Source organism: Paenibacillus sp. VMFN-D1 (genome assembly GCF_003386155.1).
In the GTDB taxonomy this organism is placed as follows: Bacteria; Bacillota; Bacilli; order Paenibacillales; family Paenibacillaceae; genus Paenibacillus_AQ; species Paenibacillus_AQ favisporus.
This window is the reverse complement of sequence record NZ_QRDU01000011.1, coordinates 1-54,890: the sequence shown is the minus strand read 5'-3', so window position 1 is coordinate 54,890 and position 54,890 is coordinate 1. Positions and strand designations below refer to the sequence as shown.

51 protein-coding genes, 1 tRNA gene, 2 rRNA genes, 1 other RNA gene and 2 riboswitches are annotated in these 54,890 nt (G+C 52.8%); of the genes, 19 read left to right on the top strand and 36 right to left on the bottom strand.

Annotated features, from left to right (window positions below; genetic code table 11):
• The coding region (locus C7820_RS33735; RefSeq protein WP_220376688.1) for a hypothetical protein at positions 1–333 on the top strand (333 nt) is incomplete at its 5' end.
• On the opposite strand, the gene C7820_RS32825 is transcribed toward C7820_RS33735, so the two are convergent.
• From C7820_RS32825 to ffs, 6 genes are all read right to left on the bottom strand, one after another.
• Positions 322–594: a pro-sigmaK processing inhibitor BofA family protein gene (locus C7820_RS32825; protein ID WP_116234526.1), complete on the bottom strand. Its 273-nt coding sequence runs from the start codon at positions 592–594 to the stop codon at positions 322–324. The genes C7820_RS33735 and C7820_RS32825 overlap by 12 nt on opposite strands.
• Positions 595–648: 54 nt before the next feature.
• The gene (locus C7820_RS32820) at positions 649–960 is read right to left on the bottom strand and encodes a DUF2508 family protein (RefSeq protein WP_076176969.1); all 312 of its coding nucleotides are present in this window, start codon (positions 958–960) and stop codon (positions 649–651) included.
• A 198-nt stretch (positions 961–1,158) separates the two neighbouring features.
• Positions 1,159–1,758 carry a recombination mediator RecR gene (recR, locus tag C7820_RS32815; protein WP_076176968.1) on the bottom strand — a complete coding sequence of 200 codons (600 nt, stop codon included), beginning with the start codon at positions 1,756–1,758 and terminating at the stop codon, positions 1,159–1,161.
• A gap of 27 nt (positions 1,759–1,785) precedes the next feature.
• Positions 1,786–2,097, bottom strand: a complete 312-nt coding sequence (locus tag C7820_RS32810; protein ID WP_076176967.1) for a YbaB/EbfC family nucleoid-associated protein — start codon at positions 2,095–2,097, stop codon at positions 1,786–1,788.
• 44 nt (positions 2,098–2,141) lie between these two features.
• Complete coding sequence (gene dnaX, locus C7820_RS32805) at positions 2,142–3,863, bottom strand: DNA polymerase III subunit gamma/tau (protein ID WP_116234525.1); 1,722 nt, start codon at positions 3,861–3,863, stop codon at positions 2,142–2,144.
• A gap of 224 nt (positions 3,864–4,087) precedes the next feature.
• An RNA gene (gene ffs, locus C7820_RS32800) (signal recognition particle sRNA large type) lies at positions 4,088–4,355 on the bottom strand.
• Positions 4,356–4,536: 181 nt separating this feature from the next.
• On the opposite strand from ffs, the gene C7820_RS32795 reads away from it, so the two are divergent.
• Positions 4,537–5,784, top strand: a complete 1,248-nt coding sequence (locus tag C7820_RS32795) for a stalk domain-containing protein (protein ID WP_116234524.1) — start codon at positions 4,537–4,539, stop codon at positions 5,782–5,784.
• Positions 5,785–5,945: 161 nt separating this feature from the next.
• On the opposite strand, the gene rpmE is transcribed toward C7820_RS32795, so the two are convergent.
• From rpmE to rpoE, 8 genes are all read right to left on the bottom strand, one after another.
• Entirely contained in the window at positions 5,946–6,143 is a 198-nt protein-coding gene (gene rpmE, locus C7820_RS32790) for a 50S ribosomal protein L31 (RefSeq protein ID WP_076176964.1), read from the bottom strand.
• Between the two features lie 122 nt (positions 6,144–6,265).
• Complete coding sequence (locus C7820_RS32785) at positions 6,266–7,540, bottom strand: radical SAM family protein (RefSeq protein ID WP_116234523.1); 1,275 nt, start codon at positions 7,538–7,540, stop codon at positions 6,266–6,268.
• 24 nt (positions 7,541–7,564) lie between these two features.
• Complete coding sequence (gene rho, locus C7820_RS32780) at positions 7,565–8,911, bottom strand: transcription termination factor Rho (protein WP_076176962.1); 1,347 nt, start codon at positions 8,909–8,911, stop codon at positions 7,565–7,567.
• 197 nt (positions 8,912–9,108) lie between these two features.
• A complete protein-coding gene (locus C7820_RS32775; RefSeq protein WP_076176961.1) occupies positions 9,109–10,359 on the bottom strand; it encodes a UDP-N-acetylglucosamine 1-carboxyvinyltransferase in 1,251 nt (416 codons plus the stop codon).
• A 196-nt stretch (positions 10,360–10,555) separates the two neighbouring features.
• The gene (gene fba, locus C7820_RS32770; RefSeq protein ID WP_076176960.1) at positions 10,556–11,410 is read right to left on the bottom strand and encodes a class II fructose-1,6-bisphosphate aldolase; all 855 of its coding nucleotides are present in this window, start codon (positions 11,408–11,410) and stop codon (positions 10,556–10,558) included.
• Between the two features lie 182 nt (positions 11,411–11,592).
• Positions 11,593–11,976 (bottom strand): response regulator, encoded by a 384-nt coding sequence (locus C7820_RS32765; protein ID WP_076176959.1) that lies wholly within the window; start codon positions 11,974–11,976, stop codon positions 11,593–11,595.
• A gap of 175 nt (positions 11,977–12,151) precedes the next feature.
• On the bottom strand, positions 12,152–13,753 hold the full coding sequence (locus C7820_RS32760; RefSeq protein WP_076176958.1) for a CTP synthase: 1,602 nt from the start codon (positions 13,751–13,753) through the stop codon (positions 12,152–12,154).
• Positions 13,754–14,172: 419 nt separating this feature from the next.
• Positions 14,173–14,730: a DNA-directed RNA polymerase subunit delta gene (gene rpoE / locus C7820_RS32755; protein ID WP_076176957.1), complete on the bottom strand. Its 558-nt coding sequence runs from the start codon at positions 14,728–14,730 to the stop codon at positions 14,173–14,175.
• A gap of 386 nt (positions 14,731–15,116) precedes the next feature.
• Here rpoE and C7820_RS32750 point away from each other — a divergent pair, with 386 nt between their 5' ends.
• Complete coding sequence (locus C7820_RS32750; protein WP_116234522.1) at positions 15,117–16,280, top strand: S8 family peptidase; 1,164 nt, start codon at positions 15,117–15,119, stop codon at positions 16,278–16,280.
• A 155-nt stretch (positions 16,281–16,435) separates the two neighbouring features.
• Here C7820_RS32750 and argS read toward each other — a convergent pair whose 3' ends face one another.
• The 3 genes from argS to C7820_RS32735 all read right to left on the bottom strand — a co-directional run bounded on the left by argS (position 16,436) and on the right by C7820_RS32735 (position 19,975).
• A complete protein-coding gene (gene argS / locus C7820_RS32745) occupies positions 16,436–18,115 on the bottom strand; it encodes an arginine--tRNA ligase (protein WP_089549425.1) in 1,680 nt (559 codons plus the stop codon).
• A complete protein-coding gene (locus tag C7820_RS32740) occupies positions 18,112–18,537 on the bottom strand; it encodes a YwiB family protein (RefSeq protein ID WP_076176954.1) in 426 nt (141 codons plus the stop codon). The genes argS and C7820_RS32740 overlap by 4 nt, the downstream gene beginning before the upstream one ends.
• Positions 18,538–18,775: 238 nt before the next feature.
• Complete coding sequence (locus tag C7820_RS32735; protein ID WP_116234521.1) at positions 18,776–19,975, bottom strand: YCF48-related protein; 1,200 nt, start codon at positions 19,973–19,975, stop codon at positions 18,776–18,778.
• Positions 19,976–20,233: 258 nt separating this feature from the next.
• On the opposite strand from C7820_RS32735, the gene C7820_RS32730 reads away from it, so the two are divergent.
• From C7820_RS32730 to C7820_RS32710, 5 genes are all read left to right on the top strand, one after another.
• Positions 20,234–21,199, top strand: a complete 966-nt coding sequence (locus tag C7820_RS32730; RefSeq protein WP_076176952.1) for a carbohydrate ABC transporter permease — start codon at positions 20,234–20,236, stop codon at positions 21,197–21,199.
• Positions 21,196–22,032, top strand: coding sequence for a carbohydrate ABC transporter permease (locus tag C7820_RS32725; protein ID WP_076176951.1), 837 nt, complete (start codon positions 21,196–21,198; stop codon positions 22,030–22,032). Before C7820_RS32730 ends, C7820_RS32725 begins: the two co-directional genes overlap by 4 nt.
• Positions 22,033–22,203: 171 nt before the next feature.
• Positions 22,204–23,991, top strand: coding sequence for a cache domain-containing sensor histidine kinase (locus C7820_RS32720; protein ID WP_116234520.1), 1,788 nt, complete (start codon positions 22,204–22,206; stop codon positions 23,989–23,991).
• Complete coding sequence (locus C7820_RS32715; protein ID WP_116234519.1) at positions 23,966–25,585, top strand: response regulator transcription factor; 1,620 nt, start codon at positions 23,966–23,968, stop codon at positions 25,583–25,585. The genes C7820_RS32720 and C7820_RS32715 overlap by 26 nt, the downstream gene beginning before the upstream one ends.
• A gap of 173 nt (positions 25,586–25,758) precedes the next feature.
• Positions 25,759–27,048 (top strand): ABC transporter substrate-binding protein, encoded by a 1,290-nt coding sequence (locus tag C7820_RS32710; RefSeq protein ID WP_076176948.1) that lies wholly within the window; start codon positions 25,759–25,761, stop codon positions 27,046–27,048.
• 97 nt (positions 27,049–27,145) lie between these two features.
• Here the strand turns inward: C7820_RS32710 and speB are convergent, their stop codons facing one another.
• Positions 27,146–28,015: an agmatinase gene (speB, locus tag C7820_RS32705; RefSeq protein ID WP_089549432.1), complete on the bottom strand. Its 870-nt coding sequence runs from the start codon at positions 28,013–28,015 to the stop codon at positions 27,146–27,148.
• Between the two features lie 14 nt (positions 28,016–28,029).
• Entirely contained in the window at positions 28,030–28,857 is an 828-nt protein-coding gene (speE, locus tag C7820_RS32700; RefSeq protein ID WP_076176946.1) for a polyamine aminopropyltransferase, read from the bottom strand.
• A 399-nt stretch (positions 28,858–29,256) separates the two neighbouring features.
• Here speE and C7820_RS32695 point away from each other — a divergent pair, with 399 nt between their 5' ends.
• Both C7820_RS32695 and C7820_RS32690 read left to right on the top strand, forming a co-directional pair.
• On the top strand, positions 29,257–31,305 hold the full coding sequence (locus C7820_RS32695; RefSeq protein WP_116234518.1) for a transglycosylase domain-containing protein: 2,049 nt from the start codon (positions 29,257–29,259) through the stop codon (positions 31,303–31,305).
• 254 nt (positions 31,306–31,559) lie between these two features.
• Positions 31,560–32,225: a DNA-3-methyladenine glycosylase gene (locus C7820_RS32690; protein WP_116234517.1), complete on the top strand. Its 666-nt coding sequence runs from the start codon at positions 31,560–31,562 to the stop codon at positions 32,223–32,225.
• Between the two features lie 130 nt (positions 32,226–32,355).
• Here C7820_RS32690 and C7820_RS32685 read toward each other — a convergent pair whose 3' ends face one another.
• Entirely contained in the window at positions 32,356–32,865 is a 510-nt protein-coding gene (locus C7820_RS32685) for a YwhD family protein (RefSeq protein ID WP_089549436.1), read from the bottom strand.
• A gap of 152 nt (positions 32,866–33,017) precedes the next feature.
• Between C7820_RS32685 and C7820_RS32680 the strand changes: the two genes are divergently transcribed.
• From C7820_RS32680 to C7820_RS32655, 6 genes are all read left to right on the top strand, one after another.
• Complete coding sequence (locus C7820_RS32680; protein WP_116234516.1) at positions 33,018–35,006, top strand: M1 family metallopeptidase; 1,989 nt, start codon at positions 33,018–33,020, stop codon at positions 35,004–35,006.
• Between the two features lie 10 nt (positions 35,007–35,016).
• Positions 35,017–35,859: a hypothetical protein gene (locus C7820_RS32675; RefSeq protein ID WP_116234515.1), complete on the top strand. Its 843-nt coding sequence runs from the start codon at positions 35,017–35,019 to the stop codon at positions 35,857–35,859.
• A gap of 273 nt (positions 35,860–36,132) precedes the next feature.
• Positions 36,133–36,270: riboswitch (cyclic di-AMP (ydaO/yuaA leader) on the top strand.
• 4 nt (positions 36,271–36,274) lie between these two features.
• On the top strand, positions 36,275–36,742 hold the full coding sequence (locus tag C7820_RS32670; RefSeq protein ID WP_116234514.1) for a C40 family peptidase: 468 nt from the start codon (positions 36,275–36,277) through the stop codon (positions 36,740–36,742).
• A gap of 376 nt (positions 36,743–37,118) precedes the next feature.
• Positions 37,119–37,258: riboswitch (cyclic di-AMP (ydaO/yuaA leader) on the top strand.
• Positions 37,259–37,261: 3 nt separating this feature from the next.
• Positions 37,262–37,753 (top strand): C40 family peptidase, encoded by a 492-nt coding sequence (locus tag C7820_RS32665; protein ID WP_373309650.1) that lies wholly within the window; start codon positions 37,262–37,264, stop codon positions 37,751–37,753.
• Between the two features lie 221 nt (positions 37,754–37,974).
• A complete protein-coding gene (locus tag C7820_RS32660; RefSeq protein ID WP_116234513.1) occupies positions 37,975–38,463 on the top strand; it encodes a GNAT family N-acetyltransferase in 489 nt (162 codons plus the stop codon).
• 164 nt (positions 38,464–38,627) lie between these two features.
• Entirely contained in the window at positions 38,628–38,987 is a 360-nt protein-coding gene (locus tag C7820_RS32655; protein ID WP_076176938.1) for a c-type cytochrome, read from the top strand.
• An 83-nt stretch (positions 38,988–39,070) separates the two neighbouring features.
• On the opposite strand, the gene C7820_RS32650 is transcribed toward C7820_RS32655, so the two are convergent.
• Both C7820_RS32650 and C7820_RS32645 read right to left on the bottom strand, forming a co-directional pair.
• Positions 39,071–39,376, bottom strand: coding sequence for a 4a-hydroxytetrahydrobiopterin dehydratase (locus C7820_RS32650; RefSeq protein ID WP_116234512.1), 306 nt, complete (start codon positions 39,374–39,376; stop codon positions 39,071–39,073).
• Positions 39,377–39,562: 186 nt separating this feature from the next.
• Complete coding sequence (locus tag C7820_RS32645) at positions 39,563–39,856, bottom strand: hypothetical protein (protein WP_076176936.1); 294 nt, start codon at positions 39,854–39,856, stop codon at positions 39,563–39,565.
• Between the two features lie 346 nt (positions 39,857–40,202).
• On the opposite strand from C7820_RS32645, the gene motA reads away from it, so the two are divergent.
• Both motA and motB read left to right on the top strand, forming a co-directional pair.
• Positions 40,203–41,003, top strand: coding sequence for a flagellar motor stator protein MotA (gene motA, locus C7820_RS32640; protein WP_076176935.1), 801 nt, complete (start codon positions 40,203–40,205; stop codon positions 41,001–41,003).
• A complete protein-coding gene (motB, locus tag C7820_RS32635) occupies positions 40,987–41,802 on the top strand; it encodes a flagellar motor protein MotB (RefSeq protein WP_116234511.1) in 816 nt (271 codons plus the stop codon). Before motA ends, motB begins: the two co-directional genes overlap by 17 nt.
• A gap of 148 nt (positions 41,803–41,950) precedes the next feature.
• On the opposite strand, the gene rluF is transcribed toward motB, so the two are convergent.
• Both rluF and C7820_RS32625 read right to left on the bottom strand, forming a co-directional pair.
• On the bottom strand, positions 41,951–42,655 hold the full coding sequence (gene rluF, locus C7820_RS32630) for a 23S rRNA pseudouridine(2604) synthase RluF (protein ID WP_116234510.1): 705 nt from the start codon (positions 42,653–42,655) through the stop codon (positions 41,951–41,953).
• A gap of 49 nt (positions 42,656–42,704) precedes the next feature.
• The gene (locus C7820_RS32625; RefSeq protein WP_309545796.1) at positions 42,705–45,005 is read right to left on the bottom strand and encodes an ATP-binding protein; all 2,301 of its coding nucleotides are present in this window, start codon (positions 45,003–45,005) and stop codon (positions 42,705–42,707) included.
• Positions 45,006–45,291: 286 nt separating this feature from the next.
• Here C7820_RS32625 and tadA point away from each other — a divergent pair, with 286 nt between their 5' ends.
• On the top strand, positions 45,292–45,798 hold the full coding sequence (gene tadA / locus C7820_RS32620; protein ID WP_256993036.1) for a tRNA adenosine(34) deaminase TadA: 507 nt from the start codon (positions 45,292–45,294) through the stop codon (positions 45,796–45,798).
• A gap of 61 nt (positions 45,799–45,859) precedes the next feature.
• Here tadA and C7820_RS32615 read toward each other — a convergent pair whose 3' ends face one another.
• From C7820_RS32615 to C7820_RS32565, 12 genes are all read right to left on the bottom strand, one after another.
• Positions 45,860–46,942, bottom strand: a complete 1,083-nt coding sequence (locus tag C7820_RS32615; protein ID WP_116234508.1) for a hypothetical protein — start codon at positions 46,940–46,942, stop codon at positions 45,860–45,862.
• 170 nt (positions 46,943–47,112) lie between these two features.
• On the bottom strand, positions 47,113–47,268 hold the full coding sequence (locus tag C7820_RS32610; protein WP_076176930.1) for a small acid-soluble spore protein P: 156 nt from the start codon (positions 47,266–47,268) through the stop codon (positions 47,113–47,115).
• Between the two features lie 29 nt (positions 47,269–47,297).
• Positions 47,298–47,474 (bottom strand): hypothetical protein, encoded by a 177-nt coding sequence (locus tag C7820_RS33640; RefSeq protein WP_181909266.1) that lies wholly within the window; start codon positions 47,472–47,474, stop codon positions 47,298–47,300.
• A gap of 16 nt (positions 47,475–47,490) precedes the next feature.
• Positions 47,491–47,835: a hypothetical protein gene (locus C7820_RS32605; RefSeq protein WP_076176929.1), complete on the bottom strand. Its 345-nt coding sequence runs from the start codon at positions 47,833–47,835 to the stop codon at positions 47,491–47,493.
• A gap of 130 nt (positions 47,836–47,965) precedes the next feature.
• Positions 47,966–48,054, bottom strand: a tRNA-Ser gene (locus tag C7820_RS32600).
• A gap of 67 nt (positions 48,055–48,121) precedes the next feature.
• Entirely contained in the window at positions 48,122–49,411 is a 1,290-nt protein-coding gene (serS, locus tag C7820_RS32595) for a serine--tRNA ligase (protein WP_089549444.1), read from the bottom strand.
• 224 nt (positions 49,412–49,635) lie between these two features.
• Positions 49,636–50,214, bottom strand: coding sequence for a pyridoxal 5'-phosphate synthase glutaminase subunit PdxT (gene pdxT, locus C7820_RS32590; RefSeq protein WP_076176927.1), 579 nt, complete (start codon positions 50,212–50,214; stop codon positions 49,636–49,638).
• Positions 50,215–50,233: 19 nt separating this feature from the next.
• Entirely contained in the window at positions 50,234–51,115 is an 882-nt protein-coding gene (gene pdxS, locus C7820_RS32585) for a pyridoxal 5'-phosphate synthase lyase subunit PdxS (RefSeq protein ID WP_116234507.1), read from the bottom strand.
• Between the two features lie 117 nt (positions 51,116–51,232).
• Positions 51,233–52,555, bottom strand: a complete 1,323-nt coding sequence (locus C7820_RS32580; protein WP_116234506.1) for a D-alanyl-D-alanine carboxypeptidase family protein — start codon at positions 52,553–52,555, stop codon at positions 51,233–51,235.
• 223 nt (positions 52,556–52,778) lie between these two features.
• Positions 52,779–54,236, bottom strand: a complete 1,458-nt coding sequence (gene guaB, locus C7820_RS32575; RefSeq protein WP_076176925.1) for an IMP dehydrogenase — start codon at positions 54,234–54,236, stop codon at positions 52,779–52,781.
• 381 nt (positions 54,237–54,617) lie between these two features.
• Positions 54,618–54,734 (bottom strand): 5S ribosomal RNA (rrf, locus tag C7820_RS32570).
• 59 nt (positions 54,735–54,793) lie between these two features.
• Positions 54,794–54,890, bottom strand: a 23S ribosomal RNA gene (locus tag C7820_RS32565); the annotation flags it as partial.

Genomic DNA, 54,890 nt, shown 5'->3' with positions numbered 1-54,890 from the left:
CGTCCTGAGCCAGGATCAAACTCTCCAAGAAAGTTTGTAGCTCATTTTGAATCTGACGAGATTGATTTAATCTCAATCGCTCCGGTCATAAGACCGTCGCGTTTATACTCACTCGTTGTTCAGTTTTCAAAGATCAAAACTTCTCTTTCAGCGCCGCTGTTTTATCTCAGCAGCAACTCTTATAATATATCATGTTACCCAGCAATTCGTCAAGCACTTTTTTTAATTTCTTTTTTCTTTCGCTTCCTGCCAGTCCGGCAGGCTTGTACCTTTTCGAAAGGGGCGAGAATTAATTTACCACAGAATGCAACCACTCGTCAACTACCCCATTAAAGTTATTTTTAAACCATAAAGAAGCGCAACGCCAGGCAGTCCCAACACCGTTACCGTTCCTATCGTTGCTGGATTAAGCGGAATGTATACTTCGGAGATCAAGCCTGAGAAATTTACCAGGTAAAGTCCCAGTGCCGCCAACACCAAATGCGCTCCGAACATCGTCAACCAGCCAAATCCCAGCTTTTTCTTAAAGACGATGAACAGAAGCAGAAACAGCGAGACGCCAAGCACACCCCAAATCAACATTTTTACGGTCATGGATCGATCTCCTCCTAATCAAATCGTTAAAAATACAACATTACCTCCACTAAATTAATGGGACATCGTCCGGGTGCCCATCCCTCTGGCCGCCGCCGATGCTTCCCTTGTTATCATTTGCACTCGGTTGAGGCCGATGTCTTTGGCTTGCTTCAAATGCATTTGATACTTGCGCTCCGCTGCTTCCAGCATATAAATCGCATAGTCGATCTGGTCTTGTCCGAGCGCCTCCTCAAACCGCAGCCTAGCGCGTTCCCATTCCGCATGAGCATTTTGGACATCGTTATAAACGATCCACTTCTCTTCCTGTTCCTCTTTGTACTGCTGTGCAGACATTCCTGATTTATTCCTCTTGAACCAAGTCATGTCCCAGACCCCTCCCTTGTCCACGAAAGTTACGGGCGGCTAAAGTACGGGTGCCTCACACCGCCTCCATTCTCATACTTATTCGGGAAAGGGACAAACTTAGAACAAAAAAAGAAGCCTCCGAAGAGGCTCCTTCTATAAGTGCACGATTCAATTGTAAATGATCACTTAACTAAACGCTGAACACTAAGCATAACTTCAGTTCAATTGACGCCGTCCTTCCAAGGCCTTCGACAAGGTTACCTCATCCGCGTACTCCAGGTCCCCGCCTACCGGCAGACCATGCGCGATACGCGTCACGACGATTTCAAAAGGGCGTACCAGCCGCGAAATGTACATCGCCGTCGCTTCCCCTTCGATATTCGGATTCGTCGCTAAAATAAGCTCCTTGACCCGCTCATCGCTAAGCCGGGTAAGCAGTTCCTTCAGTCGAATATCATCGGGACCGATTCCCTCCATCGGAGAGATGGCTCCCTGAAGAACGTGATAATAACCATTGAATTCCTTGGTCCGCTCCATGGCGACAAGATCTTTGGGATCCTGCACTACGCAAATGACAGACGGATCGCGCGTTTTATCCTGGCAAATCCGGCACGGATCGGTGTCTGTAATATTGCAGCATACGGAACAGTAGGTGAGATTCCGCTTGACGCTGACCAGGGCCTTGGCAAAGTCAATGACGTCGTCCTCTTTCATGTTCAGCACATGAAAAGCAAGCCGGGCCGCGGTTTTCGGCCCGATGCCCGGCAGTCGCGTAAACGCATCGATCAGCTTCGAGATCGGTTCGGGATAATACAAAGCGCAGGATCTCCTTCAGCTCTAAATTTAGAACAAGCCAGGAATTTTCATTCCGCCTGTAAATTTGCCCATGTCGGCATTCGCAATTTCGTCCGCTTTACTCAGCGCATCGTTCACAGCAGTCATCACCAGATCCTGCAGCATTTCCACGTCGTCCGGATCAACAGCTTCCGGCTTAATCGTAATGGAGAGCAGTTTTTTGTGGCCGTTCATTTCCACGGTAACCACGCCGCCACCGGATGTACCTTCAACCTTTTTGTCAGCAAGCTCTTCCTGTGCCTTGAGCATTTGCTCCTGCATTTTTTTCACTTGCTTCATCATTTGATTCATATTATTCATGGGTCATCTCTCCTTTAATTAATTGAGTGCACTTCAAGGTGCGGCTAATCTTTTATGACAACGAGGTCCTCTCCAAACATCTGGAGCGCCTCATCAATCCATGGTTTTGAATTCGGATCTTTCGATTCATGCTCATGCTCGAGCTTCAGCTCTTCCTTGGGCTGCGCAGACCCTTCCATCGAGGCGCTCCAATCCCGCTGCATCATGGTAACCAAATGATACGGTTTGCCGAGCACGGAGTGCAGCACACCCTCGATCACCTGCTTATTGGCCGGCTTCTCGGTCGTTTCCCGGTGGATATTATTTTTAAAGGCAACCAGCAAGGCGTCATCAGTCGCGGAAACCGGCTCGCCGTCCATAAACCAGGCATGGACCGTCACCTTCTCCTCCTTGACTCCTTGCAGAATATGAGCCCACTGGCGTTGAATCTCCATGAATTCAGGACTTCCCTTACTTGCTACAAACTGATCCATATTCGCCGGAATCTTCGCGGCCGACGACATGCGCGGGGCCGGCGGAGCTGCAGGCTTGGATGGTCCGCTATTACCAGCGGCCGGAGCCGCACCGGACTTGATGAAGCGCTCGAGCTTCTTCTCCAGAGAGGCAACCTGCTGCTTGAGCTGATTGATCACAGCCGAATCGGCCGCCGCCTCCTGAGGGCGATCGCCGTCTCCCGCTTCACGGGGAATGCCGCACAGCTTGAGCAGCGCAACCTCGAACAAGGTCTGAGGCTGGGAAGCATATTTCATTTCACTCTGATAATGATTGAGCGTATCGATCATTTGGAACAGCTGCTTGCGGGAAAAGGCAGAAGCCATCTCCTTGTATTCTTCCGGATGAAGGACACGGTCCGTGAGCTTGTCTGCCTGCGGAATCATCTGGATCATCAATAAATCGCGGAAATAATACAGCAGGTTCTCCATGCATTTATCGGCGCTCTTGCCTTCCTGCATAAAACCTTCCACCAGCATGAGCACCTGGCCCACGTCACCTTCCAGAATGGCCTGTGCAAGTTTGCCGAATTGCTCCGAAGCAATCCCACCAGTCATACTCAGCACTTGTTCATAAGATACATGACCGCCGGTAAACGACGCAATCTGATCCAAGATGCTCAGTGCATCCCGCATCCCGCCGTCGGATAGCCTTGCTATATATTGAAGGGCTTCATTCTCCGCTTCAATGCCTTCTTCCTGTGAAATCTGTCTTAACCGATCCGTCTGCTCCTCCAGGGATACCCGGCGGAAATCAAAGCGCTGACAGCGCGATATAATCGTCGCCGGCAGCTTGTGCGGTTCGGTCGTCGCCAAAATAAACATGACGTGCGGAGGGGGTTCCTCCAGCGTCTTCAGAAGCGCATTAAACGCCTCTGTCGTCAGCATATGCACTTCGTCAATAATATAAACCTTCTGCCTTACTTCGGTCGGTGCGTACTTCACTTTCTCGCGAAGATCGCGGATTTCTTCCACGCCGCGGTTAGAAGCAGCGTCAATCTCCTGAACGTCCATCACCGCACCCGAAGTAATTCTGCGGCAGGATTCGCATTCATTGCACGGCTCCGCTGCAGGTCCACGCTCGCAGTTCACCGCTTTGGCCAAAATTTTGGCCGCGCTGGTTTTACCGGTTCCGCGCGGGCCGCTGAACAGGTAGGCATGGGAAACCCGCTGTTCGCGGATCGCGTTCTGCAGCGTTTGAATGATATGCTGTTGTCCCACCATGTCCCGGAACGACTGAGGCCGCCAGGCACGGTACAACGCTATATGTTCCACTTCGCTTACCCTCTTTCAACTTCCACTAAGCGTGGGTTCGTTGCCTCATCATTATACTATAATCCGGCGTCATGCAAAACGTCCAACACGCATGTTGCAGCAGGCTTTTACCTGTCCGCCGCCTGCGTCCGTGACTGAAAGGCCGCCACGAGAACATCCGGAATAAATAAAAAGCATCTTTACCACCTGATGGCAAAGATGCTGAAATCATTGTCAAGTTTAAGCCGTGCACCTGTTATTGATGATTGCGATCCGAGTGGCACCCCTGCGTAACAACTCGGGCTAGGCTATCCTCCGGCACAAGAGTGGGCTTGCTTATGGCTGCTTCCTTCCGGACCTGACCAGGTTCACAAGTACTCATTGCGGAGGACCCAACCGTCAACATTGCACGCAGGGACCAAACCTCACATCGACAATACCTCTAACAGGAATTCAACCTCGCTACAGCGGATTGCGAGTTACAGGGCACCGCTACCTCCCCATCTAGCACGGTGAAAATAAGTATATCGCATGCCTGTACAAAAAGCAACCACCCGGCAGAAAGTGGATAAACGCTCGAAAATAAATCTATTATTCTCGTTCCATATTCATCTAGCAAACGTTTATTGATATAGTGGTCCTATACCACAACCAATCCTACACATACGATTTTAAACGGAAAGGAACATCGCGCATGAATAAAGCAACCAAAACCGCATTGTGCCTGCTCATTGCAGCCACTGCCTGGAGCGGCATCGGCCAGAAACCGGCTAGCGCCGCTGCACCCGTCAGCATCGTGCTGGACGGATATCCACTGCCTTTCCCGGCTGCACCCAAAGTCGTTCAAGGAACGACACTTGTGCCCTTCCGGGCCATCTCCGAAGCGCTGGGCATCAGCGTGCAGTGGAATGCCTCGGCCAAGCAGATCACAGCAGTAAAGACAGGCAAGGATTCCACGAAAAAGGTCGTTCTGACCGTCGGAAGCCGCAGCGCGACCGTAGACGGGACCAAAACGGCGCTGACCGTAGCTCCCCAAATGTCCGGAGGAAGCGTCCTAATTCCGCTCAGCTTCTTCAGCCAGCAGTTCGGCGCCGGCGTCAACTGGGATCAGGCCACGCATACCGTTACTATCGTGTCCCCCCAAGAAAAAATGTATACGCTTGCCTTTTACGCCATCTCATCATTTTCTGAGTCGAGCCTGATTCCAAGCTTCGACGCAACCGCCTTTGGCTGGAGCCGCATCGACGATCAGGGCCGGTTTACAACGACAGGCCAGGATTTTAAATGGCCGCAAGCGGCCGGCGATGTGACGCCGGAGAGCCTCGTCAGCTCCGCTGCTGCAGCCGGCACCACCCCTTATTTGATGGTATTTTCCGGCGATACCAAGATGGAACTGACGAAGGCGACCCAGGAACCTGAGCTTCAGGCAAGCCTGATTCAGCAGATGGTAGATACGGCCAAAACTAACGGATTCCAAGGCATCCTGCTGGACTTGGAAGGACTCGGGCTTACGGGGGACGCAGCGGCTGTACAGGTATCCTTTAATGCTTTCGTTCAAAAAGCAGCTGCCGCCACTCACGCCCAGGGCTTGAAGCTGTCGATCGCCTTGCCGCCGCTGAACGGTTCTTTTCATGGATACGATTATAAAAAGCTTGGCACGCTGGCCGATGAGCTTATCGTCATGGCTTATGCCTATACCGATGAGAAAAACCCACAGCCTAACGACAAAGTGGATGCGGCCATCCAGCTTGCGCTCAAACAGGTGCCTGCCAGCAAACTGGTTCTCGGCGTTAACCTTGCCAGCGAAAACGAAAACACCGTGAACACCAAAATTGGCCTGGCCAAACGGTACAATCTGAAAGGTATCGCCTTATGGCGCCTCGGCTTTAATAAAACCAACGTATGGACAAAAATCGGCCAATCGGTCGACTTGAACAATTAAGACGCGGAACACATGCATGGTGCGTAAAAGGAAGGTTTCCTACGGAATACAGGATCGGATTTTATTGTAATTATATTTTATTAAAGAAAAAATCCCCGGTTCATCGAACCGGGGATTGTCATTTGTTAAAAATATAACGGATCTATGCTGCCAGGCAGCAATTACATTCCGTATTTCTTCTTAAATCTATCAACACGGCCGCCAGCATCCAGGAATTTCTGTTTACCAGTGAAGAACGGATGGCAGTTGGAGCAGATTTCGACGCGAAGCTCTTCTTTCACCGAACCCGTTTCGAACGTGTTGCCGCATGCGCAAGTTACCGTAGTAACGTGGTATTTTGGTTGAATTTCTGTTTTCATGACTTTCACCTCTTTTTGCCCTGAGCCTCAGGCGGACCCAGAGTTATGTTGACACATAAATTCATTATAGCAGGGACGCGCCTATAAATCAATGGTTTCTTCCCGTTCCAGGCGCTGCCGGATTAAGACAGAATCGGCTTTTTCGGGCGGATCAAGCTTGGAGGCGGAACATGGGTATAGGAACCGATGACCACATCCGGAAGCTCCGCTTGGAAAATTTCAATCGCCTGCTTCATACCCAAAATTTCGCCTTTGGCCGGCGGGATCAATTCCAAATAGCTCTCCGGATCAATGTTCAGGTTGCGCAGCTGAATCAGCTTCAGATTGGTCCGGCGCGCAAACTCCACCATCGCCTCGATTTCCTCTTCGCGGTCTGTGACGCCAGGGAAAATCAAATAGTTGATGGACGTGTAAACGCCTTGGTCCGACGCATACTTCAGCGATTTTTCCACATTGGCAAGCGTATAACCACGCGGCTTATAGTAGGCGTTGTAATGGTCGTCCAGCGCGCTGATCGTGCTCACCCGCATCAGGTCGAGACCCGCATCGACGATGCCGCGGATGAAATCCGTCAGGCCGGCATTCGTGTTGATATTAATATATCCCATATCCGTGATCGAACGCACCTCGCGCATCGCTTCAATAATGATTTTGGCCTGTGTGGAGGGTTCGCCTTCGCAGCCTTGTCCGAAGCTGATGATCGACTCCGGCGTTTTTAAATGCTCCAGCATAATTTGAACGAGCTCGTCCACCCTCGGTTTGAAATTCATCCGGGTCTGGGGCGCCACAAATCCGCTGTCATCCGGTTGTTCTGAAATACACCCGAAGCAGCCGGCATTACAGGAGTAAGATACCGGAACGGCCCCTTCCCAACGATTCAAAAACGTATTCGATGCGGTCAGACATTCATAACCGAGCGCACAATTAGACAAATGCTGGTACAACCGGTTCTCCGGATACTTCTCCGTCAGGCGCTTCACGCCGAGCTCCAATTCCTCTACATCGCAGTTCAGCGGGTTCCACTTCTCCGGGTCATCCGACAGCCGGCCCGTCGTGTAAAATTGTCCGTCCTTCCACACGACAGCCGAGTAACCAAAGAGCGGCAGCTTGTATTCCTTGTCCGTCTTCACATAGCCGGGCAGGCATAACCGGGTGTAACCCTGCGGGAGCAGTGCCCCCACAGCCTGAGCGTCTCCCGGGAGCGCCGTCATCTCACCCGTTTCCGGATCCATACCAATGGCACGGGTGTTGGGGAGGCCGACCAGCGTCGCGCCTTCCGGCAGGGGAATCAACTCATCTTCCATAATCTCCACGATCATATCCGCGCTGCGGCCGAGACCGTACAGTGTGGGATGATCAAATACGTTGCCTTTTTCATCGGCATATACCAGATACATGATGTTCTCCTCTTTATGCTAAATTTAAGTCAGCGGCACGGAAGCCGTCGACGGGCGTGAGGTGCGCCGGTTGCTGCTGTGGCTGTTCGAGGACGAGGAGGAACTGCGGCTATGGCCGTTTCCTGCTCCATGCACGTCAAAGGAAGCCAAAAATTCGGCATTGGTTTTGCAGTCACGCAATTTTTTCAAGAATCCCTCCACGAAGTCGGCGGATTCGTTCATATTTTTACGGATCGCCCAAATGGTATCGAGCTCATCCTTCGTTAACAGTACTTCTTCACGACGCGTTCCCGAACGGCGGATATCGATGGCCGGGAAAATGCGGCGCTCGGCCAGCTTGCGGTCCAGGTGCAGCTCCATGTTGCCGGTTCCCTTAAACTCTTCATAAATGATATCGTCCATCCGCGAACCGGTATCAATCAGCGCTGTGGCCAAAATGGTCAGACTGCCGCCTTCCTCCACGTTCCGGGCAGAACCAAAGAACCGCTTCGGACGATGGAATGCCGCCGGATCGATACCGCCGCTCAGCGTACGTCCGGATGGCGGGATGACCAGGTTGTAAGCACGGGCCAGACGGGTGATGCTGTCCATCAGAATGACAACGTCCTTCTTATGCTCAACCAGACGCAGCGCGCGTTCAAGCACCAGTTCCGCAACCTTGATGTGGTTCTCCGGCAGCTCATCAAACGTTGACGCAACCACCTCTCCTTTTACGGAACGTTGCATATCCGTCACTTCCTCAGGACGTTCGTCAATCAGCAGTACAAAAAGTTCAATCTCGGGATTGTTGGTGGAAATGCTGTTGGCAATTTCTTTTAAGAGGAGCGTTTTACCTGCTTTTGGAGGTGCAACGATCAAACCGCGCTGTCCCAGACCGACCGGGGCGAGCAAATCCATAATTCGAGTAGACAAATGGTTAGGGGATGTTTCAAGCACAAGTTTCTTTTGCGGATAGAGAGGAGTCAGTGCCGGAAAGTGTAAACGTTCGGATGCCGTCTCCGGGCTCTCCCCGTTGACCGCATTGACTTGCAGCAAACCGAAATACCGCTCGTTCTCCTTCGGTGCGCGGCACTTCCCTGATACCAAGTCTCCCGTACGAAGGTCGAATTTACGAATCTGGGAGGCGGAGATATAAATGTCCTCGGTGCTTGGCAGGTAATTGATCGGCCTTAGGAAGCCGTAACCTTCCGGGAGAATCTCGAGCACACCTTCCATAAACATAAGTCCGCTCTGTTCGGCCTGCGCTCTCAAAATAGCAAAAATCAGTTCTTTCTTCTTCAACTGACCGTAATAAGGGATCTGGTACTTCTTCGCCAGTTTGTACAATTCGGTCAGCTTCATTTCTTCCAAATCGGCAATTTGTAAATCCATGTAATAACCACCTATTCAATTTTATAAGTCCTGACAAGAGCTTAGCATCAAATGGATGAAGACGCTAATCTATGAGTCTATGAAAATCCTCATTAGGATAGGATTACCCAAATTAGAAGGAGATATGCAGGTCATGATGAAAAAATCAGCTTCATTCAATCTATTTCCCGCATTCTCCTAATATTACAGCACCCTGATTATTGTTCGCGCCAAACATCGGCGCCAAGCATCCGCAGATTGCTGACGAGGTGATCGTAACCCCTGTCGATGTACTCCACGCCGGTCACTTCCGTCACGCCTTCCTCGACCGTAAGGCCGGCGATCACCAGCGCAGCCCCCGCTCTGAGGTCGGAAGCCTTGACTTTGGCCGCATTTAGGCGGCTCTTCTCGATGACGGCCGAACGGCCCTCGACGCGGATTTTAGCGCCCATGCGGACCAGCTCCGGCACATGCTTAAACCGGTTGCTGTAGACAAAATCGCTGAGCACGCTTACGCCTTCAGCCTGGGTTAGCAGACTGGTCATTGGCGATTGTAAATCTGTAGCAAATCCTGGGTATATCAGTGCTTTCACATCGACATGGCCATATGATGGACTCCCCATCACGCGAATGCTCTCGTCGAGCTCCTCGATTTGGACCCCCATCTCCAGCAGCTTGGCTGTGACGGCTTCCAAATGCTTAGGAATAATATTGTCGATCAATACGTCACCGCGCGTTGCCGCGGCGGCAATCATATATGTTCCCGCCTGGATCCGGTCCGGGATGATGGAATGGCGGCAGCCGTGCAGCTCGGATACGCCTTCGATACGAATCGTTTCCGTGCCGGCGCCTTTAATAATGGCTCCCATGGAGTTCAGAAGCGTGGCCACATCTATAATTTCAGGCTCTTTCGCCGCATTTTCGATAATTGTGGAGCCTTTGGCTCTGGCAGCCGCCAGCATAATGTTAATCGTCGCGCCTACGCTGGATACGTCGAGGTAAATTTTTGCCCCGCGCAGCTCCTTCGCATGGAGATGAATCGCGCCATGCTCGTTCGTCACGGTCGCGCCCAGCGCTTCAAAACCTTTAATATGCTGATCGATCGGACGGGGCTCGAAATTGCATCCTCCCGGCAGACCGACGACAGCCTCCTTAAACCGGCCAAGCAGCGCACCCATCATATAATAGGAGGCTCTCAGCTTCTTCACCGGCCCGTTGGGCATCGGAATGGATACGATCCGCGAAGGATCGATGTTCATCTGGCTCCCATCCCAAGACACCTTTGCCCCAAGCTCTTCCAGTATTTCTGCATAAACCGCCACATCACTAAGCAGCGGCAGGTTGTCCAGTATTACTTCGGACTCCGCCAAAATAGCCGCGGGAATCAACGCGATGGCGCTGTTCTTCGCCCCACTGATTGAAACGGTGCCTTGCAGTGGGCGTCCACCGCTGATCATCAATTTTTCCATAAGCTAAGGTTCCCCCCACATACTTCGCAGCCGCAAAATAGTTCTGTGTCCATTTTGGTGTATGAAATGGAAAAACACCGGCTAAGCGGTGTGCTTTCCATTCCTTGCTATTCAATTGGGCGCCCCGGAGCGGGGCAGCCCTCTATATCATGAACCACACCGTAGGGCTGGGCCCCACTTCAAACCTTGTGTAACATTAAGCCTGGTTGTTGGATCCAAACTCGCGGATTTTGCCGACAACGGTTGCCTTGATGGCATCGCGGCCTGGAACGATGTATTTACGCGGATCGTATACGTCCGGTTTAGCAGCAAGAACTTCACGCACCGCTTTGGTGAACGAGATTTGGTTCTCTGTGTTGACGTTGATTTTGGATGTGCCCAAAGAGATGGCTTTCTTGATATCATGCGTCGGGATGCCTGTCCCGCCATGAAGAACGAGCGGAAGGTTCACGGCGTCGCGAATCTCTTCCATTTCTTTAAAACCGAGGTTTGGTTCGCCTTTGTAAGGTCCATGAACAGAGCCAAGCGCCGGAGCCAGTGTGTCGATTCCGGTTTCTTTGACGATGCGTACGCAGTCATCCAATTTGGCATACATAACAGATCCGACTACGTCGTCTTCCTGACCACCGACCATTCCAACTTCGGCTTCAACGGAAACCCCTTTGGAATGCGCGTATTCAACAACTTTGCGCGTCGTTTCGATGTTGGTGTCGATCGGGCTGTGAGAGTCATCGATCATGACGGACGTAAATCCAGCGTCGATCGCTTCCTTACATTTGTCGAAGCTTGAACCGTGGTCCAGGTGAATGGCTACGGGAACCGTAATCTTCATATCATGAAGCAGGCCTTCCACCATTTTTACAACGGTATAGAATCCGCCCATATGACGAGCCGCGCCTTCGGATACGCCCAGGATTACCGGGGATTTCTCTTCTTCGGCGGCAGCAAGAATCGCTTGCGTCCACTCAAGGTTGTTGATGTTGAATTGACCAACCGCATACTTCCCTTGAAGTGCTTTGTTTAACATGTCTGTCATGGATACTAATGGCATGGTTCCAATCCTCCTAAAAAGTGTTTGTCTGATCTAAGGGTTTTAAGCCGAAATTCGCATTGCATTCAGCGCTATTATACCACATCATATTGTAAATGCTAAACAAGCATTTGAAATTAAGCAGATATAGGAAGGGCAGGGCAAAAAAAAGAATTCTGCCAGGTCAGCAGAATTCCATCGCTTTAGCCAAATTGAACCGGGCTGTCTTTGAGCTGCATGTTTACCGCCACCCGCATCTCATCGATATCGAACGGCTTCGTAAAGTGCATGAGTGCTCCAAGCTCGGTCGCTTCCTTGATCATATCAAGCTCTCCGTAGGCCGTCATCATGATCACTTTGATGGATGGATTCATTTCCTTGATGTGCTTCAGGATTTCAAGCCCGTCCATTCCGGGAATCTTCATATCGAGCAGAACCAGATCCGGCGATTCCTTCTCCACAATTTCCAGTGCAATTTTGCCGTTGGCCGCCTGAAACGTCGTATAACCTTCACTGTTGAACACTTCCATGAGCAAAATGCGAATACCGTTCTGGTCATCGACGATCAATACCTTTTTGTTATCCACTCAACTTACCTCCCAACAATCAGCTGCGTCCGAATCATACCCCTAATTCCTAACTAAACTGTTAATTCCATACTCCTGCAATCTCCATTTAAAGGTATTCGCCTTCTAGATACAAATTCCTGCAACTTCATATAAATGAAAAATGGGCCTCCTGAGGGAGACCCATAGCTGTATATTAACGTTCTACTTGCAGCGCAGCCTTCACGAATTCACGGAACAACGGCTGCGGACGGTTCGGACGTGACGTGAATTCCGGATGGAACTGCACAGCCAGGAACCAAGGGTGGCCCGGAAGTTCCACAATTTCCACCAAACGTCCGTCCGGGGACGTTCCGGAAATGCGCAAGCCCGCTTTTTCAATCTGCTCACGGTACTCATTGTTGAACTCATAACGATGGCGGTGTCTCTCGTAGACGAGCTCGTCATTGTAGCACTGCATCGCCAGGGAACCCTCGGCCAGTTTGCAAGGATACAATCCAAGGCGCATCGTTCCGCCCAGATCTTCAATATCCTTCTGTTCCGGAAGCAGGTCGATCACCGGATACTCGGTGGACGGGTTGATCTCCGAGCTGTTTGCTCCTTCGAGTCCCAGCACGGAACGGGCGTATTCGATCACAGACACCTGCATGCCGAGGCAAATGCCGAAGAACGGAATTTGCTTCTCACGGGCGTAACGGATCGCCGATACTTTACCCTCAATCCCGCGGTCACCGAAGCCGCCTGGAACCAGAATGCCGCCGATGCCGTGCAGCAGCTCGCCCACGTTCTCATCGGTCACTTCCTCCGCGTTCACCCAGCGGATTTTTACATCGGCGTTTGCGTCAAAGCCTGCATGGGAAAGGGACTCAACCACACTCAAATAAGCATCATGCAGAGCGACATATTTGCCGACGATGGCGATTTCCACCGTTTTCTCCAGCTTGTTAATGCGATCCACCAGGCTTTCCCACTCGGTCATGTCCGGCTTCGGCGTCGTCAGCTTCAAGTAGTTAACCACGATCTCGTCAAGCCCTTCATCGCGAAGGTTCAGCGGTACCTCGTAAAGCGTAGATGCGTCGCGGCATTCCACGACCGCACTTTCGTCGATATCGCAGAACAGTGCGATTTTCGCCTTCATATCCGCAGACAGCTCATGCTCCGTCCGGCATACGATCACATTCGGCTGAATGCCGATGCTGCGCAGTTCCTTCACGCTGTGCTGAGTCGGCTTGGTTTTCACTTCACCTGCAGCTTTAATGTAAGGAATCAGCGTCACGTGGATGTACATCACATTCTCGCGGCCAATTTCACTCTTGATCTGACGGATGGCCTCAAGAAACGGTAAACTTTCAATGTCGCCGACGGTTCCGCCAATTTCCGTAATCACGACATCAGAGCCTGCTTCGCGGCCTGCACGGAACACCCGCTCCTTAATTTCGTTCGTGATATGTGGAATGACCTGAACCGTTCCGCCCAAATATTCCCCGCGGCGTTCTTTGCTGATCACCGAGGAGTACACCTTCCCCGTCGTGACATTGCTGTTCTTGGACAGGTTGATGTCGATGAATCTTTCGTAGTGCCCCAGATCAAGGTCGGTCTCGGCGCCATCGTCCGTTACGAATACTTCACCGTGCTGGTAAGGACTCATGGTGCCGGGGTCTACGTTCAAATACGGATCGAATTTCTGGATCGTCACCTTTAAACCCCTATTTTTAAGCAGCCTTCCGAGTGAAGCGGCGGTAATTCCTTTACCCAAGGAAGACACGACCCCGCCCGTCACAAAAATATACTTTGTCACTGTAAAAACCCTCCTATTAAAGTCCAGAAATTCAGGCGACATATGATGTTTAGCGTAACCCAATTCACGTTTTTTCATCGGAATCGGGCCGAAACAAGTTTGTTGCTTTCTCTCTCTGTGAACAACAATGCGCCATTTGAATTCAAATGGCACAATTGGGTAATCGACATTATATAGATTGAACTAAAAAAGATGAATCATTTCCATTCCATTCCCAGTTCATCTACCCCCGCGAATATGGTGGAAGGAGAGTTCCGCTTCCATGACATACCGCATTAAAAAACAAAAAAGTGACACCCGTAGTACGGGGCACTTTTTATTATTTTACGCATATTTAAATCTCAATCATAAGCCCATGCAATAGTTTACTCTGTGCCTTGTCCCGTGTCAAGAGAGGATTGGCGATTCTGCGAATGGAATTAATCTTCTTCCTCATCGAGGTCGTCTTCTTCTTCCTCTTCCTCATCCTCTTCAACGGCCTCTTCATCTTCCAGGTCCTCGTCGTCGAGCATCACGTCTTCGTCATCTTCCACTTCTTCCTCGGAATCGTCATCGGAATAGATGTCGTCATGATCCTCGTCGATCCGGTCGAAATCATCGTCGCTGTCCTCAGCAAACGTATCTTCCTCGTCCGTGAAATCGTCATCCTCATCATCGTCGTCATCGTTAATGATGCGCGGACGCTTGGAGCTGCTGATCGGATCTTCGGAGCGGTCGATCGGATACCAGCGCTTCAGTCCCCACAGGTTCGTTCCTACGCAGGCAAATCGGCCGTCGATATTAATTTCTGTATATAGCTGCGCAACGGTCTCTTTAACTTCTTCATCCGTTAAACCGCGAAGCTTGGCTACCTCTTTCATCAGGTCGAGATAATAAAACGGCGTATTAGCCGCCTTCAAAATGGCAAAGGCCAGGTCGACCATTGGCATTTCCCGGATTTTCTCGGGATCCATTTTAAGCTGGAGTGAGTTACTCACTTACGGACACTTCCTCTCACGCAAAGTTCACCTTATATATCGTTACTTATAACAACATATCCATTATCAAAACTAAGTAAAACCTATTTATAAATAAAATGCAAGTTTTAAGTGCATAAAGGAAGGCTGCAAGGTTGTCCCAAAAAAGGCGAATGAAAAGGCGGAGTATCCTCCGCCTTCCGACTGTATCCGCCCACGAAGGAGAAACTCCTCACGGGACCTGGAAAGAGACGCCCATGGCCTCTTCAGTCTATATTATGTCCGCCTCCGGCTTTTGACATCGGGGCAGGGCCTATTTCGTCAAAAAAGGGCATGTTCCCACTCCTGCCGCACTCCCCGCTCATACAATGCAAAAGCAGGGTTCATTATGAGGGGGACTGCCCAACATGGACTACACCGATTTTATCCAGATGCTGCTTGAAGATATGGAGAGTCCCGTATCGTCCGGAGAAAAAAATATTATCAGGTTTCGCGAACCGCGGCATTTCTATGCCTGTCAGGATCGGCTGCAGACGCTTCACCTTCGGTATCCGAACATGCCCGGCATCCAGGTGTCCGATCTCCTCGAGGCCATGATCGCTCCGTTTCCGGTCAGCAGCAGGTTGATGTCCAAGTATCATGACGATCTTATTATTGAAGAAGACACCCAAATGCAGGTCCATACCTTGGTGAACAACAAAGTCAACCAAAGCCCGGGCATCCCGTACGGAGTCAAGCAAATTCAGGCTCCCAAAGCCTGGTCCACTTCGACGGGCTACCGCATCCGGATCGGAGTGATCGATACCGGGGCCGACTACTATCATCCCGATCTGCGCCAGTCGCTGGCCAAAGGGATCAATCTGCTGCACCGGCATCTGCTGCCTCTCGATGACAACGGGCACGGCACCCACATTGCAGGAACCATTGCTGCCGCGAACGGTCCCGACGGCATGATCGGCGTCGCCCCGCGGTCCATGATTTTTCCGGTCAAAGCCTTCGACAACAACGGATCCGCCTATGTCTCGGACATTATCCAGGGAATCGACTGGTGCGTCCGCAACCGCATGCACATCATCAATATGAGTTTCGGCATGAAGACCAAGAGCAAGGCGCTGCTGGACATCGTCGGCAAAGCCTATACGGCCGGGATCTCGATCGTCGCCTCGTCCGGCAATGACGGGAAACGGCGGAGCATCGACTATCCTGCAAGGTACGGGCAGACCATATCCGTGGGAGCGACCGACCGGAACCGCCGCATCGCCAGCTTCAGCAACCGCGGCGACCTCATCGATATTTATGCGCCGGGCGATAAAATTATTTCTTCCTGGACGCGCGGCAAGTACCACGAGATGAGCGGCACCTCCATGGCGACCTCGCATGTCAGCGGATCAATCGCGCTGCTGCTTGCCCAAAACCCCGACCTGTCGCCGGCCGAAATTAAAGAGCTCCTCGTCGCAACCGCCACGCCGCTGCGCCCGAGAAAGGGGCAAACCCGCGTCGTGCACACCGGTGAAATCAATGCCTACCGGCTGCTGCGTGAAGGCATGAAACGCAAAAATAATCCAAGCTAGACGAGAGCGGCTGTACCGCTCAGGACAAACGGAGCTTCTGCTCACGTACATGCCAAATAACTACAATATTTAGCATTTGTTGAAAAAGGCCGCCTCCGGCAAATACCGGAGACGGCCTTTCATATGTTCGGCGTATTCAAATGGGGAAGAAGGAATTACATCTTCTCCGGAGCGGATACGCCCACGACTCTCAGCACGTTAGCGATAACGGTCCGCACGGCGCCGAGCAGGGCGAAGCGCGCCTGCGTTTGAGCGGCATCCTCGGTGATAACGCGCTGCGCCTTATAGTAGCTGTGGAACAGCGAAGCCAAGTCATACACGTAACGGATCATCCGGTGCGGCGCGTAGCCCGCCGCTGCAGAGGCGATTTCCTCCGGCAGCTCGCCGATTTTGCGGAGAAGGTCATACTCATGCTCCGTGTTCAGCACCGTGAGGTCCACTTCGGACAGCGGAAGCAGCGCAACGCCCTGCTCTTCCGCCTGACGGTAAATGCTGCAAATCCGAGCGTGCGCGTACTGCACATAGAACACCGGATTTTCGTTGGACGTCGAAATGGCTAAATCCATGTCGAAATCGAGGTGGGAGTCCATGCTGCGCATCGTGAAGAAGTAGCGGATGGCGTCGATGCCGACCTCTTCCATCAGGTCCTCCATCGTTACGGCTTTCCCCGTACGCTTGGACATCTTGACCTTCTCCCCGTTCTGGAACAGGCTGACCATCTGCGCGATGAGCACGGTCAATTTGTCGGGATCGTTGCCGATGGCCTGCATGGCTGCTTTCATCCGCGGGATATAGCCGTGGTGGTCGGCTCCCCAAATATTGATCATACGGTCGTAGCCGCGGTTGTATTTGTCCCGGTGATACGCGATATCCGGTGTCAGGTACGTGTAGGTGCCGTCATTTTTCACCAATACACGGTCCTTGTCGTCCCCGTATTCAGTCGTCCGCAGCCAAGTAGCACCGTCCTGCTCGTACACCTGGCCTTTGGCTTTCAGTTCGTCCAGAGATGCTTCAACGAGTCCCTTCTCGTACAGGGAAGTCTCGCTGAACCATTCGTCAAAATGTACCCGGAAGCGTGCCAAATCGCGTTTGATTTTGCCTAGCTCCTTCTCCAGGCCGTACGAACGGAAGAACGCCGTCCGCTCGCCCGGATCCATGGACAACAGGGACTCGCCCTTCTCGGCGACGAGTTCCTTGGCAAATCCCTTGATATCCTCGCCGTGGTATCCATCCTCAGGCATTTCCGCATCCTGTCCAAGCGCCTGCAGGTACCGGGCTTCGATCGATTTGCACAGGTTTTCGACCTGGTTGCCCGCATCGTTGATATAGTATTCGCGGGTTACTTCATACCCGGCAAAGTCCAAAATGTTGCACAGGGCGTCGCCGACGGCGGCTCCCCGGGCATGTCCCAAGTGCAGGCTGCCGGTCGGATTGGCGCTGACGAACTCGACCTGCACGCGCTGTCCCTGACCGAGCTGTACGCGTCCATAGTCCTCGCCCTGCGCGTAGACCTGTTCGATCACGGGGTACAGATAGCTTTTGTTCAGCGTAAAGTTAATGAAGCCCGGGCCGGCGATTTCGGCCTTCTCGATGGACGCCTTCTTTACGTCGATATGCTCCAGGATCGCTTCGGCGATCTGGCGCGGGTTTTTCTTCGCGATCCGGGTCAACTGCATGGCGGCGTTGGTGGCCAGGTCCCCGTGAGATTTATCTTTCGGCACCTCAAGCGTAATGCTGGGGAGCTCTTCACGGCTGGCCAGCCCGGCGGCGACCACCGCGTCCTTGACCGCCTCTAAAACCAGCTGGTGAATCTGTTCGAGTGGATTGAGTGTCATGATTGATTATCCTCCTGTATAAAAAAGCTGATGGTGAAATGCCCTGTGCATTCCTCGTATACATATAGATCGTACGCCCAGCTGATTTCCCCTGTCATTCCGTCCAGGTCCATCTTGAGGGAGCGCGTATCCGTCGATAGGTTAAAGGACGTATAAGGCGAACGGTAAAAGCCGGGAAGCCGCTGCCCCTCCTGAAAAGACTGCTCTGACTCCACGGCGCCGTGCCGGATCATTTTCAGGCTGTTTGCGCCGATTTTCACTGTCGTTTTGGTCTTCCGCCCCTGCAAATCCGCTTCCGGCTCCTCGTACATCACATACAGAGCTTGTCCGCGGGCAAATACCTGCGCCGTCATCTCCTGGTTGACCTCCTGGCCGTCATGACGGCTGCGCAGACGGACAGTAGCTTTTCTGGCATCTGGCATTACGCAATACTCCAATCTATTCTTTCCTATTGTACTACTATATCCAGTTCGCTGTATCAATTCAATACAAACCGTGACTGCCGCAGACTGCCGCTACTGTACAGCTTTCACAGTGCCGGGGATTCGTATTCCGGGAAACCCACGCCGCCATCGAAAAAAAGACGGAACCGCCAGTGTTAACCGGCAGCCCCGCCTTATGACTGTTACTGCAGCTTCATTCGTACCTTGTTACTTCCGTCTAAGGATTCAACGCTTCCTTAAATGCAAACTTCCGGTTCCAGCTGGCACCGCCGTCATGGGTGGCATAAATCGACGATTTGGTAGCGCTGGTCACCACTAGCCAGCCCGTCTTGCCGTCCGTAAAGGAGATCCGTGAATCGTAACCATGAATGGACGGCTTTACGTTCTTCCACGTCTTTCCTCCATTATAAGTCACTCCGACAGACACCATGCCGCCCGCCGGAGAGCCGCCGGACAGAAAGGCCGTCTCCTTGCCGATCAGCTGCATGTTGCCGGGGTGTCCGCCTGGCTGGGCCGGCCCCTGATTAACGACAGCGGCCCCACTGCCGGGAGCCGGGCCTCCGCCTGCCGTGGATTGGGCGATGACACGCTTCCAATGTACGCCTTGATCCGTGCTGCCATATAGCGAATAGGATACCTGGGACATGCCTGAGCCGCCATAGAACAGCGCCCAGACCTGATTGTCCTTGCTGTATATTTGTCCGCCCGCAGGGTACGGGGAGTCAAACTTCACGTTCAGCTTTGTGCTCCAGCTGTGCCCGCCGTCGGCCGTGCCCAGTACTTTATAGCCAGAGCCGGGAACTATAACTAGGACATACCCGTTGTTCTTATCCAGAAACGTGGCATATCTCGTATTGGCCGGCGTAGGGATTTTCACCCAGCTGTTCCCGCCATTCTCGGTCCGGTAGGCGCCATTTTGCGTGTAGCCGTACACCGTATTCTTGCCGAGCGCTTCCAGCCGGTTAAACGGCAGATTGGCCGTATACACCGGTTTCCAATGCGATCCGCCGTCCACCGTCTTGAGCAGATGTGTGGTCTGATGGGAAGGCAGGGTGGCGATGACCCAGCCGTTCACGTTGTCCGTAAATTTAATCTGGGCAAAATTCCACTTCCCCGTGTAAATTTCCTGCCAGTGGCACCCCGCATCCGATGTGCCGATCATAAACCCGGTTCCTGCCGCCCGGCCCGTCGACCCGTTCAGAAACTGAATATCGGTAAAATGAAGCGGGTCCGCGCCTTCCTCCATATGCTGTTTCTGCTCTTGCTGAAGCAGGCCGTGATCGCCGCTTCCGCAGGGAGCAGGCGCCGCGGCGGCGGCCGAAGTCTGCGTTGGGGATAGTCCCCAGCCCGCCGGCATCATCAGCATAAGCGCAGCGGCAGCCAAGGAAGAGCTTCTAAGCAGCTTTTTCATGATCATAACGACACCTCCATATCGATTACATTACCCTCTTTGGGGATTCCCCACTCGCAAAAAAACGTCCTCTTCCTCATGCATGCGAGTGTTTGGATTGGTGAGCGACTTTGGCTTTGCGCACAGCGCAAAACAAGAGAGCGAAGCAAGCCAAACAGGAGCAAACACCATTCAATAGTGAAAGAATTTGTGCATCCTTCGACTACAGGCAAGGTTCAGCCCACGATACAATGAGAGCTACTAAAAGGCGTGAGGTGATTGATTTTGAATGCACAAACGATACCGGCGGCGGACAAGGCCCAGCCGGGCAAAAACATGAAAACGGTTGCCAAAACGTTGAAAGGACGCTGGAACGCCCCGCTGGCCGGCTACCTGTTCATCGCCCCCTGGCTGCTGGGCTTTCTCATTTTACAGCTGTGGCCCATTATTCAATCCTTCTATTTATCTTTCACCGAGTTTTCCCTGCTGGAACCAGCCCGCTGGATCGGGCTCAAAAATTATCAGGATATTTCGCAGGACCGGCTCTTTTTCAATTCGCTGAAGGTGACCTTCCTGTACGTAATCACTTCGGTTCCCCTGAAACTGCTGGCGGCGCTGCTGGTCGCTATGCTGCTCAACCGGAATATCCGGGGTATTTCCTTCTACCGCACGATCATTTATCTGCCGTCCCTGATCGGGGGAAGCCTGGCGGTGGCCGTGCTGTGGCGCAACATTTTCGGCCTCAACGGATTTATCAACCATCTTGTGATTCTGGTCGGCATCGCCCCGAAGAACTGGATCGGAACGCCCTCCACTGCCCTCGGAACCCTGGTGCTGCTGACGGCGTGGCAGTTCGGCTCGTCGATGATTATTTTTCTGGCTGGTCTTAAGCAAATTCCCGGGGAGCTGTACGAAGCAGCCTCCGTGGACGGGGCCACACCTTTTCGCAAATTCATCCGGATTACGCTGCCCATGCTGTCGCCCGTCATCCTGTTCAACCTGATCATGGGGATCATCAACGCGTTCCAGATGTTCACCTCAGCGTTTGTCGTTACCAACGGAGGTCCGGTCAATTCGACCGAAATGTTTGCCCTGTACCTGTACAACAAAGCCTTCGGTTCGCTGCAGATGGGCTACGCCTCGGCACTGGCCTGGATCCTGCTGGTCATTATCGGTATCGCCACAGCGATTAATTTTATCGCGTCCAAATATTGGGTGTTCTACGAAACGGAAACGGAGGGTCGCAAATGACAGGCGTTCTGAAAAAACAAAATTGGCTGGTTCATATTCTGATGATCGTGTTCTGCTTTGTGATGTTCTACCCCGTACTCTGGTGGATCGGCGCCTCCTTCAAATCGACGGCCGAGATCAGCCTGCCCTCCCTGTTCCCCAAAGTATGGCTGTGGCAGAATTATACGGAAGGCTGGAACGCGCTGCCCAAGTATACGTTTACACGCTTCTTCATGAACAGCCTCAAGCTGAACGTGGCGACCACGGTGCTGCACGTCATCTCGGCCAGCTTGGTGGCCTTCGGCTTCGCCAGGCTGACCTTTCCGCTGAAAGGGCTGTGGTTTTCCATCCTGATGATGACCTTGATGCTGCCGGGCCAGGTCACGCTCATCCCGCAGTATACGATGTTCCATTCTTTTGATTGGATCAATACGTATCTGCCTCTGATCGTCCCGTCGGCCATGGGGGGAGCCTTCTTTATTTTTCTGATCGTCCAATTCATCCGGGGCATTCCGCGGGAACTTGACGAGTCGGCGAAAATCGACGGCTGCACCTGGTTCGGCATTTACCTGCGCATCGTCATGCCGCTGACCCTGCCGGCGCTGATCACGGTCATGATCTTCTCGTTTATTTGGGGCTGGGACGATTACTTCGGTCCGCTGATTTATCTGAACACCGTGGACAAATATACCGTCCCGCTGGCGCTCCGAATGTTCATCGATTCCCAGTCGGCCGTGCCGTGGGGTCAGCTGCTCGCCGTGTCCCTGCTCTCCGTGCTGCCGCCGGTCGTGATCTTCTTCCTGGCGCAGAAGCATTTTGTCGAGGGCATCGCTACGTCAGGGCTGAAAGGCTAGTCATCCTGGAGCGCAATAAACGAAAGTCACGGGGACTCGCTCATTCCATGCTTTTCTTCCGGACCGTATCGTGAACGTAAGTCTCTCTCCCGGCGCGCCGTGAACGGCCGCTTTGGGATAGCAGCGCGTTAACGCTATGGCCTCGCCGCACCCAAGAGGAGGGGAAAAGCCATGAATCCGTTTCGCATGTTCCGTATCGATTATGTGTTTTTCTTCAGCTTTGCCGCTTTTATCGCGGTTCTGATCACGATCATGATGATCGTCAGCTACCGGTTCTCCGCCAATGAGCAGGCGGACAGCGCCTCCATGTATCAACAGGCGGTGCTGCAGCAGCTCAACAAACAGCTCACCGACCAGATGAGCGCCGTGGAGCAGACCTCGCTCGCTGTAGCCATCAACTCCCCGCTGGTCAATTATTTGACGATGAAAGGAGATTATTATGCCCGCAAAACGGCCAGGGACGAGCTGAACCGGGATTATCTGGCACCGATGCTGAACAGCTCCCGCTCGATGTTCTCCTTTCAGATTTATATGAGCGATCCGCTGCAAGTCGACCCCAACGCGAACATTCAGTACCTTCCGCTGAATTACGCCAGCCGGGAAAGCTGGTACCCGGCCGTCGACAAGGCCGACTTCGTCTGGATCGGACAGCGGGAGGTCGGCTCGCCGCAGGGGAAACAACAGGTCATCAGCTTTATCCGTAAAATCACGACGCCGGACGGGGTAAACCGCGGAATCCTCATTATCAACGTCCGCGTCAAGTTTCTGCAGGATATCCTGACTGAGGACAATTCCTCGGCCAGCCGGCTGCTGCTCGATTCCGGCGGCCGGATGATCATGCACACCCGGATCGCTCCGCCTCCCGGAGAAATCGATGCCATCCTGAAGGAGGTCAGCGGAGATGCCGGCCATGCGCATCAGCTGCTGGAAGCGGCAGGCTCGCTTCCGGAGAAGAACATGCTGACCGTCTGGTCCCGCACAGCCCCCGGCAGCTGGATGCTGGTCGAGCTTACACCATGGAAGGACATCACAGGCGGAAGTGTCCGCCTGGCATGGACCATGGCTGTGATCGGAGCGGCCGCCATCCTGCTGTCGGTATTTTTCACGCTGTTCCTTTCGAGGAATTTCACGGTGCCGATCCGGAAGCTGGTCCAGCTGATGCAGGCGTTCAATCCCGGCAAGAAGGGGCTGCCGCTGCCTACGGAATACCGCAACGAATTCGGCAGCCTCTTCAGCGGCTACCGCAAGCTGACCGAACGGATCGAGACGCTGTACCAATCGCTGGAACAGCAGTACAAGGCGCAGCGCGAGGCGGAAATCAAGGCGCTGCAGGCGATGATCAACCCCCATTTTCTCTACAACACCTTGGATCAGCTGAACTGGATGGCGCTGGAGGCCGGCCAGGAGGAGATCAGCCGGGTGCTTGAACTAATGGGGCAAATGTTCCGTATCGGGTTGTCCGGCGGCGAATCCTTGATCCCGATGCAGGATGAGCTGCTTCACGTCGAATGCTATTTGAAAATTCAGCAGTTCAAAAGGGGCCAGGGTCTGGACTGGGAGATCGACTGTCCGGAGGATCTGCGGCAGCTGCTGATTCCAAAGCTGACCCTGCAGCCCTTCGTGGAAAATGCCATCGTGCACGGCTTCCATGGACGCAGCCATGGCCGAATCGTCCTGAATGCCGTGCAAGAGGACCGCGGCATCCGGATCCGGATCCGGGATGACGGCGTCGGCCTGCGGGACGATTGGAAGACCCGGAGGCGCCATCCGACGGGTGGATACGGCATCCGTAATGTAACCGAGCGCATTCAAGTATTTTTCGGTCCGCCCTTTGGCGTATCGCTCCGGAATCGTACCGGCGGATCAGGCACCGAGGCGGAAATTTATCTTCCGAAGCTGACGCAGCAACCGGATTTGGAAGGAGGACGAAGTGATGTGGACACTCGCGATCGTGGATGACGACCGGCAGGTGCTTGGGGGGATGTCGCGGCTCATTCCCTGGGAGCAGCTCGGCATCCGACCCATCGGGGAGGCCATGGACGGTGAAGAGGGGCTCCGGCTGATCAGAGCTGCCAAGCCGGATATCGTCATTACGGACATCTATATGCCGGTCATGAACGGGCTGGAAATGATCGAGCAGCTTCGCAAGCAGCAGTTTGATGGCAAAATCATCATCTTAAGCGGCTACTCGGACTTTGATTATGCCCGCAAAGCGCTGCGGCTGCAGGTTGACGATTATTTGCCCAAGCCGGCCTCACCGGCTACGATCCGTGAGGTACTGCAGCGCGTAATCGCCGAATTGTCGGAGAAAAGAGCGGCAGAGAACCGGGAGCAGGAGCTTCAGGAACGGCTGATGCAGTACGAGCCCTACCTGGAGCGGGAATGGGTAAAATCGGTCCTCACGGGCGGGACCTTTTCCCCACCGACCGGGCCGTACCGGATGCTGGACCGGCTTGGCTGGAAAGGCGCGCAGTTCATGATGCTGGCCCTGGAAATCAAGCGGCAGGGGCGGACGGAGGGCATCTCTGCCCGGGACTGGCACCTGTTCCGCTTTGCCGTCGGTAATACGGTCGAGGAGCTGGCCAGGCAGGATGGACTGAGGAGCTACTTTTTAGAGCTGCATAGTCACCATATGACTCTGCTGCTGCATAAGCCCCTTTCCTGGCCCGCAGAAGCGTTTCGCTCCGAGGTGCTGGCGCTGGCCGGACGCATAATTGAGTCAGTGGACCGTTACCTTCAGGTCAAGCTGCGTATCGGGGCGGGCCTCCGGAAAGACGATTGGACGGCTATTGCGGATTCCACGGAAGAGGCCTTTCAGGCCCTGGCCGAGCGGCGAGAGCCTGATGCAAACCATCCCTGCGTCTACGTCTACACCGAAGCCGGCTTCCGGCATCCGGCAGCGCGAAACGTGCGGCCGGTCCGATTTTTTCAGGAAATGGCGGATGCGGTTCGGACCTTCGATGAGCCACGGGCCCTGCTGGCGCTGGAGGATTTCGCAAGCAGCGACAGCGGCGTGGCACAGCTATCTCCCGGCGAGCTGGCAGCCCTCGGGACACAGCTGTTTGCCATCCTCTCTTTCACGCTGTACGATTCCGGCCACAAGCTTGACGACGAGCTGCCTCCTGCGGATCTATCCAAGGAGCTGGGATTGATAGAAAACGCGCAGCAGTGGAAGGCCTGGGTGGCGGAGAAGGTTAAGCGGATCTGCCGCCGGTTTACTCCCAATGAGAACCTGAAGCATAAGGAAACGGTGGAGTTTATCATTCAGTACATTCACGAGCATTACGCCGAAAACATCCACCTCCAGGATGTCGCCGATCAGGTCTATATTTCCAAAAATTATTTGAGCACCCTGTTCCGCCAGTTCACCGGCGAGACGTTCGGCGATTATTTGACCCGGGTCCGGATGGAAAAAGCCAAGAGCATGGTCCTGGAGAAAAAGCTGCTCATCGCCGAAATTGCCGAGCGGGTCGGATACCGCAACGTACCGTACTTTACCACGCTGTTCAAAAAGCATACCGGGCGCAGTCCGACCGAGTTCTACCGGGCCTAACGCAGCTCCAGCCGATCCTGGATCCGCCCAGCATACAGGACAAACGCAGCCGGCAGTTCACCGTTATTCGTAAAATACTGAAACGATTTGTAGGATCGTCCGCTACGCGGATGTTCCTCGGCTTGGTACCTTAGAGCAAGAAAGAGTTCCGTTACTTAAGGGAGGTTCAACCAATGAGAAAATCATGGCAACGTCTTGCCGCAGGCACTGCGGCCGTCCTTATGCTGTCCCTCGTCCTGTCCGCCTGCAGCGGGGTCAAGAAGGAAGAAACCGGAGCTGCGGGCACCGGAAACGGCAAGTCCATCACGCTGCGGATCATGTGGTGGGGATCACAGGCCCGTCACGACGCAACTTTGAAAGCGCTCGATTTATACTCCAAAAACAACCCGGGTATCACATTCGAGCCGGAATACCAGTCGTTCGACGGATACCAAGACAAGCTCTCCACCCAGTCCGCAGGGAAAAACACCCCGGATATTTTCCAGATGGATGCCGCCTGGTTCAACGACTGGGCCTCCAGCGGCCGGTTGGAGGATCTCTCGTCCATTCCGACGGATAACATCGACAAGGCCCTGCTCGAAACCGGCACCTATCAAGGCAAGCTGTACGCGATGCCGCTCGGCAACAACGCCTGGGGCATGGTATACAACAAGACGATCATGGACAGCCTCGGGGTTCAACCTCCCAAGACATGGGATGAGTTTTTCGCCATGGCGCGCGACTTGAAGCCGAAATTGGCCAAAGACCAATACCTGACCCGGGATTTGACGGCAGACGGCGCATCCTACATGTCCTATCAATTGAGCATGGGCAAAGGCTTCTCGATGAGCAAGGACGGGAAGTTCCACTACGACGAAACCACCTGGAAAGATTGGATGAACAAATGGGCACAGCTGCGCAAGGACCATCTTGTGCCTCCGCCGGATGTGACGGTGTCGGATAAATCGCAGGACGCTCAGATGGATCTGCTCATTCAGGAGAAAATTCTGCTCCGGGGCGCGCATGCCGCGGAATTCGGCGGAACGGACGCCCTGAAGCCGGGCGTTATGGCGCTGACGACCCAGCCGCGGGGGACACAGGCGGGCGGATGGCTCAAAGCCTCCATGTATTGGAGCGTCAGCCCCAACAGCCAGTATAAAGACGAAGCCAAGAAGTTCATCGACTGGTTCGTCAACAGCCAGGAAGCCGGCGACATCCTCGGCACTTCCCGCGGGATTCCAGTCAACAAGACCGTCGCTGATGCGCTCAAGCCTAAGTTCACCGATGTCGACAAAAATGCACTGGGCCTGATCAACGAAGTGTCCAAGGACGGGGCCGCGTTCGACCCGGGTCCCGGCAATAAAGGCGGCTGGGCCAATTTTACGAAGGAATACGACAACATCACGCAGTCGATCATGTTCGGGAAAATCAGCATCGACGACGGCTGGAACCAAATCGTCAAACTGAGCAAAAGCTTGGACTAGCTTTGCAGCTCTCATAGCTTTATCTCGGATCACCATCCTCGTACGATGGCACAACAAAGAAGCACCCGGTTAGCCTCGGGTGCTTCTTTACGTTTCTTTATTTTACAAATCCGAGCAGCATTTCGCGAATCAGCTTCGCCGCCACGATCTGGGTCTGCTCCGAATGGTCGTAGACCGGAGCCACTTCCACCAAGTCGCAGCCCACCACGTTGACTTCGGAATTGGCGATCAGGTGCACCGCCTCCAGCAATTCCTTGGAAGTGATGCCGCCCGCTTCCGCGGTTCCCGTTCCGGGCGCCGCCGACGGATCGAGCACGTCGATGTCGATCGTGACGTATACCGGACGATTGCCCATTTGCGGCAGGGCCTCCCGAAGCGGAGCCGCCACGTCGAACGGATAGAAGTTAATGTTCTCGCGGGCATACTGGAACTCCTCGCGCGAACCGGAGCGGATGCCGAATTGGTAGATGTTCTTGCCGCCCATCAGCCCGGCTGCTTTACGGACCGGCGTCGAGTGCGACAGCGGCTCGCCCTCGTACTGCTCGCGAAGGTCGGCATGCGCGTCGATGTGGATCAGGATCAGATCCGGATACTTCGCGTACATTTGCTGGATGACCGGCCAGGTCACCAAGTGCTCTCCGCCGAGCCCGATCGGAAATTTATCGTCGCCGAGCAGTTTGCCCACGTACTCGCCGATCACTTCGAGACTGCGTCCTGCATTGCCGAACGGCAGCAGCAGATCGCCGGCGTCGAAGTATTTGAGATCCAGAATGCTTTTATCCAAGTAAGGGCTGTATTCCTCCAGACCCACGGAAGCCTGGCGGATGTGCGCCGGACCGAACCGGGATCCCGGACGGAAGCTGACCGTGTAGTCCATCGGCATGCCGTAAATGACCGCCTTGGAATTTTCGTAATCGTCCGAGCTGCAAATAAATACGTTGCCCGAATAAGCTTGGTCTAGTTTCATGATGTTGCCTCCCCCTATTTCGTCAGATCTTCCACAAATTTAGGCAATACGAAAGCCGCCTTGTGCAGGCGTGGCGTGTAGTACTTCGTGTCCATCTCCGGAATTTGCGACTCGTCCACCTCAAGCGGATCGTATTTTTTGCTGCCCATCGTAAATGTCCACAAGCCGCTCGGATATGTCGGGATGTTCGCCGCATAAACGCGCACGATCGGGAAAATTTCCTTCACATCCTTGTTCACCTTTTGGATCAAGTCGGCCTTAAACCAAGGGTTGTCCGTTTGTGCCACGAAAATGCCGTCATCCTTCAGCGCTTCATAAATGCCTTGGTAGAAGCCGCGTTCAAACAGAGGTGCAGCCGGGCCTACAGGCTCCGTGGAGTCTACCATAATGACGTCGTATTCGTTCTTGTGCTCGTGGATGTGCATGAAGCCGTCGTTCACCAGGACTTCCACCTTCGGATCTTCCAGTTTGCCCGCGATGGACGGCAGGTACTTCTTCGAGTACTCGATAACTTTGCCGTCGATGTCGACGAGCACGGCTTTTTCCACTTTCGAATGCTTGATGATTTCGCGGATCACGCCGCCGTCTCCCCCGCCTACGACGAGGACATGCTTCGGATTCGGATGCGTATTCAGCACCGGGTGCGCCACCATTTCATGGTATACGAATTCATCCTTTTCGGTCGTCATGACCATTCCGTCAAGCAGCAGCATATTTCCAAACTCTTCAGTCTCTACCATGGCCAGATCCTGAAAATCGGTTTTTTCATTTACATACGTTTGTTTGATTTTGGCAGTAATACCGAATGCGGGCGTCTGTTTCTCCGTGAACCACAATTCCATCGTCATTACCTTCTTTCTTTCCCAGGATAAAGGAGGGATTGATCTTCCCTGCCGCATGTTCTCGAGTAGCACGTACATCTTCTTTATTGTACCAAACTGCCGATGTATAAACACATCCTTTGAATTATACGCGATAGAAGAAATTCGTGTAAAGAAACACTTTCCTAACGCTTCGTCCCCTGACTGAGGCCGCGTCAGCACGGGATTTTTATCCCTCAGGTGGCCCTGTATGCCCCCTCGCCCTGCATGACCGGAAGGCCGAGCGCTTTTCCCGTGAATCCCGGGCCCGGCGTGAATATCTGCTGCCTGCATTTCCCATAATGAAAGTATCAGATTGTTCAGCTCCGCTGAAAAGCTATACATTCCATTCTCTTTAAGTAAGGAAAGGGGCTACAGTACATGGCGAACCTATTCACGCGGCGGCCCAAACGGAAAAACCGGTTCCTGTTGATGCTAAAGCTCTTCACCGGCATGGTCGTCCTCCTTCTGATCGCAGGGGGCGTTCTGCTCGGCTGGCTGTATCAAAAAAACCTTCCGCTTGCCGATACGGACCGCAATTCGCGCCTTCTGGACAGTCAAGGCGACATTATCGCCACGTTTTCGGCCAGCGGGCGCAGCTACGAACCCATCAAGCTCAATCAAATTTCACCGCTGCTCGTGAAGGCGACCCTGTCGGTGGAGGACCGCAAGTTCTACGGCCATTTCGGGTTTGACCTGGAGGGCATGGGACGCGCGGCACTCGTCAACCTGGAGCATATGGCCCGGGTTCAGGGAGCAAGCACCCTGACGCAGCAGCTTGCCCGTAATCTATATTTATCCCATGAAAAAACATGGTCCCGCAAAATCAAAGAAGCCATGTACACCGCTCAGCTGGAGATGAAGTATACCAAGGATGAAATCCTTCAAATGTATTTGAACGAAATTTACTACGGTCACGGCGCTTACGGCATCGAAGCAGCCTCCCTGATGTATTTCGGCAAGCCGGCCAAAGATCTCGACCTGGCGGAAAGCGCGATGCTGGCCGGGATTCCCAAGGGGCCAACCTATTACTCGCCCTACACCCACCTGGATAATGCCAAGAAACGGCAGAAGATCGTCCTGGGCACCATGCTGGCCACCGGTGATATCACCCAGAAGGAGGCGGACCAGGCTGCAGCCGAGAAGCTGGCGATCAAACCGCAGGGACAGCAGAAATCCAACCTGACGGCGCCGTATTTTCGGGATTATGTAAAAAATTTGGTGACCAGCCAGCTCGGCATCAGCGAGGACATGCTCGATCATGGCGGTCTTAACATTTATACGACCCTGGACCCGCATGCCCAAGCCGCGGCTGAGGAGGCGGTGGCCAAAGGCATGGATTCGGCCAGCGATTTGGAGACCGCGCTCGTGTCGATCGACCCGCGGAGCGGCTATGTCAAAGCGATGGTCGGCGGCAAGAACTACAAGGAGAGCCAGTACAACCATGCGCTGGCCAAGACGCGCCAGCCAGGCTCCTCCTTCAAACCGATTATGTACTTAACGGCATTGTCTTCAAAGACGATGACGGGTCTCACGACGTTTAACAGCGAACCGACCCTGTTTCACTACGACAACAACCGGAAAACGTATCAGCCCAGTAATTATGGAGACAAATATTTGGGCGAGATCAACATGGAGCAGGCCATCGCGGCCTCGGACAACATCTACGCGGTCAATACGATGCTGAAGATCGGGGCGGATAACGTGATCGCCACGGCGCGCAAGCTCGGCATCGTCAGCCCGCTCGAGTCCGTCCCCTCCTTGGCGCTCGGTACCTCGCCAATCAGTCCGTTCGAAATGGCGTCCGCCTTTGCGGTGATCAGCAACAACGGCAAGCGGATCCCGCCGGTCGCCGTACTGAAGATTACTGATGCCGCCGGCGAGGTAATCTACGAGGCTCCAAAGCCCGCCGGCGAGCAGGTCGTCGATCCGGCGGCGGCTTACGTGCTGACGCATCTGATGGAGAGCGTATTTGAATCCGGCGGGACCGGTAACCGCGTATCCTCCATCATGAAGCGTCCCGTGGCCGGCAAAACCGGAACGACCGATACCGACGCCTGGCTGGTCGGATATACGCCGGAGCTTGCGACCGCCGTATGGGTCGGTTTTGACAAGGGCAAAACGATTACGACGACGGACGCCCACCGGGCAGCGCCCATTTTTGCCCAGTACACCGAGAAAGCGCTGGAGAACGTACCGCCCAAAATTTTCACGATTCCGAGCGGCGTCGTCAGCGTCTATATTGATGAAGAATCCGGCAAGCTCGCCACGGCCGATTGTCCCCACAAGAAGCTTGAGGTATTCATCGCAGGTACGGAGCCGACCGAATACTGCTCGCTTCACGGCGGGAAGAAGGAACAGCCGGACGTGAAAAACAAGGCCGAAGAACACTCCTGGTGGTCCGACTTTAAGCGGTGGCTGACCGACTAAACGCAGCGCGTTATAAAGGTTCGGGGCTAGACTAGGCTGAGTACTGCCCGAAAACCATATTTGAAAAAGGGAGCCGGTAAAGCCGCTCCCTTTTTTGCCTTCTTCCGAAGTGCTTCGGTTGGCGGGCCCCCTCTCCCAGGGAGCCCGATACACCGGACCAAGGATTCAAGCCATGCTTGCGGGGTTACCTTTTGCCTTTCGCGCTCAATTCCGGTTATATATATAGAATGAACTAACCCGAAGAGGTGATCCTGATGATGAACCCGGGTAACGAGGGCGGCCGGCTGATCTCCCCTTCGCTTCTCGCCATGACCGCGCTGGAAGCCGCGCCCCGCCTGCTCGGCCAGACGCTGGTCCGGGAGACCGAAGACGGAGAAATCCGCTGCCGGATCGTGGAGACCGAGAGCTACGGCGGCGCCGAAGACAAAGGGAGCCATGCCTACGGCAACCGGCGCACCGCCCGGACCGAGACGATGTTTGCCGCCGGGGGCTTGGCCTACGTGTATTTAATCTACGGCATGTACCACTGCGTCAACGTTGTCGTCGGCGACGCGGACGACCCTCAGGCCGTGCTCATCCGGGCGGTGGAGCCGCTAAGCGGGCATGACGCCGAGCTGATGCGCCGGTACCGGGGCAGCGTCTCCGGCAAAGCCGCCAACTTGTGCAACGGCCCCGGCAAGCTGTGCCGCGCGCTGCGGATCGACCGCAGCCTGAACGGCTGCGCACTCGGTCATGCGGACAGCCCGCTGCGGCTTGAGTCCGGCGACCGGGCTGATGAGCTCCCGATCATCCAGTCTCCACGGATCAATATTGATTACGCGGAGGAGTACGCCCTCAAGCCGTGGCGGTTTTATATCGACGGCCATCCGTACGTGTCGGTCAAAGCCCCTGAGCCGCTGCCTTTTTCGCTAAGGGGTTAATTCCGTGCTGTACACGAGACCATGACCCTTCATGCCATGCAAAAAAGGACCTGCCCTGCCCACGGATCGATACATCCGTCAGCAGGAACAGGTCCTTTGTTCTTATAACGAGGAGAGCCCGCGATTTACGCTATACCTCCAGCGCCTTCTTCAGCTCATCCGGCGAAGCTTCCCACCACTGCTCATTATGCGACACCAGCAGGTTCTTCAGCAGCGTCTTTTCCTCAGATCCCAATTCGTCCAGCATAAATTTCCGCTTCAGCGCGGCATCCATCCGGTTCACGTGATCGGCAAGGATTTTCCAGCCCCGTCTCTCTTCTTCATCGATCCACATCTCACTGGCCGTGGCACCGCCGTAGAATTGTCCATCCTCGTTCCGGTCCACCGCGACCCATACGATCCACACCTGGCGTCCGTTCGGGACTTCCTCCCGGTTCGGCGTAAAGCGAATGCGGCGCTCCGGCTTGCTCTTGGCGTGCATCGCTCCGATATCGATGACGGCTTCGCCGCGGTCGATAATGACTGGAGAAATGTTGTTCAGATCGATAGAGCCTGCCCCAAAACCCATCTTGTGCTTGCTCTTGCCGCTGACGATATTCAGTGCGATGGGCTTCTTGCCTACCTGTTCCTTGTTGTCCATTTCCGATGTTCCTCCTATTTGAAAACAGAAACGCTGCGCTGCGCCTCCGCGATTTGTGGATACCCGTCCAACTTAATTTTATTTTAACTAATAATCGCTGGAAAGCCAACATATACATGCTGTAGATGCTTGTCAACGGGAGGTATTCGTATATGGCCCCAGCACGCGCCAAACTCGTCTTTTTATCCTTTCTCGTTCTTGTACTCCTGATTACGGGAACACTGTGGTTCGTCTTTAAGGATTCGCCCGAGTCCATGCCTTCCTACGCTCCGGATAAGGCCAAGCCTCCAGCGGCTTACAAGCCTCCGTCACCGATGGAGAGCGTCCAGCAGCCGACCGCGGAGGTGCTCAGCAAGCGGGTGGTGGAATATCACATCGATACGACCCTTGATCCGGATAGCCGGGTAATTAAAGGAACCCAGACCCTGACCTGGACTCATCCCGGCAAAAAAACGGTAAACGAGCTGTATTTTCACCTCTATCCGAACGCCTTCGCTTCCATGGATACGACGTTTATGAAGGAATCCGGCGGTAAGCTGCGCAATGACACGATGCCTGCCGACGGCTTTGGGTCCATGACCCTGACTGCGATGAAGACTGCCGACGGTCTGTCGCTGATGCACCGGATTCAATACGTGCAGCCGGATGACGGCAATACGAAGGACAAGACCTTGATGAAGGTGCGTCTTCCGCGGCCGGTGAAACCAGGCGAAAGCATCACGCTGACCATGCAATTCGAAGTCCAACTGCCCAAAATCTTCGCCCGAATGGGGACCGCCGGCAACTTTGTCATGGCCGGGCAGTGGTTCCCCAAAATCGCCGTCTACGAGCCCGTGGGAACGCGCGGCCGGACGAGCGAGGGCTGGGACCTGCACCAGTACCACGGCAATTCGGAATTCTACTCCGATTTCGGCATTTACAGCGTCCGCATTCACGTACCGAAGAACTACACGGTGGCCGCAACCGGTTTCCCGGTACAGAACTCACAGATCAAGAACGGCGAGAAGATCTATCAGTTCTACGCCGACGACGTACATGACTTTGCCTGGGCCGCATCCCCCGACTTTATCGTCGCCGAGGAGCCGTTCTCTTCAGCGGAGGTGCCCGGGGTCCGGATCAAGCTGTATCTCGATCCCGCCCACAAGGATTTGAAGGAGCGCTATTTCTACGCCGCCAAGGCCGCGCTTAAATATTTCAGCAAATGGTACGGGAAGTATCCGTATTCCACCCTGTCTATCGTCGTTCCGCCCGAAGCAGGCAATGGGGCAGGCGGCATGGAGTATCCGACGCTGATTACGGCCTTCGGGGCCAAGGACGACTCCCCGGGTTACGACCTCGAGCGGACCGTCATCCATGAAATCGGCCATCAGTACTTCTACGGCATGATCGCCAGCAACGAGTTCGAGGAGGCCTGGCTGGACGAAGGCTTCACCTCCTACGCTGAGGATAAGCTGATGGAGCAGGAATACGGCGTCATCCCCAATCTGCCGATCCAGTCCTCGCTCATCGCTTCGCCTGCGCCGCTGACCCAGGACGCCTGGAAATATACGTCGCAGAATCAATATGCGCTGAACGTGTATTACCGTGGCAAGATGGTCCTGAAAGAAATGGAGACGCTGACCGGCGCCCAGACCATGAAGAAAATCATGTCCACCTATGCGAAGAAATACCGTTTCGAACATCCTGCCACGGCTGATTTTCAAAAGGTGGTCGAACAGGTAACCGGCAAGTCGTGGCAGACCTTCTTCGATCAATATGTATATGGCAGCCAGATGGCCGATTTTTCGGTCGATGAAATTACGGTGCGCAAGGATAAGGATTCGGCGCAGCCCCGCTACGATTCTATGGTGAAGGTCAGCAAAAAGGGCGGCGATCTGCCGCAGGTGCCGATTCTGTTCACATTTACGGACGGGCATCAGATCAAAAAGGTTTGGGACGTAAAGAACGCCAGCACCCAGTTCAAGCTGACATACAGCTCCCCGCTGGCCTGGGCCATGATCGATCCCGGCTATACGGTCGTGCTGGAAAACAAACATGTGAACAACTACCTGAAGGCGGACATGGATCATAAAGTGCTCCTCCGCTGGAACGTAAGCATTACCAAGCTGATTGAAACCCTGCTTGGAAGTCTGTCCTGGTGAGGTGAGAGCAGTGAAATCCTATATTGTTAACGGTTGGAAAAGCGTCAAAGACCAATTTTATGTCATGATCATCATGTTCCTGTACCAGCTGCTCTGGGGCTACTTCCTGTACCGTCTGATCGATTCGGCGGTCGTGCCGCTGCTGATGCGGTATCCCGATCCCCCGCCGACCGAACTCAGCCAGGTCCTCTATTATGTGGAGGGACAAATGAGCTTGACCCAAAGCAGCACCGTGCATACCTACCTATGGGTTTTGTTGGGGATGGTCGCCCTACGCGTGCTGCTGACCCCTTTTATCCACGCGGGTATCTTCTACGGCCTGCACCGGGAGCATCAGGGGGAACGCGGACTGTTTTTCTTCCAGGGCATGAAGCTGCACGGCAAAACGGTGTTTCTTTTTCACCTGATCGAATGGGTGCTTATCGCCGCTCCGTTATACTGGATGATCCCGAAGATGTATCCAATCCTGCTCAGCGCGATCCAAAACCATGCCCAGCTGCTTCACTGCATCCCGTACATGGCAGTCTGGCTTCTGTACTGCTACATCGTCCATCAGATGATTCTGTTCATGCAGTTTGGCAAAACCGGTGGAACCAGCATGTTCTCCTCACTCTGGATCTGCCTGCGAAGCGCGCTGCCGGTCATCGGCATATCCGTTCTGCTGGGCGCGGTCAGCCTGCTCTTGTATGGCATTACCAGCAGCGTCTCTCTGATCTGGGCAGGGCTTGCCACCCTGATTATCCAACAGGGCTATCATATGGTCAGCTGTATCTTTAAATTATGGAATATCTCCTCCCAATATGATTTGTGGCATCAGCAAATGAACCGTACGAAAAAAAATATTTCGGAATAGTTAAAATTTTGTCATCACTTTAATCCGCTGATAAAAGAAGAACCCCGTCTCTTTCTGTTGAAAAGAGGCGGGGTTTTTGTTGTAAAATGATTGTTAACCATTTGCCAAAGTATAAATCCTCTGTTAAAATAATCCGAGTACGAACTTAGTAACAACTTTGTAATCTTTGCTGTAACGATTTTGACTTTGCTGTAACTGATTTCATCATTTGTCCGTTCATTTGATTGGTATGTACGATTATAGGTAACTTGTCAGCATGTCCATTTCCGGTGCAATCATCACGAGCCGAATTCCCGGGCACCAGGAAGCGGGGGATCCAATTTTGGGTGAATTGATCTCGCTACAGAGGGATCATAGGGGACCTTCTACCGAATCCTTAAGCTAACCTCGCAGGCATTGGAAGGGGTTTATTTTTTTGAAGAAGAAGTTGGCAGCCGCAGCGCTGGGCCTTACACTTGCGTTCTCCATGGGCACCGGCAGCGTATTTGCGGATTCATCTCTGAATCACATCGTTAACAACACGATCGGCGTTTCTTACAAAACCGGCGGAACAACTACGAACGGCTTCGATTGCTCCGGTTTTACCCGTTACGTGTACCAAAAGCTGGGGTTAACCCTCCCGCGTCAATCTGCTGCGCAGTATAAAACAGGTACCGCTGTTTCCAAAAGCCAGCTGAGAGCAGGAGACCTGGTTTTCTTTAACACTCTAGGCGCAGGCGTTTCCCATGTCGGCATTTACATCGGCAACGGAAAATTCGCACACGCGTCCTCTTCGAAAGGCGTTACCATCAGCAAACTGAGCCAAAGCTACTACGCCAACCGCTACGTTGGCGCCAAACGGGTCATGAGTACGGCCAAATACCAAGCTGCGGTTTACAATTGATTATCTCTCGAAAACAATGCATATCCAGAACAACCCGCGCCGCTGATTTTTGCCGAAATCGCCCCGCGGGTTTGTTGTTACTTATTAGACGTACGAACCACCCAAAAGGTAACAGCAATTCAAAAAAAATTTTTACATGAGTAAATCCACGGTTTTCTCCTGTTTTTTCCACCCTTGTCATTTCTTTTACCCACTCGTCCAACAAATAAACATCATTTCCTATAAATTTTCCTACAAATCTTCTTTTTCTGTTAGAAACAATTGCCAAAGTCCGATTCCTTTGTTACAATAGTCCCAGCGATAGTAACAACTTTGTAATCTTTACCTGACACAAAGTTGCGAACGAATAAGAAGTAACAGGGAATTATACATAGTGTAAAAGTTCATGCCGAATTTCCTCACACTAAGGAAAGCGGGGGAACCAGTTATGGGTGAATTGATCTTGCTTCAGAGGGATCATAGGGGGCCTTCTACCGAATCCTTAAGCTAACCTCGCAGGCGCCGGAAGGGGTATTTTACTTGAAGAAGAAGCTTGCAGCAGCAGTCATGAGTTTCGCCATCGTGCTCACGGTCGGCACAGGAAGCGCTTTCGCGGATTCCAAGATGGATAAAGTGATCGACAGTGCGATCGGAACCAAGTACAGAACGGGCGGAACCACAACAAGCGGATTTGACTGCTCGGGATTTACAATGTACGTATTTGATCAATTGGGCATCGATCTGCCCCATCAGTCTGGTTCCCAGTTCAGCATGGGTTCGGCCGTATCCCGCAGTGATCTGAGAGCAGGCGACTTGGTATTCTTTAATACATCGGGAGCCGGAGTATCCCATGTCGGAATTTACGTCGGCGACGGAAAATTCGCACATGCCTCCACTTCTCGCGGTGTGATCATCAGCTCTCTGAGCGACAGCTACTACGTCAACCGCTACGTTGGCGCCAAACGAATCATGAGTACGGATAAATACAAAACCGCCGCCGTCGATTCCGAGGACGTAGATGACGTCCAGTAATGCAGGTAAAGCAAGAGTACGAGATCCCGTAGAATGAGATTTTTGCCGAAATCTCCTTTTGCGGGATTTTTTGCGGACAGAAATGGGTAACCCTTCCATTCCCGCCCGCTACTCCTCATTTACCCCTCTATTCCGAAATTAAACAGATATCTGGGACAATCCGGAATATTTTTTCTCTAATGTTCAAATCCTACAGGGAGGTCTGGAAGGGAGATCTGCACATGAACCTCCAACATGAGAGCTTCATGATCGTCCCGATGACGCGGGAGCATGCTGAGGCCGTCTGCGGCTGGGTGTACGAACCTCCATACGATTTATACGGCTGGCTGCCGTGGGATCAGATGGAGGCGCTTGGCGTCGAATTTGGTGATCCTGAGGTGAGGCAAAGCCAATATGTGTCCGTCCTGGATGCTGAACATACCTTGTGCGGGTTCGCGCAGTTCTTTCCCTTGGCAGGCGTGACCCGGCTTGGTGTTGGCATGCGGCCTGATTTATGCGGCCAGGGGCTGGGTAAGAGCTTTATGCAGGCTGTGGTCGGCGCTGCCCGTGATAAACGGCCTGGGGACGAAATCGACCTTGAAGTGCATACATGGAATAAGCGGGCCATCCGGGCTTACCGGAAGTCGGGGTTTGTCATCGCTGATACCTACCCCAAGCTGACCCCAGAAGGTGAACAGCTGTTTCACTGTATGGTCTATGAAGGGATCTAACTTGAAAACTCCATCATCATAAAAATGGTACAAATTTGTGTATTTTTGGTGGCCCCAAGTTTGGATTCGTTTGCTTTTTTGACACAAACTATTTGATGTGATGGCTTGTTCCGTTATAATGAAGGAATGAAGAATGACAGTTTACATAGAAAGGACGAAAACGGATGCAAAAATGGATCATGAGCGGTGTATTAACGATCGCAGTGGTTATGGCAATTGTGCTCATGTTTACGCTTCCAGGCAAAGAGCAGGTGGCGGAAGAAGAGAAGCCGACCATGCCGGAAGTCACGATGGACGCCGCAGCGGCCGAAGCTGTGGTTAAAGACCAAGGCTGCATTAGCTGTCACGGGGATCAGCTTCAGGGTGCCGTAGGCCCGAACCTTCAAAAGATCGGAAGCCAACTGTCCGCTGAAGAGATTTACACCATTATCACTAAAGGTAAGGGCGGCATGCCATCCTTTAAAGACAAGTTGAAAGCTGAAGAGATCGCCAATGTGGCCCAGTGGTTGGCTGAGAAGAAATAACGGTTGTAACGCATACAGAAACACGCTTTGGAAGAACGGGACGTTCATCGCAAAGCGTGTTTTTATTTGCTGCATTATTCTCGTTACCTTTTTTCGCCGGAACGCATTTTTTCGAACAGTTCGTTAAATTGGTGAGCCTCCTTGACATCCAGGGACGTAATCCCGCCTTCATCCCATGAAGTCAAACGCAGCGTCACAGTTTTATAATCAATCGTAATAAAGGGGTGGTGGCCAAAAGCCTCTGAAATGGCCGCAACCTCATCCACAAAGGAAATGCCCTTCATGAAATTGGAGAAAACGTATTTGCGCACGATCCAGCGGCCCTCTTCAAGCTCCCAGCCTTCCAGCTTAGACAAATGCGTTTCTACTTCTTCTTGCGTATATACCATTCTTCCGTTCCTCCCTGAAACCTAACATCCCCGAGGTTCACCAGGATGTGTCATTAATATATGCTCGGGCGAAAAACCTTTACCCATTGTATTCAACCCTGAATGTAATCATGCTTCTCCAAGGAGAGTACATACGAATAATATCTTACCATGGACGGGTTTAAAAAATCCATCCGGCCCCAGGGACTATATCAGTGAGACTACGGTCAGCTCCTCGTCTCCGATCAAGAGGTTGATCCGGTGATGGTCCTTGTCATACATCACGACACCGCTTCCAACAGTAATGACAGGTTCGGCTCCCAGCGCATAGAACAAATCCTCCGCCAGCGCCTCATGCACCTCACGTTTCTCTTCGATGCCCAGCTGCATCCAATCCTGCTCCGCCATTTCAAAAAATAAATAACTGTCCGGAATTTCCCCGACAGCTGCCGTCAAATCGGTCAATATGCCGTCATAGTCACGACCATGCTTAACACCCATGCCGTTCCCTCCAATATCGAAGTTTAGTTACTCATACGATCCATAAGCGATTATTGTGAATGGTGAATGCCCTGCTCCATGCGCCCCTGGGTCGGGGCATCAAGTGGGCCATTCGTCACCCGTTTGTGCTGTGATTATTCCCTTCAGGGTATGGTGCTCCGACTTGATTTTGTAGGACAGATGAACCTTGTCATTTCATTATACCGGAAAATATCCCTTAAAAAAAAAGAGAATGGTGTCGATAAATAATATAAACCGTTTTTTGTGAAAGCGACCATGTTGCATGGATGTAAACGCGGTCGATTCCGAAAGGATTCAATTCTATTTCTCATGGATGAGGTGTGCAATGGAAATTTCAACGATTGTTGGCCTGATACTCGGTGTGGTTGCAGTCCTAGTCGGCATGGTGCTGAAGGGTGCCCCGATCGTCAGCCTGCTGACGCCCGCCGCTTATGTCATTATTCTCGCCGGAACCGCCGCTACGCTGTTTATTGGCTTTCCGATGTCTGAGATCAAAAAGTTCCCGAAGCTGTTAAAAATGACCTTCGTCAAACAAAAGCTCATGCAGCGTCAAGAGCTCATCACCCTGTTCATGGAGTGGGCCTCCATTACCCGCCGGGAAGGCCTCCTCGCTCTGGAGACCAAGGTCGAAGAAATCGACGACGCCTTCCTGCGCAACGGTATGCGCATGATTATCGACGGTAACGACCAGGAGTTCGTCCGCGACGTCTTGATGGAAGATATTGCGGCGACGGAAGAGCGTCACCGTGCAGGTGCCCTGCTCTTCTCCCAAGCCGGTATGTATGCTCCTTCCCTCGGGGTGCTTGGTGCCGTCGTCGGCCTGATCGCCGCCCTGACCAAGATGGAGAATATGGCCGAGCTGGCCCACGCGATTGGCGCTGCCTTTATTGCGACGCTGCTCGGTATTTTTACCGGTTACGTCCTGTGGCACCCGATCGCCAATAAGCTGAAACGCCTGTCCAAAAAAGAAGTGGAGCTCAAGCTCATGATGGTGGAAGGACTGCTGTCCATTCAATCCGGTGTATCCACCATTGCGATCAGCCAGAAGCTATCCGTCTTCTTAACCCCTTCCGAGCGCGCTCAAATGAATGAGAAGGAGGATGGTTCAGGTGGCCAAGAAGACTAGACATGAACCACATGAGGAGCATGCCGACGAATCCTGGCTTCTCCCCTATGCCGACCTGCTGACACTGCTGCTGGCCCTGTTCATCGTTCTCTATTCCATGAGCGCCACGGACGCCAAGAAATTTGAGGAAATGAGCCAGGCCTTCAACAATGCCCTCAGCACCGGAAACGGCGTGCTCAACTTCAGATCCAATATGCCGATGGATAAAAATATGGACCAGGGCAAAAAAGACTCCCAAGAGAGCATCGTCACGAATAACAATGACAAGAAACAGAAAGCCCAGCTGGCCAAGCAGGAACAGGAAGACCTGGAGAAGCTGAAGCAGCAGCTGGACCAATATATCAAGACGAACGGCCTGACGAACCAGCTGGATACCAAACTGAACCAATCGCAGCTTACGATCACGATCAGCGACAACGCCCTGTTTGCTTCAGGCAGCGCTCAGGTGAAGCCTGAGTCACGCCAGCTGGCGCTCGCCATCAGCAGCATGCTGCAGCAGTTCCCGACGTATGACGTCGTCGTGTCCGGCCATACGGACAATATGCCGATCTCGAACAGCGAGTACGCGTCCAACTGGGACCTGAGCTCCAACCGGGCGCTGAACTTCCTGAAGATTCTGCTCACCAACAAGCAGCTCGACCCGGCCAAGTTCACCTCCACCGCCTTCGGCGAGTTCCGGCCCGTGGCCTCCAACGATACCGCTGCCGGCCGTGCTAAAAATCGCCGCGTCGAGGTATCCATCATCCGGAAGTACCAGAATATCAGCGAGCAAATCCCGGTAACGACGAATAAAAAATAGCATAACGATAACTAATGGACAGGCTGTTCCCTTTGGATAAAGGGAGCAGCCTTTTTGATAGTAGACGGCACATGTCTCAGGGAATGGGCTTCCGGCCTTTTATAATAGGTTAAGGCCCTCACCCTGTATCAGGCCTCTTGGCCCCTCTCTACCCGAGGCGGTAATTCAGCAGCTGTCCGAGCTCTTCTTTTTCCTGCGACGTTAAATCCCGCCATTTCCCTTTGCCCAGGGATCCCAGGTGGATATTCATAATCCGGATCCGCTGCAGTCTGCGCACCTCGTAGCCGAAGGCGCTGCACATCCGGCGGATTTGCCGGTTTTTCCCCTCGGTCAGAATGATCTTGAACACCCGCTCCGAGATCCGCGTCACCTTGCAGGGAAGGGTCATTTCACCCAAAATCTTCACCCCGCTGGCCATGCCTGTTAAAAAGGACGGCGTAACCGGCTTGTCTACCGTGACGATGTACTCCTTCTCATGCTTGCCTTCGGCCCGCAGTATTTTATTGACGATGTCGCCATCACTCGTCAGAAGGATGAGCCCCTCAGAATCTTTATCCAGCCGGCCGATCGGAAAAATCCGCTCCGAATGGCCAACGAAGTCCACAATGTTGCCCTTGATATGCTGCTCCGTCGTACTGGTGATCCCAACCGGTTTATTCAGCGCAATATAGACATGGGTCTCCTTCTTCGCCTGCAGGGGCCGGCCGTTGACGCGGACGTCGTCCCCTTCCTCCGCCTGGCTGCCCAGCACCGCCTGAACGCCGTTGATCGTCACCTTCCCGCTCTCTACCAGCTTATCCGCTTCACGCCGGGAACAATACCCGGTCTCACTGATATATTTGTTAATTCTCAAAGCTTATAACCCCATCTCATTTATGGTTTACCCCGGACAAAAGTGCGGATCATTCCCGTTCCGGTCCTTCCCCATGCTCCGGTCGTGCCGCCGGCAGCGTTAACGTAACCTGAGTGCCCTTGTTAACGGCGCTCTCGATCTGAAGTGATCCTTTATGGCCCTCCACAATCCGCTGGCTGACCATCAGGCCAAGGCCTGTCCCATTTTCCTTGTTGGTAAAAAAGGGTTCTCCCACCTTCTCCATCTGGTGCTCAGGAATCCCTACGCCTTCATCCGTAATCGTAATCCCGAGGTGGTCCGGGTCCGGCCGGAACAGTTCGATATGGATGACGCCGCCTTCAGGCATCGCCTCCATGGCGTTTTTCAGCAAATTGATAAAGACCTGCTTCAGCTGGTTCTCCTCGCAGTGAACGTCCGTCTCGGCTGTCTGGGAGGACATCACGAACTCAATACCGTGCAGATTGGCCTGACTGCTCAGCAGCGACAGCACATCCTCTAAAATATCACGAACATTTTTATTTCGGAAGTGCACAGCCTGGGGTTTGGCCAAAATTAAAAATTCGCTCACGATCAGATTGATTCTCTCCAGCTCAGACAGCATGATCTGGTTGTGCTTCGGATCGACTCGGTTGTTATACTCCTGCAGCTGCAGGAATCCCCGCAGCGTCGTGAGCGGGTTGCGGATCTCATGCGCCACCCCGGCCGCCAACTGCCCGACCGTGGTCAGCTTCTCGGACCGGCGGAGCAGCTCGTCCATCCGGTTGCGTTCCGTCATGTCTCTTGAGATGCTGATGAACGATACGACCTTTCCTTCCGGATCCCTGACCGCGGACGTGCTGATGCTGACCTCCACAGGGGTCCCGTCCTTCCTGATTCGGACTGTTTCTACTGCCGGCAGCTGTTCGCCCTGCATTAAAGCGTCGAGCCTTGCCTGCACTTCCCCCTCCAAATGGCCGGGAACCAGGTTGATCCGCTTACCGACCACTTCATCGCTTGACCAGCCGTACAGCTTTTCAAAAGCTTGATTGACCTGAAGGATATTCCCCTCAAGGTCCGTCGTATGAATCGCATCCGCCGTCTGCTGGATGACAGACTCCAGATGCTCTTTCACCGAGCGGTTCTCTTCCACGGCCTGCTTGAGCTGGTCGGTATAGCTGCTCAGATTATCGGTCATCGTGTTGATTTTGGCGGCAAGCAATCCGAGCTCATCCTTGCTGTTGATGACGAGCGGCGTATCAAAGCGCCCCTGGGCGACGTTTTTCACTTTACCCAGAATCGCATCGATCGGCCGAATGAAATATCCGGCCTGCTTATAGCTTACAATGACGAATAAAATCAACAGAAAGGCCGAAATCGATATATAAGAGACAAGCTGCTTCTGCAATACCTTGGATATTTGCGCATAATCCATGACGATGCTGATGATGTAGGATGCCTGAGACGCACTGTTCACAGGGATAAAGCTCTTTAACAGCTTTTTACCATCGATGCGCGTTTCATAAACGACATTCGCTCCTGTCTGTGCCGCCTTCTCCACAGCCTGGTTGTCGTTTTCGAGGTCGATATATGTATAGGTACCGTAGCGTATCGGCCGATTATGCAGCTTAGTCTTATCATGGACATATCCTTGTCCGGACATTCGGACGCCCGCAAAGGTCTGCGGATTGATGCAGCTGATTTCAAGAATCTCCCCATTGATTTTCTTCGTTTTGTCGAGCACCTCCTCCGGACTCGGGATATGGGTGCCGATCTGATGGAGGGAATCGGTGCGAATATACGGATCAATGATATAGTTACGTTTGGCGTCATAATAATAACCCCATTTGTCGATCACGTTCGGCTTGGAGTTCGAATATTCAAACGGTCCGGTCCAAAAATGGTCGGCAGCCGCTCCGTACGGAATCGTTACGCGTTCTTGCTCGAAGAGCTGCTTAAACGCCTTATACCAGTATCCCCAGTCTTTGGTGGAGAGACCGAGCTCAGCAGGTTCCGAGGACTTGGCAATGATAATATCATCACCGGTTCGGACTAGCAGGGCGATATGGGTGACTCCCACCTGCTTGCTCAGCTTGGCCAGCTGCTCGTTCGTAATGTTCTGGATATCCGGGTCCAGCTCTTTGGCAGCCAATTTGGCAGCCACATGCAGAAGCTCCCCGATCTGGCGTTCGACCATGCCGGCGCTCTCCTGGCTCTGCTCAATGGAAGCGGCCACCTGCCTGGCTGCCAGCATCATTTTGCGTTCGCTTTCCCGGCGTAAACTGGCTTGCGTTGTGTACAAACTAAGAATAATATTTAAAAGTAAAATCAGACAGAGTGAACCGGCCATGGTGAGGGACAGTTTCTTCTTCATTGACACATCGGGTCACCTCTAATCTTGCCTTGGCGATAATTGGAATAATCTATTCCATCATACTCTGTAGGCCGATATTTGAAAAGCTTGTCGAAAATGATCGGCTTAACTCGAAATAACGCAGCATGTCCACAACTTATCAACATATTCACAGCACCATTTAATAAATTGGGGATAATTCTGTGCGTAATCAAATAGTTATCCACAATTTTATGCACAGCATGTTAACAATAGAATGCTTGTTCGCTGAATAAGCCGAAATTCGGTATAGGGAGGCACTTTTACGTTGGAAAATCAAACAAAACATCCGCTTCATGTGGATGAGTCTGTGGATAATGACCGTCATGAACACTGGATGCGCGAGGCGATCCACCAAGCCAAATTGGCGGAGGAGTTGGGGGAGGTGCCGATCGGCGCGGTCATCGTCCGTAACGGGGAAATCATCGGGCGGGGCTATAACTTAAGGGAGACGTCCCAGGACGCGACCGCCCACGCCGAGATTGTCGCCATCCGGGAAGCCAGTATCGCCGTACAATCGTGGCGCCTGCTGGACTGCACGCTATACGTCACGCTGGAGCCGTGTCCGATGTGCTCCGGCGCGATCGTCCAGTCCCGCATCCCGCGGGTCGTCTACGGCACCTACGATCCCAAGGCGGGGTGCGCCGGGACGCTGATGAACCTGCTGCAGGAGCCGCGCTTCAACCACCGCACCGAGGTCATTGCCGATGTGCTGCAAGAGGAATGCGCCGGGCTGCTGACCCAGTTTTTCCGTAAGCTGCGCGGCAAAGCCTGACAAAAACAAACAGCCCGGCCAGTAACCCTGGCCGGGCTGTTGTGATTCGTACGGGGCTTGCTTAGTAAGCCGTAGCTCCCATTTTCTCCTGAAGCTGCTCCATCGTAATAACATCCGCTTCTTTTGGAATGCCGATGCTGAAGGTTTGCTTCTCATTGATCTTGCTGTATTGGCTCGTCGCCTCAAGCGACAGCTTCATGTTGTCCTTCGTTTCCGGATCGTTCATTTCCACGTTCATAACAGCACCCTGATAAGCAGGGAAGTTATCTTTATTGATGGCCGTGTTGACTTCGAACTGGTTAACTTTCAGGTAGTTCTTCAGATCGTTCAGACCTTTGCTGATTTCATCCTTGCTGTCGGTCGAGTTCAGATCCTTCTTCATTTGGTCGATATCTTCCTGGTTGACGCCAAGCATCTCACGGTACTCATCCTTGCTGATAATATCAAGGATTTTCGGCAGCGCCTTGTTCACCAGAATGTCAGCCGCTTCTTTCACGCTGTCATTGGTTACATAGAATTGAACGACCTGCTTGGCATCCACGCCATCCGGGAGGTTCGCGTCTTTAACTGCAACATCTTTGAAATATTTCTTACCATCATATTCGGTAAACAGAGTATTCATAATTTCGCCGGCGAGCTTCTTCGTCTTTTCGGGATTCATCATGTCGGGGTTAAAGGACGTTCCCTGCTGTTCCGCCAGCTCTTTCATATCGAGTACCAGGAATTTACCTACAACGTCTTCAGGCAGTGGCAGCATCGGAATGCTAGGCACTTTGACGTACAATTTATCTTGGGTCATTACCATCGGAATGTTAAAGCTCATGGACATGTCGCCCTTCAGGTTAATTCCGAGCGTCATCTCCGTTTGTTGTGGATCGTTCTGATATACCCCATCGATCGTCAATTCCGCATTTTTCAGCATGCTCATCACTTGGCTGGCTGCGGCGTTATCAGCACTTGCACTGGTAACCTGCAGATCTTTAATCGTTACCTTGCTCTTCATTTCGTACGATGTCATTTTCATCGCGTTGACGGCCGAAGCCTCCAGCGCTTCCTTCGGTTCCTTCTTGCTGCTGCAGCCTGCAAGCACCACGGTCATTGCCAAGACCAGCGTAAGAATCAGGGCTGCCCATTTCTTCTTCATCACAATCTCTCTCTCCTCTCGTCTCTAAAAAGCAAAAAAATACCCCTTGTAATCATAAACGATATCGTCCGTTACCGGAACCCTTTTTTGGAAATCTTTTGGTGAATTTTCATTTTTAACGCAAAAAAAGACATCCTGGCTATTAGCCGGATGCCTTTTTAGACGGGACCTTAGGACCCTTCTCTATTCAAATGACTAACATGATTCCGATTCTTGACCTTCTTCGATCCGGACAACGGCTCCTGCATGCCGGACCGCTCCCGGTCCCGGTTACGCGGCTGCTGCTCTTGCGCTTCAGGTACCGGAACAGCGTTTGGTTTACTCATCGGCGATTCCCCCTGTATACATTAGAATATTAAGAATGCGGATGCTCCAGGTCGATCGTGTGCTGATGATTGATTTCCTGTTCATGCCTGCGATCATTTCGCTTCTGCTGCAACTGATTTGCCTGATGGCTGTTCACTGCCGTTTGATCTAAATCCTCGACGACATTGCTGAGATTTTTGTCGACACCCGGTTTGGCTTTGGTCATCGTTGTCCCTCTCTTCTTAAGAGTGATGCGTCAAATCGTGAAGGGCTTGGGCGCACTCGTGAATTTGGCGGGTGTAATCCTGTGCCATATTCTGAATGACATCCGTGCGTTCGTCTACCGTGCGTCCTTCGCGTTCTACATCCACCAGATCCACTTTAACCTCCCGCGTATCCACGTAGGAGCACTGGAAGTCGAATGAATACTTCGACCGTCCCGCGGTATCGATATGGATCCGCAGCGCCTGGGGATTTGCCTCGTCGGCAAACACCTGTGCCTGGTCGGATGAGTCAAGCGTTTGAGGAAGCTGGGATTGCCAAGCTTGGACCAATTTGTTTTGGTTCAATTCAAAGTCTCGGTTCATGATTGAACACCTCCCCTGCCTTTGTTAATGTGCGGAGGATGCGCTCTTTTTATGCGATAACGCCGTTTGGCAAAAACAAAAAAAGCCGCTCCTGCATAAGCAGAATCGGCTTTGTCATTGGTTGTTTAAATGGCGGAGGGGATGGGATTCGAACCCATGTGGACTTGCGCCCTAACGGTTTTCAAGACCGCCCCGTTATGACCGCTTCGGTACCCCTCCACGTGGAAAATACATCAGTGTCACGCAACGCGTAACAAAAATATATTACCACAGTTTAATGCTAATATCAACCCTGGCTTTTAGGGACAATAACTTTAACATTGCCCATATAAGGCTGAAGCACATCCGGAACGACCACGCTGCCGTCCGCCTGCTGATAATTCTCCAGAATGGCCGCCACGGTCCGTCCTACGGCAAGTGCCGATCCATTCAAGGTATGCACAAACTCAGGCTTGGCCTTAGGCTCAGGACGGAAACGGATATTAGCACGCCGTGCCTGGAAGTCCTCTGTATTCGAGCAAGAGGAAATTTCCCGGTACGCTCCGCTCTCAGGCAGCCAAACTTCCAGGTCGTACGTTTTTGCCGCCGAGAAGCCCATATCTCCTGTGCTGAGCGCCATCACGCGATACGGCAGCTTCAGCAGCTGCAGAACGCGCTCCGCATTTGCCGTCATTTTCTCAAGCTCTTCATAAGAGGAATCCGGGTGCACAAGCTTCACCAGTTCCACTTTATTGAATTGATGCTGGCGGATCAAGCCACGTGTATCACGTCCGGCCGAACCGGCCTCCGAACGGAAGCAGGAGCTGTAAGCCACGAAATGCTTCGGCAGATCCTCCACCGATAAAATTTCATCACGGTAATAGTTGGTCACCGGCACTTCAGCGGTCGGGATCAAATAGTAGTCCGTGTCACGGATTTTAAACAGATCCTCTTCAAACTTCGGAAGCTGTCCGGTCCCGCGCAGGCTGTCCCCATTGACGATATAAGGCGGAAGCATTTCTTCGTAGCCATGCTCGCTGCTGTGCAAATCCATCATAAAGTTGATGAGCGCACGCTCCAGACGGGCACCGAGCCCCTTGTAGAACGTAAACCGCGAACCTGTAACCTTGGCTGCCGCTTCAAAATCAAGAATGCCCAGGTCCTGGGCCAGATCCCAGTGGGCTTTTGGCGTAAAATCAAACGTTGTCGGTTCCGACCACCGGCGCAGCTCCACATTGTCTTCTTCGGACTGGCCGACCGGTACCGATTCGTGCGGAATATTCGGAATGGCCATCGTGAGATCAGAAATAGACGCCTCCAGTTCGCGCACTTCCTCGTCCATCGCTTTGATCTGATCGGAAACCTGACGCATTTCCAGAATAAGCTCGTCGGCGTTCTCCCCGTTCTTTTTGCGCTTGGCTACTTCACCGGAAACGGTGTTGCGGCGGTTTTTCAGCGCCTCGCTCTCCTGCAGCAGCTCCCGGCGGCGGGTATCCAGCTCGGGAAATCCGGCGATCAAATCCAGCGACTTGTTCCGGTTTTTGAGCGCCTGCTCCACTCTAGCGAAATCACCGCGTAATATTTTCACATCCAACATTGGACAATTCCTCCTAAAAAGAAAAACGTCTTATGCGACGTACTTCCATGATGAGACCTGCGTGAATCAAAAAACAACCCTGACCCCTTGAAGGTATCCTCGGACCGCAGCTCAGGCCGCCAACCGAGGAATACCTTTTACCTAAAGCTTACCCATGAGGCAGCGTTTAGATATCATCAAAAGAGTCAAGGTGTCATCGTGTTACCATCGTTTATCCTGCTGATTTAAGACGCTTGACTGGCTTTTACCATATCCACAAAATACTGATGGAGCCGGTAATCATCCGTCAGTTCGGGGTGGAACGAAGAGGCGAGCAAATGGCCCTCTCGCGCGGTCACAATCTCGTCGTTATAGGAGGACAGTACGTCGACTCCATCGCCCACACTGCGGATCAGAGGAGCACGGATAAAGACGGCACGAACCGGCTCCTCAATCCCCTTGACGTCCAAATCTGTTTCAAAGCTCTCCCGTTGACGCCCAAAAGCATTGCGCGCTACGGTGATATTCATCAGCCCCAAGTGGGGCTCTTCCTGACCTTCGATGGACTTCGCCAGTACGATCAATCCGGCACAGGTGCCAAAAATCGGCTTGCCTGCATCCGAAAATTGGCGAATCGCTTCAATAAACCCGTATTTCCGCATCAGCTTGCCGATGGTCGTACTTTCGCCGCCAGGAATAATCAGGCCCTGAACTTGCTCCAGTTCCTCTACCTTTTTAATGGCGATACCTTCAGCGCCGGCCAGCTCGATGCTGCGAATATGCTCTGCTACGGCACCCTGAAGCGCCAGTACCCCGATTTTCATATGTCCAGCCTTCTCTCTCTTACCAGCCGCGGTCCGACATCCGCTCAGACGGGCTCAGCTTCGAAATCTCAATGCCTTTCATTGGCGCACCCAGGTTTTTGGATACTTCGGCAATCAGCTTGTAGTCTTGGTAATGCGTTGTTGCTTCCACGATCGCGCGGGCAAACTTCTCTGGATTATCGGATTTGAAAATACCCGATCCCACGAATACCCCGTCGGCTCCCAAATGCATCATCAGCGCCGCGTCGGCTGGGGTAGCCACGCCGCCCGCAGCAAAGTTAACGACAGGCAGCTTGCCGCTCTCGTGCACACCAAGCAGAAGGTCGTATGGTACGCCAAGGTTTTTCGCTTCGGCAAACAGCTCGTCCTTCGACATACTTTGCACTTTACGGATTTGACTGTTGATCAGGCGCATATGACGAACGGCTTCAACAATGTTGCCTGTTCCCGGCTCGCCTTTCGTACGGATCATCGACGCGCCTTCGCCGATGCGGCGCAGCGCTTCTCCCAGGTCTTTGGCGCCGCAAACAAACGGCACGGTGAAGTCCCATTTGTCGATATGAAATACTTCATCGGCAGGCGTCAGAACTTCGCTCTCGTCGAGGTAGTCGACGCCGAGGGATTCAAGCACTTTCGCTTCCACATAATGACCGATACGGGCTTTCGCCATAACCGGAATCGATACGACTTTCATAACCTCTTCTACGATCGTAGGGTCAGCCATACGCGCTACACCGCCGGCAGCACGAATATCCGAAGGAACGCGTTCCAATGCCATAACGGCAGTTGCGCCCGCAGCTTCAGCGATCTTTGCCTGTTCGGCATTCATGACGTCCATGATGACGCCGCCTTTTTGCATTTCAGCCATACCTCTTTTAACTCTCGAAGTTCCCGTTTCCAATGGTTTACGCCTCCCGAAATATATATCATGTAATCCGCCCTTGCCTATGAATGGCAGGATGGTTGCATACTCTGCAGAGCTGCTTTGGTGGACTAAAGCAAAAATCTTATATTGATCTTAAAAAAGATTTTTGATTCCGTCAAATAAATCACCAAACATTTCCTTAATGGCGCGGAAGAACAGGCGCAGCCAGCTGCCCTTCTCCACTTCGTCCGATGTGATCAAATTGACGGTTTTCGTCTGAGGCTTCTCAATCCCATCTGCTTTATAGGTATATGTGATGGTGCCGACCTTGGTTCCCTGCTTGATCGGAGCCACAAGCTTGTCCGCCGGCTCAAGCTGAGTTTTGAAGGTAACGCCTTTGGCATCGGAGCCTTTAGGTACCATAAAGGAGACGGGGGCATCCGTTACGACACCGACCGAAGTTTTGACGCCTTTTTTGACCTCAACGGAGTCCAGACCTTCAACCTTGGATTTGCCGGCCACGGCCTGCTTGATCTCAAAGTTGTTGAAGCCGTAATCAAGCACCTTGCGGGTCTCGGTAAAGCGCTGTGCTTCCGATTTCGTTCCCATGACGACGCTGATCAGGCGCATCCCATCGCGTTCGGCCGTTCCCGTAAAGCAGTTGCCGGCGTTATTGGTATGACCCGTCTTAAGGCCGTCCAACCCCGGGTAGGCGTAAGCCTTAAAGTTCGGAATATCCTTATTCGCTTCAAGCATCCAGTTCCAATTGATGATCGGATTTTTATCGCGCGGACGGAATTTATAAGATTGGATAGCCGTGAACTCAGCAAAATCCGGATGATCGAGAACGATATGCTTGCCCAGAATGGCAGCGTCCATCGCGGACATAACCGTCTCCCCTTCAGCCGTAGGGCGATACTTTTCAGGCATATCCGCACGGTCAAGCCCTGTGGAGTTGATAAAGTGAGCTGTCTTCATCCCGAACTTCTTGGCCGTTTCATTCATCAGCTTGACGAATTCCTGTTCAGACCCGGCTGCATATTCAGCCAGCGCTACGGTGGCATCATTCGCCGAGCCTACCGCCATCGCTATGTACAATTCCTTTACGGTATGTTGATCCCCTTCTGCCAGAAAAATACGCGAACCAATGGTTTTTTCCGCATTTTCCTTTACTGTTACGACATCGTCCCATTTAAACTTGCCCTTTTTGACCATATCCGTGATGAGATACTCGGTCATCATCTTGGTCATACTCGCTGGCGGCAGTGGTTGATCTGCGTTCACCGACAAGAGGACTTGCCCTGTCGTTGGTTCGATCAACACGGCGGATTTCACTTGAAGCTGCAAAGACGATACGCTTGGCACCTTGCTGGCCGTAGTAGTCGATGCGGTATTCGTAGTGGTCGTTGTTGCTGTTGTTCCCTCAGCCAAAGCCATGGCCGGTAGAGCGGACAGCATTAACATATTCAATAGCATAACCGAGGCTACGCTCTTTTTGACAAAGTGACGTTTGCGTTTGTGCGAAGATGGTTTCCCCAACTTGCTCCATTTCTTACTCAATGAATTGTTAACTCCCCTCTTGCCCTTAAATCTTACTTGTCTATTCTAACACAGGGTATACTGCAAAAAAAGACAGACAGGCCTAATTTAGGCCTGTCTGTACAAGAAGATGTTGGTTTTGTGCAAACCGTGTCGAATATTACAACGAGTAGTTTGGAGCTTCTTTCGTGATCTGCACGTCGTGCGGATGGCTCTCACGAAGACCCGCACCCGTGATGCGGATAAATTGGGTATCTTCACGCAGCTCCTGCAGGTTTTTCGTTCCGCAATAGCCCATACCCGAGCGGAGACCGCCGATCAATTGGTGAATCGTGTCGGACAAAGGACCTTTATAAGCGACGCGGCCCTCAATTCCTTCCGGAACGAGCTTCTTGTCGTCGTCCTGGAAGTAACGGTCCTTACTGCCTTGTTTCATGGCACTCATAGAGCCCATGCCGCGGTAAACCTTGTAGCGGCGGCCTTGGTAAATTTCCGATTCCCCAGGGCTCTCTTCCGTTCCCGCAAACAAGCTTCCCAGCATAACGGCATGGCCGCCGGCTGCAAGTGCTTTTGTAATTTCACCGGAGTATTTGATACCGCCGTCTGCGATGATCGGCACTCCGTATTCTTTGGCTACCGAAGCACAATCGTAAATTGCTGTGACTTGCGGCACGCCGATACCGGCAATAACGCGCGTCGTACAGATCGATCCCGGTCCGATACCGACTTTGACAACCGAAGCACCCGCCTCGATCAGGTCGCGTGTTGCCTCGCCCGTAGCCACGTTGCCTGCAATGATCGTAAGATCCGGGTACAAGCTGCGCAGATGGCGAACCGCATCCAAGATGTTGATATGATGGCCGTGCGCGGAATCGACGACGATGACGTCAACGCCAGCCTTGACCAGGGCTGCGGCCCGATCCAAACCATCCTTCGAAATACCGATTGCCGCGCCTACAAGCAGACGTCCTTGCGCATCTTTTGCCGCATTCGGAAACTGAATGGCTTTCTCAATATCTTTAATGGTAATAAGACCTTTTAATGTGTTGTTCTCATCAACCAGCGGCAGCTTTTCGATTTTGTGCTGCTGCAGAATGACTTCGGCTTCTTGAAGCGTCGTACCTACTGGGGCAGTTACCAAGTTTTCACGAGTCATCACTTCGGAGATCTTAATGCTGTAATCATGAACGAAGCGCAGGTCGCGGTTTGTAAGAATCCCGATCAGTTTGTTATGCTCGTCCACAATCGGAACACCCGAAATCCGGAATTTCGCCATGACCTGTTCTGCATCGGATACGAGATGATCGGCTGTCAGTGAGAAAGGATTGGTGATAACGCCGCTCTCGGAACGCTTAACCCGATCCACTTCCTCCGCTTGCTGTTCAACCGACATATTTTTGTGAATAATGCCGATGCCGCCTTCACGTGCAATCGCAATCGCCAGGGCAGCTTCCGTTACCGTGTCCATCCCTGCACTGATCAAAGGAATGTTCAGCTTAACCGAATCGCTTAATCTCGTGGACACATCGACTTCCTTCGGCAGCACTTCGGACTTCCGGGGTACCAGCAAAACATCGTCAAACGTAAATCCTTCTTTAGCAAATTTTTGTTCCCACACTTCGTAATTTCCCCCTCATTTGTCATGTAATTTATTTGTTAAAATCCTTATGCAACAAGGCTTGAAAATCGTTTCTGAAAATATATTATTGCCATCTTAGCAAAGCCCACTCGAAGCTGTCAAGGTAATCAGTCTGGTAAAAATGAGAGGAATCGCCCTTGTCTTGCAGGGGCAAATACATGTCCACTTGAAGCGGACAACATATGCAAAAGACACCCCATTGGTGGGATGTCCAAAATCGTTCGGGTTCATACATGAAACTAAGGAGGAACTACCCTTAGGTTGCCAGGCCCTGAATTGGATCAAAAATAGAACATTCCAATCCAAAGGTTTGAATAAAACAAAAAAACCACCGTTGATATTTATCAACAGTGGTTCTTCGCTTGGCAACGTCCTACTCTCCCAGGACCCTTCGGTCCAAGTACCATCGGCGCTGGAGGGCTTAACGGTCGTGTTCGGGATGGGTACGCGTGGAACCCCTCCGCTATCGCCACCAAACGTTCAAGTGTTTGATCACTTGAAAACTAGATACGAAACGAATCTACATTTTATATTTATTGGATAAGCCCTCGACCGATTAGTATTGGTCAGCTCCATGCATTGCTGCACTTCCACCTCCAACCTATCTACCTCGTCGTCTACAAGGGGTCTTAC

Coding starts and splice junctions, on each gene's coding strand:
- C7820_RS32825 (WP_116234526.1), bottom strand. CDS start 594: ATGACCGTAAAAATGTTGATTTGGGGTGTGCTTGGCGTCTCGCTGTTT.
- C7820_RS32820 (WP_076176969.1), bottom strand. CDS start 960: ATGACTTGGTTCAAGAGGAATAAATCAGGAATGTCTGCACAGCAGTAC.
- C7820_RS32810 (WP_076176967.1), bottom strand. CDS start 2,097: ATGAATAATATGAATCAAATGATGAAGCAAGTGAAAAAAATGCAGGAG.
- C7820_RS32795 (WP_116234524.1), top strand. CDS start 4,537: ATGAATAAAGCAACCAAAACCGCATTGTGCCTGCTCATTGCAGCCACT.
- rpmE (WP_076176964.1), bottom strand. CDS start 6,143: ATGAAAACAGAAATTCAACCAAAATACCACGTTACTACGGTAACTTGC.
- C7820_RS32785 (WP_116234523.1), bottom strand. CDS start 7,540: ATGTATCTGGTATATGCCGATGAAAAAGGCAACGTATTTGATCATCCC.
- rho (WP_076176962.1), bottom strand. CDS start 8,911: ATGGATTTACAAATTGCCGATTTGGAAGAAATGAAGCTGACCGAATTG.
- C7820_RS32775 (WP_076176961.1), bottom strand. CDS start 10,359: ATGGAAAAATTGATGATCAGCGGTGGACGCCCACTGCAAGGCACCGTT.
- fba (WP_076176960.1), bottom strand. CDS start 11,410: ATGCCATTAGTATCCATGACAGACATGTTAAACAAAGCACTTCAAGGG.
- C7820_RS32750 (WP_116234522.1), top strand. CDS start 15,117: ATGGACTACACCGATTTTATCCAGATGCTGCTTGAAGATATGGAGAGT.
- argS (WP_089549425.1), bottom strand. CDS start 18,115: ATGACACTCAATCCACTCGAACAGATTCACCAGCTGGTTTTAGAGGCG.
- C7820_RS32740 (WP_076176954.1), bottom strand. CDS start 18,537: ATGCCAGATGCCAGAAAAGCTACTGTCCGTCTGCGCAGCCGTCATGAC.
- C7820_RS32735 (WP_116234521.1), bottom strand. CDS start 19,975: ATGATCATGAAAAAGCTGCTTAGAAGCTCTTCCTTGGCTGCCGCTGCG.
- C7820_RS32725 (WP_076176951.1), top strand. CDS start 21,196: ATGACAGGCGTTCTGAAAAAACAAAATTGGCTGGTTCATATTCTGATG.
- C7820_RS32720 (WP_116234520.1), top strand. CDS start 22,204: ATGAATCCGTTTCGCATGTTCCGTATCGATTATGTGTTTTTCTTCAGC.
- C7820_RS32715 (WP_116234519.1), top strand. CDS start 23,966: ATGTGGACACTCGCGATCGTGGATGACGACCGGCAGGTGCTTGGGGGG.
- C7820_RS32710 (WP_076176948.1), top strand. CDS start 25,759: ATGAGAAAATCATGGCAACGTCTTGCCGCAGGCACTGCGGCCGTCCTT.
- speB (WP_089549432.1), bottom strand. CDS start 28,015: ATGAAACTAGACCAAGCTTATTCGGGCAACGTATTTATTTGCAGCTCG.
- speE (WP_076176946.1), bottom strand. CDS start 28,857: ATGGAATTGTGGTTCACGGAGAAACAGACGCCCGCATTCGGTATTACT.
- C7820_RS32695 (WP_116234518.1), top strand. CDS start 29,257: ATGGCGAACCTATTCACGCGGCGGCCCAAACGGAAAAACCGGTTCCTG.
- C7820_RS32690 (WP_116234517.1), top strand. CDS start 31,560: ATGATGAACCCGGGTAACGAGGGCGGCCGGCTGATCTCCCCTTCGCTT.
- C7820_RS32685 (WP_089549436.1), bottom strand. CDS start 32,865: ATGGACAACAAGGAACAGGTAGGCAAGAAGCCCATCGCACTGAATATC.
- C7820_RS32680 (WP_116234516.1), top strand. CDS start 33,018: ATGGCCCCAGCACGCGCCAAACTCGTCTTTTTATCCTTTCTCGTTCTT.
- C7820_RS32660 (WP_116234513.1), top strand. CDS start 37,975: ATGAACCTCCAACATGAGAGCTTCATGATCGTCCCGATGACGCGGGAG.
- C7820_RS32655 (WP_076176938.1), top strand. CDS start 38,628: ATGCAAAAATGGATCATGAGCGGTGTATTAACGATCGCAGTGGTTATG.
- C7820_RS32650 (WP_116234512.1), bottom strand. CDS start 39,376: ATGGTATATACGCAAGAAGAAGTAGAAACGCATTTGTCTAAGCTGGAA.
- C7820_RS32645 (WP_076176936.1), bottom strand. CDS start 39,856: ATGGGTGTTAAGCATGGTCGTGACTATGACGGCATATTGACCGATTTG.
- motA (WP_076176935.1), top strand. CDS start 40,203: ATGGAAATTTCAACGATTGTTGGCCTGATACTCGGTGTGGTTGCAGTC.
- C7820_RS32625 (WP_309545796.1), bottom strand. CDS start 45,005: ATGAAGAAGAAACTGTCCCTCACCATGGCCGGTTCACTCTGTCTGATT.
- C7820_RS32615 (WP_116234508.1), bottom strand. CDS start 46,942: ATGAAGAAGAAATGGGCAGCCCTGATTCTTACGCTGGTCTTGGCAATG.
- C7820_RS32610 (WP_076176930.1), bottom strand. CDS start 47,268: ATGAGTAAACCAAACGCTGTTCCGGTACCTGAAGCGCAAGAGCAGCAG.
- C7820_RS33640 (WP_181909266.1), bottom strand. CDS start 47,474: ATGACCAAAGCCAAACCGGGTGTCGACAAAAATCTCAGCAATGTCGTC.
- C7820_RS32605 (WP_076176929.1), bottom strand. CDS start 47,835: ATGAACCGAGACTTTGAATTGAACCAAAACAAATTGGTCCAAGCTTGG.
- serS (WP_089549444.1), bottom strand. CDS start 49,411: ATGTTGGATGTGAAAATATTACGCGGTGATTTCGCTAGAGTGGAGCAG.
- pdxT (WP_076176927.1), bottom strand. CDS start 50,214: ATGAAAATCGGGGTACTGGCGCTTCAGGGTGCCGTAGCAGAGCATATT.
- C7820_RS32580 (WP_116234506.1), bottom strand. CDS start 52,555: ATGCTATTGAATATGTTAATGCTGTCCGCTCTACCGGCCATGGCTTTG.